46 protein-coding genes, 1 tRNA gene and 1 rRNA gene (1 of these 48 running past the window's edge) are annotated in these 57671 nt (G+C 41.0%); 44 read left to right on the forward strand and 4 right to left on the reverse strand.

Annotated features, from left to right (window positions below; genetic code table 11):
* The 32 genes from BLO53_RS12955 to BLO53_RS13110 form a co-directional block, all read left to right on the forward strand.
* Positions 1–259 (forward strand): 23S ribosomal RNA (locus BLO53_RS12955); the annotation flags it as partial.
* Between the two features lie 114 nt (positions 260–373).
* Positions 374–447: transfer RNA gene (locus BLO53_RS12960), tRNA-Asp, on the forward strand.
* A gap of 192 nt (positions 448–639) precedes the next feature.
* Positions 640–1374, forward strand: a complete 735-nt coding sequence (locus BLO53_RS12965) for a hypothetical protein (RefSeq protein WP_092062397.1) — start codon at positions 640–642, stop codon at positions 1372–1374.
* Between the two features lie 51 nt (positions 1375–1425).
* Positions 1426–1881, forward strand: a complete 456-nt coding sequence (locus BLO53_RS12970; RefSeq protein WP_330388913.1) for a C-GCAxxG-C-C family protein — start codon at positions 1426–1428, stop codon at positions 1879–1881.
* A gap of 23 nt (positions 1882–1904) precedes the next feature.
* Complete coding sequence (locus BLO53_RS12975; protein WP_092062400.1) at positions 1905–2669, forward strand: hypothetical protein; 765 nt, start codon at positions 1905–1907, stop codon at positions 2667–2669.
* A 150-nt stretch (positions 2670–2819) separates the two neighbouring features.
* Positions 2820–3047 (forward strand): FeoA family protein, encoded by a 228-nt coding sequence (locus tag BLO53_RS12980; protein WP_092062403.1) that lies wholly within the window; start codon positions 2820–2822, stop codon positions 3045–3047.
* Positions 3044–5059: a ferrous iron transport protein B gene (gene feoB, locus BLO53_RS12985; protein ID WP_092062406.1), complete on the forward strand. Its 2016-nt coding sequence runs from the start codon at positions 3044–3046 to the stop codon at positions 5057–5059. The genes BLO53_RS12980 and feoB overlap by 4 nt, the downstream gene beginning before the upstream one ends.
* Positions 5060–5069: 10 nt before the next feature.
* Entirely contained in the window at positions 5070–5336 is a 267-nt protein-coding gene (locus BLO53_RS12990) for a hypothetical protein (protein WP_092062409.1), read from the forward strand.
* A 204-nt stretch (positions 5337–5540) separates the two neighbouring features.
* Complete coding sequence (locus BLO53_RS12995; RefSeq protein ID WP_092062412.1) at positions 5541–6248, forward strand: ABC transporter ATP-binding protein; 708 nt, start codon at positions 5541–5543, stop codon at positions 6246–6248.
* A 12-nt stretch (positions 6249–6260) separates the two neighbouring features.
* Positions 6261–8951 (forward strand): FtsX-like permease family protein, encoded by a 2691-nt coding sequence (locus BLO53_RS13000; protein ID WP_092062416.1) that lies wholly within the window; start codon positions 6261–6263, stop codon positions 8949–8951.
* Positions 8952–8978: 27 nt separating this feature from the next.
* Entirely contained in the window at positions 8979–10778 is a 1800-nt protein-coding gene (locus tag BLO53_RS13005; RefSeq protein ID WP_092062419.1) for an ABC transporter ATP-binding protein, read from the forward strand.
* On the forward strand, positions 10779–12563 hold the full coding sequence (locus tag BLO53_RS13010; protein WP_092062422.1) for an ABC transporter ATP-binding protein: 1785 nt from the start codon (positions 10779–10781) through the stop codon (positions 12561–12563).
* A 172-nt stretch (positions 12564–12735) separates the two neighbouring features.
* Positions 12736–13041, forward strand: a complete 306-nt coding sequence (locus BLO53_RS19275; RefSeq protein WP_176757280.1) for a hypothetical protein — start codon at positions 12736–12738, stop codon at positions 13039–13041.
* A 113-nt stretch (positions 13042–13154) separates the two neighbouring features.
* Positions 13155–14195, forward strand: a complete 1041-nt coding sequence (locus BLO53_RS13020; RefSeq protein ID WP_092062425.1) for a metal ABC transporter substrate-binding protein — start codon at positions 13155–13157, stop codon at positions 14193–14195.
* A 15-nt stretch (positions 14196–14210) separates the two neighbouring features.
* Positions 14211–14933 carry a metal ABC transporter ATP-binding protein gene (locus tag BLO53_RS13025; RefSeq protein ID WP_092062428.1) on the forward strand — a complete coding sequence of 241 codons (723 nt, stop codon included), beginning with the start codon at positions 14211–14213 and terminating at the stop codon, positions 14931–14933.
* On the forward strand, positions 14926–15771 hold the full coding sequence (locus BLO53_RS13030) for a metal ABC transporter permease (protein WP_092062431.1): 846 nt from the start codon (positions 14926–14928) through the stop codon (positions 15769–15771). Before BLO53_RS13025 ends, BLO53_RS13030 begins: the two co-directional genes overlap by 8 nt.
* Complete coding sequence (locus BLO53_RS13035; RefSeq protein ID WP_092062434.1) at positions 15768–16292, forward strand: hypothetical protein; 525 nt, start codon at positions 15768–15770, stop codon at positions 16290–16292. Before BLO53_RS13030 ends, BLO53_RS13035 begins: the two co-directional genes overlap by 4 nt.
* Before the next feature lie 194 nt (positions 16293–16486).
* Positions 16487–22993 carry an FMN-binding protein gene (locus BLO53_RS13040; protein WP_092062437.1) on the forward strand — a complete coding sequence of 2169 codons (6507 nt, stop codon included), beginning with the start codon at positions 16487–16489 and terminating at the stop codon, positions 22991–22993.
* A gap of 160 nt (positions 22994–23153) precedes the next feature.
* A complete protein-coding gene (locus tag BLO53_RS13045; protein WP_092062440.1) occupies positions 23154–23717 on the forward strand; it encodes a biotin transporter BioY in 564 nt (187 codons plus the stop codon).
* 90 nt (positions 23718–23807) lie between these two features.
* Positions 23808–25313, forward strand: coding sequence for an ABC transporter substrate-binding protein (locus BLO53_RS13050; RefSeq protein WP_026490167.1), 1506 nt, complete (start codon positions 23808–23810; stop codon positions 25311–25313).
* Complete coding sequence (locus BLO53_RS13055) at positions 25310–26233, forward strand: ABC transporter permease (RefSeq protein ID WP_092062443.1); 924 nt, start codon at positions 25310–25312, stop codon at positions 26231–26233. Before BLO53_RS13050 ends, BLO53_RS13055 begins: the two co-directional genes overlap by 4 nt.
* Positions 26230–27036, forward strand: coding sequence for an ABC transporter permease (locus BLO53_RS13060; RefSeq protein WP_242875376.1), 807 nt, complete (start codon positions 26230–26232; stop codon positions 27034–27036). Before BLO53_RS13055 ends, BLO53_RS13060 begins: the two co-directional genes overlap by 4 nt.
* 3 nt (positions 27037–27039) lie before the next feature.
* The gene (locus BLO53_RS13065) at positions 27040–27810 is read left to right on the forward strand and encodes an ABC transporter ATP-binding protein (RefSeq protein ID WP_092062449.1); all 771 of its coding nucleotides are present in this window, start codon (positions 27040–27042) and stop codon (positions 27808–27810) included.
* Between the two features lie 3 nt (positions 27811–27813).
* Positions 27814–28554, forward strand: coding sequence for an ABC transporter ATP-binding protein (locus BLO53_RS13070; protein ID WP_092062452.1), 741 nt, complete (start codon positions 27814–27816; stop codon positions 28552–28554).
* A 10-nt stretch (positions 28555–28564) separates the two neighbouring features.
* Positions 28565–29350: a class I SAM-dependent methyltransferase gene (locus BLO53_RS13075; RefSeq protein WP_092062455.1), complete on the forward strand. Its 786-nt coding sequence runs from the start codon at positions 28565–28567 to the stop codon at positions 29348–29350.
* Positions 29350–30129: a class I SAM-dependent methyltransferase gene (locus tag BLO53_RS13080; RefSeq protein ID WP_092062458.1), complete on the forward strand. Its 780-nt coding sequence runs from the start codon at positions 29350–29352 to the stop codon at positions 30127–30129. Before BLO53_RS13075 ends, BLO53_RS13080 begins: the two co-directional genes overlap by 1 nt.
* Before the next feature lie 25 nt (positions 30130–30154).
* Complete coding sequence (locus BLO53_RS13085) at positions 30155–30853, forward strand: histidine phosphatase family protein (protein WP_092062461.1); 699 nt, start codon at positions 30155–30157, stop codon at positions 30851–30853.
* Between the two features lie 120 nt (positions 30854–30973).
* The gene (locus tag BLO53_RS13090; protein ID WP_092062464.1) at positions 30974–33451 is read left to right on the forward strand and encodes a glycoside hydrolase family 2 TIM barrel-domain containing protein; all 2478 of its coding nucleotides are present in this window, start codon (positions 30974–30976) and stop codon (positions 33449–33451) included.
* Between the two features lie 93 nt (positions 33452–33544).
* Entirely contained in the window at positions 33545–34729 is a 1185-nt protein-coding gene (locus tag BLO53_RS13095) for a cation:proton antiporter (protein WP_092062466.1), read from the forward strand.
* 82 nt (positions 34730–34811) lie between these two features.
* Entirely contained in the window at positions 34812–36251 is a 1440-nt protein-coding gene (locus BLO53_RS13100; protein WP_092062469.1) for a GGDEF domain-containing protein, read from the forward strand.
* Between the two features lie 2 nt (positions 36252–36253).
* A complete protein-coding gene (locus BLO53_RS13105) occupies positions 36254–37006 on the forward strand; it encodes a putative ABC transporter permease (protein WP_092062471.1) in 753 nt (250 codons plus the stop codon).
* A 676-nt stretch (positions 37007–37682) separates the two neighbouring features.
* Entirely contained in the window at positions 37683–38594 is a 912-nt protein-coding gene (locus BLO53_RS13110) for a hypothetical protein (protein ID WP_092062475.1), read from the forward strand.
* A 5-nt stretch (positions 38595–38599) separates the two neighbouring features.
* Here BLO53_RS13110 and BLO53_RS19665 read toward each other — a convergent pair whose 3' ends face one another.
* Positions 38600–39931, reverse strand: a complete 1332-nt coding sequence (locus BLO53_RS19665; RefSeq protein WP_092062478.1) for a hypothetical protein — start codon at positions 39929–39931, stop codon at positions 38600–38602.
* A 160-nt stretch (positions 39932–40091) separates the two neighbouring features.
* Between BLO53_RS19665 and BLO53_RS13120 the strand changes: the two genes are divergently transcribed.
* From BLO53_RS13120 to BLO53_RS13140, 5 genes are all read left to right on the forward strand, one after another.
* A complete protein-coding gene (locus BLO53_RS13120) occupies positions 40092–41315 on the forward strand; it encodes an HAD family hydrolase (RefSeq protein WP_092062481.1) in 1224 nt (407 codons plus the stop codon).
* Positions 41316–41459: 144 nt separating this feature from the next.
* Complete coding sequence (locus tag BLO53_RS13125) at positions 41460–43349, forward strand: ABC transporter ATP-binding protein (RefSeq protein ID WP_176757281.1); 1890 nt, start codon at positions 41460–41462, stop codon at positions 43347–43349.
* A complete protein-coding gene (locus BLO53_RS13130) occupies positions 43342–45156 on the forward strand; it encodes an ABC transporter ATP-binding protein (protein WP_092062487.1) in 1815 nt (604 codons plus the stop codon). Before BLO53_RS13125 ends, BLO53_RS13130 begins: the two co-directional genes overlap by 8 nt.
* A gap of 197 nt (positions 45157–45353) precedes the next feature.
* Complete coding sequence (locus BLO53_RS13135; protein ID WP_092062490.1) at positions 45354–47558, forward strand: family 43 glycosylhydrolase; 2205 nt, start codon at positions 45354–45356, stop codon at positions 47556–47558.
* A gap of 193 nt (positions 47559–47751) precedes the next feature.
* Entirely contained in the window at positions 47752–48534 is a 783-nt protein-coding gene (locus tag BLO53_RS13140) for a biotin--[acetyl-CoA-carboxylase] ligase (RefSeq protein WP_092062493.1), read from the forward strand.
* Between the two features lie 682 nt (positions 48535–49216).
* Here BLO53_RS13140 and BLO53_RS13145 read toward each other — a convergent pair.
* The gene (locus BLO53_RS13145; protein ID WP_143003247.1) at positions 49217–51241 is read right to left on the reverse strand and encodes a HelD family protein; all 2025 of its coding nucleotides are present in this window, start codon (positions 51239–51241) and stop codon (positions 49217–49219) included.
* Between the two features lie 130 nt (positions 51242–51371).
* On the opposite strand from BLO53_RS13145, the gene BLO53_RS13150 reads away from it, so the two are divergent.
* From BLO53_RS13150 to BLO53_RS13160, 3 genes are read left to right on the forward strand one after another with little or no spacing between them, the layout of a single operon-like run.
* Positions 51372–51728: a BlaI/MecI/CopY family transcriptional regulator gene (locus BLO53_RS13150; protein ID WP_092062499.1), complete on the forward strand. Its 357-nt coding sequence runs from the start codon at positions 51372–51374 to the stop codon at positions 51726–51728.
* A gap of 28 nt (positions 51729–51756) precedes the next feature.
* Complete coding sequence (locus BLO53_RS13155; protein WP_092062502.1) at positions 51757–53358, forward strand: M56 family metallopeptidase; 1602 nt, start codon at positions 51757–51759, stop codon at positions 53356–53358.
* Between the two features lie 18 nt (positions 53359–53376).
* A complete protein-coding gene (locus BLO53_RS13160) occupies positions 53377–53625 on the forward strand; it encodes a hypothetical protein (protein ID WP_092062505.1) in 249 nt (82 codons plus the stop codon).
* A 111-nt stretch (positions 53626–53736) separates the two neighbouring features.
* On the opposite strand, the gene BLO53_RS13165 is transcribed toward BLO53_RS13160, so the two are convergent.
* Both BLO53_RS13165 and BLO53_RS13170 read right to left on the reverse strand, forming a co-directional pair.
* The gene (locus tag BLO53_RS13165) at positions 53737–54249 is read right to left on the reverse strand and encodes a hypothetical protein (protein WP_092062508.1); all 513 of its coding nucleotides are present in this window, start codon (positions 54247–54249) and stop codon (positions 53737–53739) included.
* A 114-nt stretch (positions 54250–54363) separates the two neighbouring features.
* A complete protein-coding gene (locus BLO53_RS13170; RefSeq protein ID WP_092062511.1) occupies positions 54364–54630 on the reverse strand; it encodes a hypothetical protein in 267 nt (88 codons plus the stop codon).
* Between the two features lie 324 nt (positions 54631–54954).
* On the opposite strand from BLO53_RS13170, the gene BLO53_RS13175 reads away from it, so the two are divergent.
* The 4 genes from BLO53_RS13175 to BLO53_RS13190 all read left to right on the forward strand — a co-directional run.
* Entirely contained in the window at positions 54955–55941 is a 987-nt protein-coding gene (locus BLO53_RS13175; RefSeq protein WP_092062514.1) for a DUF3048 domain-containing protein, read from the forward strand.
* Between the two features lie 109 nt (positions 55942–56050).
* Positions 56051–56803: a basic amino acid ABC transporter substrate-binding protein gene (locus BLO53_RS13180; RefSeq protein ID WP_092062517.1), complete on the forward strand. Its 753-nt coding sequence runs from the start codon at positions 56051–56053 to the stop codon at positions 56801–56803.
* Between the two features lie 10 nt (positions 56804–56813).
* Positions 56814–57500, forward strand: a complete 687-nt coding sequence (locus BLO53_RS13185; RefSeq protein WP_092062519.1) for an amino acid ABC transporter permease — start codon at positions 56814–56816, stop codon at positions 57498–57500.
* A protein-coding gene (locus tag BLO53_RS13190; protein ID WP_092062521.1) for an amino acid ABC transporter ATP-binding protein crosses the window boundary here: on the forward strand, positions 57487–57671 show its 5' end (the start). Its footprint extends 553 nt past the window's final position; 185 of the gene's 738 nt are visible here — the first part of the coding sequence; its start codon is at positions 57487–57489; the stop codon falls past the right edge of the window. Before BLO53_RS13185 ends, BLO53_RS13190 begins: the two co-directional genes overlap by 14 nt.

Genomic DNA, 57671 nt, shown 5'->3' on the forward strand with positions numbered 1-57671 from the left:
GGAGCTGTCCTTAGTACGAGAGGACCGGGATGGACGGACCGCTGGTGTATCAGCTGCATCGCCAGATGCATAAGGCTGGGTAGCCACGTCCGGAAGGGATAAACGCTGAAGGCATCTAAGCGTGAAGCCCCCCTCAAGATGAGATATCCCTGGCTTGTCCAGTAAGACCCCTTAGAGAGTATGAGGTTAGATAGGCACAAGGTGTAAGCACGGTAACGTGTTCAGCTGATGTGTACTAATAGGTCGAGGGCTTATCCAAGAAGGTTAGGAACGATTGAAAGAAGGATTTAGATTATCAGTGTTCGGTTTTGAAGGTACAAATGGTACCATGCATTTGACTGTGCATGGTTTTTGTGTATAATAGTTAAGGTATGGCCCGGTGGCTCAGCTGGTTAGAGCGCCGCCCTGTCACGGCGGAGGTCAGGGGTTCGAACCCCCTTCGGGTCGCTACTATGAAATCGGTTATTGTGAAGAGAAGTTCCAATGACCGATTTTTTTCGTATAAAGATATATAGATTCCTGAACGCATTTTCATTATTGCGTTCAAAAAGTCATAGAATGATGCGAAAGGCAACAAAAAGGCTCTAGTCGTTGTAAATTAATTAGACGGCAGATTTATACGAAAAAAGAGGAGAAAAAATGAGTGTAAGAGATTATACTGATGGTGGAATTCCAAAAACAATTGAAGAACTCAAGGACTATTGCAATAGGAATGGATTATCAGCTAGCAAAACTAGATTTTTTATAGACTACGACTATAGGGGCGCAAAAGCTTTTGGAATCTATAAGGATGAAGAAACAGGAGAGTTTGTTGTTTATAAGAACAAGGCGGATGGATCCAGAGCTGAACGATATAGAGGAACAGATGAAGAGTTTGCTGTGGTTGAGTTATATGACAGGCTTCAGTCCGAGATAACTAATCAGAAGCTTAGCTACGCAGCAGATATGGCCGAGAGAGAAAGAACAAAATATGAGAGAAATAGTGGGCTTGATGCTATAAAAGGCTTTGATATAAACAAGTATCCTGTAAGAAATGGCCTGGATGATATTTTTGATGACAAATATGAAGAGGATACTTCATATTCATACTCTGGATCGCATTCAGGATCAGGTTCTTTTAGCAATAATCCCATTATCATCATGGGAATAATACTTTTTGTTTGCGTATTTTTATTATTTGGATTATCTCATGGAAAATCCGGCGGATATAGTGGCTATAACAATAATTCTGGATATAATTATAACTACGATAACGATTCTAACTGGAATTCAGACAGCTGGAATAATTCAGATAGTTGGGATAGCTGGGGATCGGATAGTTGGGACTCAGATAGCTGGGATTCAGGCTATACAGATTGGGATTCAGACTGGTGATTCATGGATTTATAAGGAAGATTACTATTATCAGGTAAGGAGACAATTATTTTGACTAGAAGAGAAAAAGCAATGGCAAATTTCATGCAAGGGTATAATTGCTCGCAGGCAATTACACTGGCTTTTGCTGATTTAGTTCCTATGGATGAAAGCACACTTTTGAAGTTGGCATCATCCTTTGGAGGAGGAATGGGGAGACTACGTGAGGTGTGCGGATCTGTCAGCGGAATGTTCATGATAGCAGGCCTTTTATATGGCTATGATGGACCTGAAACGGGAGAGAAAAAGGCTGTTCACTATGCCAGAATTCAGGAACTGGCAAAAAGATTTGAGGAAAAGCATGGAACGATAGTATGTAGAGAAATGCTTGGACTTAGTGTCCAACATGATGCCCCTACTCCAGAGGCTCGTACCAAGGAGTATTACAAGAAACGCCCATGCGCAGAAATTATTGGAGATGCTGCTGAAATTCTAGAGCAGTACATTGCGGAGAATCCGCTGGATTAAGAGATGGGGGAATAAGGGGAGTAATGAAATTACAAGAAGTAAAATGTCCAAACTGTAATGGTTCCGATGTAGAACCTGCAGGAGAGAGACTGATTAGATGCCGCTACTGCAATACAACTTTTACAATTGACTATGATGAAGAAGATGCGGCAATGGATAAGAGCCGAATCGAATTACAGATGCAGAGAGAAAAATTTGAGCATCAGGATAAAATGCAAAAAGAAGCTAAGAAATCCCAGAGAATAAGCATTTTAATTTTTCTTGGTATTCTATTTGCTATAATAGCCGGTTTAATAATGGCGTACACTGTAGTATTACAAGATCAGGAAGAGTCCGCCTCTGTTGTTGAGAGTAAAACAAAAGAAACCATATATGTATCAGATTTTTCAGAAATACCGGATGCTCAATTTGAAGATATGCAAGGACTTGCGCTTCAAGCGGCCAAAAAAGACATTGAAATTGCTGCGATAATTGATGTAACAGCAGAGGAACCAGAATATGTCACTAGCTATCTTCTTACCTCGAAAGAAGGAGATGACAATCGTCTGGTGTTTGTATATAAAGATACCTGGCATAAGAAGTCTGAATCCATCGAGACATATGTCTTTTACTATATCCAAGATCTCCAGCTTATTACAGATGGAACTGTTAAATACAAAACATACGTGCCAAAAGAAAACGATATGTTCATGTGGAATAACACCTTTATTTACGGAGAAGAAAGCTTTGATTTATGTTATACCAAAGCAATCTCTGCAAATGCAGATTTCAATGCGATAGAAAAATAAAAGAAGGGTTTCAAGGCGAATAGGCTTGAAGCCCTTTGCGCTTTATTGATAAAAGTTATCACATCCTCTTGTTGATGCTCGAGTTAGCTGGTGCTAACATAAACTATTAGAAAAGTTGACTAAATCAATGCACAAACGGAGGAGGAGAGCATGAGTCTAAACGAATTAGGGAAAGACAGCCAGGCAATAGTAGAAAAACTGACTGGAGATGAGAGATTTGTAAGCAGGATCACATCCATTGGCTTAACACCAGGGTGCAGTATCAAGGTGTTACGTAATGATAAAAACAGGCCAATGTTGATTTATTCAAGGGACACTATGATTGCCCTTAATAGAAACGAATGCAAAGGCATCGAGGTTACGGAGGTGGCAGGATGAGTTCAACAAGCATAGCTCTTTTGGGCCAGCCAAACTCCGGTAAATCTACGCTATTTAATGCACTAACAGGACTTCACCAGCATGTTGGTAACTGGCCTGGTAAGACAGTTGAGAAAAAAGAAGGAATTTTTACCTATAAGGGAATGGAGTGTGCAATCGCAGATCTTCCAGGTTCCTACAGTCTTACAGCAAACTCAGATGAGGAACTTATCACGAGAGACTATATAGCATCCGGAAAGGCAGATGTAGTCTGCATTTTGGCGGATAGCTCACAGCTTGAAAGATCTCTTTTTATGACGGCAGATTATGCAGGTATCGACGTACCTAGCTTTCTTGTATTGAATATGGCAGATGTGGCTGCGGATCAGGGCAAGACAATAGATGTTAAGGCAATTGAGAAAAAACTTGGTATTCCAGTCCTTCTCTTTTCTGCAACGGGAGGTAAGGAATATGAACCATATTACGAGATTATGGAGAGAGCAGTAAAAGAAAAGACTAGGCTCAACGTTGTAGGGTTAGAGGCGGAATATGAGAAGATAGAAGGCTACAGTCAGTTAAAAGAACTGATTCCTGAGGGAATCTTTAAAGGTTTTACAAGCATGTGGCTGGCTGTTAAGGCTCTTGAAGGGGATAAGCAGGTTCTTTCTATGTTGAAAGGCAAGCTAACGCAGGAAAGTTACAAAAAAGTTGTAAATAACTGCAGTGCAAGTCAGGGTGCAATCGCTACAGGAAGCAGCAAATTTAAGTGGATTGATGAAGTTCTTGATGGATGTGTATCTGCTAAAAAAGAGAGCATTGCTCTTAGCAAGCTTGATAAGATTTATCTTAGCAAAGTATGGGGCAAGCCAGCTGTAATCTTGACAGTATTTTTGGGCCTTTTTGCTTCTTTTATACCTGCCCTGCCATTTATGGGAATTGGACAGGCTATAGGTGCATTAAAGGCGCCAGTGGCCGCTGCTCTTACAGCAGCTGGAGCTCCTGAACTATTGATTCAGATTGTCTGTACTGTAATAATCCAGTCGTTTTGCTATATTGTTCAAATGTTAGGATTTGTTTTTGGTGTAACGCTTGTATTTGGACTTCTTGAGGAAGTTGGAGTAATGGCGCGTATTTCCTATGTTTTTGATAATACTATGGGAAAACTGGGACTTCAGGGCAAATCTGTTATGCCATTTCTTGTCAGCTTTGGATGTACTATGGGCGGAGCAGCTGGCTCAAGAGTTATTGATAACTGGGGACAAAAGGTTCTTACAATTGCCCTTGCATGGGCAGTACCCTGCGGAGCAGCCTGGGCGGTCATTCCTATGCTTTCTACGGTTTTCTTTGGACCTGGAGCTGTTCTTGTAATTGGTGCAATTTTACTTACAATGATTTTACATATGTGGGTTACAGCCAAGATTTTTGGAAGAAAGCTTGTTAAAAAAGCAGACAGATATGGAATGATAATGGAACTCCCACCATATCATAAACCTAGGATTGGAGCCCTCCTTCGCTACGTGCTTGGAAGAACAGGTGATACATTTAAACGAGTAACCAGCGTTGTCCTCCTTGTTTGCGGTGTTTTCTGGCTTCTAAGTTATACCTTTGTTCCAGGCACGCAGCCTATTTTATATCGCATAGGAACGGCAATTGAGCCTGTAACGAAGATATTTGGTCTTCATTGGCAACTGTTCGTAGCCTTTATTGCATCTGCGGTAGGAAAAGAAGGAGCAATAGGAGTTATCAGTGCACTCTATACTGGAGGTAATCTTTCAAATGCTTTTAACGCGGCAATGAGCGGGGCCGGAACAGCTTCAAACCTGAACGAGATCCTTCTTTCAAACGTATCAAAGGCTGAAGCACTAGCCTTTATATTCGCTATGACTTTCAATATGCCTTGTGTCGTTGCTCTTGCGGCAACCTTCCAGGAAACCTATTCTGTTAAGTGGACTGCAAGAATTGCGCTTTATTACACCTTTACGGCTCTTTTGCTGGCAGCTGTAGCATATCATGTAGGTTTGCTGATCTTCTAAGGAGCAAGGTATGAAGGAATTGATGGACTTATTAAGAGACGGCCACGCCAGGACAGAGAAACTTTTGGCAATTGAACTTCATACTTCCGTAGAGGATGTAAGAAGACAGATAGAATATTTAGAACACATTGGCATGATCCGTAGGGTGGATCTTTCCTCATGTGGTGCTGGATGTTCAGACAACGGTAAATGTGGTAGTAATTGCACAAAGTGTGCGCCCAAAGAAGGATTCCAGAATATGGGGGTAATGTACGAGGTTGTATCTGCAAGTAACTGATTGATAGTTCAAAAAAATACCCTTGAAAATGAAGTTAGCCAGTGCTAACATACCTATTAAGGTGTGATTTAACAATTTGTGTTCAAACATATAATGTGTCTATAACACCCGCCGAAAGGCGGGTGCTTGTTTAGGATCAAGTTAGGCACAGCTAACAGCTAACCCTTGAACACATAACACATAGAATATGTGAGGAGAGATATTATGAAGGAATCATTTTTGGAAATCAGCGAAGTTAAAAAGAGCTTCGGAGAAGGGCAGGCAAGGCAGGAAGTTTTAAGAGGCATGAACTTTACTGTTGGGAAAGGAGAGTTTTGTGTTTTATTGGGACCATCGGGTTCTGGAAAGTCTACGCTTCTTAATATTATTGGAGGTATCGATACTCCGGATTCAGGGTATGTGAGCATAAATGGCGATAAACTGGAAGAAATGAAGGAAAAAGAGCTGACTATGTATAGGCGAAAGCACCTGGGCTACGTGTTTCAGATGTATAACCTTATTCCTAACCTCAATGTAAAAGAGAATATTGAAGTTGGAGCATATCTTTCAGATAATCCGCTTGATGTAGAGGAAGTGCTGACTACACTTGGACTTCAGGATCATAAGTACAAATATCCCAATCAGCTTTCAGGAGGGCAACAGCAGAGAGTTTCTATAGGAAGAGCAGTTGTTAAGAATCCTGATATTCTTTTGTGCGACGAACCAACAGGCGCGCTGGACTATAAGACGTCTAAGGAAATCCTTGGCCTTATTGAGGAATGCAATAGCAAGTTCGGCAGCACAGTCATAATGGTAACCCACAATGAGGCAATTAAATATATGGCCGATCATGTGATCAAGTTAAGAGATGGCGTTGTACGTCACAATGACATCAACAGCGAGAAAATCACAGCAGCTGAGCTTGAATGGTAAGGGGGAAAAGACATGAGAAATCCGCTTATCAGAAGAATCCCCAGGGAGCTTAAGGGGGACTTTCACAAATATATCGTGATCATAATTTTCATGGTACTTATGATCGGTGTTATTTCCGGAATGTATGTTGGCCATGATAGTATGCTGGCAGCTGTTAATGAGGGAAGAGAGAAGCTAAACCTTGAAGATGGCTCTTTTGAACTGTCGAAAAGGGCCTCTCAGAGTTTCATAGAAGATATCAGCACTGGTAAAAGAGCTGATGTACGCAAGTATTTTATAGACAAGGGCATCAAGGAAGCTGACAAGGAAGTTGAAAAAGCTCTTGAAGAGGAGCTGAATAAACAGGTCACACAAGCAATCGAAGAAAGAGTCAGAGAAATGTGCAAAGCATATGGCATTACTGACGAAGAGATGATAAAAAAGCAGATTGATAGTGCCATGGAGGAATCATATGAGGAGGCACTTTCAGAAGCAAAGGAATCAAAAGAGTATAAAAAAGCAGCAGACGATGCATACAAAAAGGCTCACGAAGAAGTAGAGAAAAAGGTTGATGAAGAGTGGGATAAGATTTCAGATAGATATGAACTTGAAGAAGAATACAATCCAAGTCCGGTAACTATTTACGAGAATTTCTACAGGGATGCACCTGAGGATAATGATGGAGATGGTGATGATGATGCTACAGTAAGGCTGTTTAAAAGCGATTCGGTTATCAACAAAGCTTCTTTTATAAAAGGCAGGGAACCCCAGACTGATTCAGAGATAGCTATAGATAGAATGCATGCAGATAACGTTGGGGTAGAACTTGGAGATAGCATTATAGTAGAGGGCAAAAAGTTTGAAGTAGTAGGTCTTTTGTCTTATGTAGATTATCTCACTCTGCATGAATCCAACACGGATTTTATGTTTGATGCCTTTGGATTTGATGTGGCAATGGTCACACCTGATGCCTTTAACAAGCTTAAGTCAAGAGTACATTTTAATTATGCGTACAAATATGATGATAGACCAGAGGACAAGATACAAAAGGCAGATTATGCAGAAAGCTTTTTAAAAGCGCTTATAACACAGACACTGGTTTATGACATTGAAATTGAGAACTATTTGCCAGAATATCTAAGGCAGGCCAGTAACTTTGCTCCTTCCGATATCGATGGTGATTCAGCGGCAACGAGCATACTGTGCTACATACTGATAGCCGTTATTGCATTTATATTTGCAATCATTATTGGAAATACAATAGACAAAGAGGCTGAAGTTATCGGAACTTTAAGGGCTTCTGGATACAGTAAAAAGGAACTAATAGTCCACTATATGACTATGCCTATTATAGTAACGCTGATAGGAGCAGTCATTGGAAATGTTCTGGGCTACACTGCCTTCAGAAATGTGGCCGTTAATCTTTATTACAACAGTTATAGCCTTCCACCATGTCACCTGGTATGGAGTAATACTGCTTTAATTAAGACCACAATCATACCGCTTTTACTAATGTTTTTCATAAATCTGATTGTGATTGTCAGAAGAATGCAGCTTAGCCCACTTCGCTTTTTACGCCACGACCTTACAAAAACCAGGAGAACAAAAGCCAGAAGGCTTCCACGCTGGTCATTTATCAGGAGGTTCAGGCTTAGAATTTTATTCCAGAATATGCCTAATTATCTGGTACTCATAGTGGGAGTTGTGTTCATAGAACTGATGTTGTGCTTTGCATTTGGCCTTCCGGATTCTCTTTCACACTATGCAGATGAGGCTCCGGACATGATATTTGCAGAGTATCAGTATATGCTCATGGATTACAGAGATGAGGATGACAATATTATCGAGACAAAAGAGCCATCGGCAGAAGCCTTCAGTGCCAAGACACTTCTATTTCCCAGGGGCGCCAATGTTCTTTTTGAAGGAAGAGGAAGCGGCGGTGATGAGAAAGTCACAGTGTATGGTATTTCTGAAAAAAGTGCATATATAAAGCTTGAAAGTAATCTGACCCCTGGCCAGGGATATATTTCCAGTGCTTTTAGTGAAAAGTTTGGTTTAAAGAAAGGCGACCTGATTACTCTAAGCGAAGAATACGAGAATAAATCTTATGAATTTACCGTGTCTGGAATAGTTGATTATGACGGTGGAATAGCTCTTTTTATGGATAAAAAGAGCTTTGATACAGTCTTTGACAAAGAAAAGGAGGAGTTCACAGGATTCTTTTCCCACAACGAAATAACAGATATTGATGAGCAGAGTATTGCGACAGTCATAACTGCAGAGGATATTACAAAGGTGACAGTTCAGTTAAATCATTCTATGGGCGGCTTTATGAATGTATTCAAATATGCCCTTGTGGTTCTGGCTGCAGCACTTATTTACCTTCTGGCCAAGATAATCATTGAGAGAAACGAGCATTCAATTTCCATGGTCAAGATCCTTGGCTTTAAAAATACGGAAATTGGCTCGCTATACATAATCCCAACAGCCATCATGGTAACGCTGTTTTCAATAATTGGTTTTGCCGCTGGATATTATCTAATGATATGGATTTTCCATGTATTTATGCTGCAGATGGATGGGTATTTTGTTTACTACATGAAACCGGCTTCCATGATTTTGTCAGTAATATATCTGCTAATTGGTTATGGTTTGGTATCTATTGTGGACTACATAAGGATAAAGAGAATTCCTATGGATGTTGCACTTAAAAATGTAGATTAAATTTACTTCAGAAAGGAGTCAGGGGGAATGAAAAGTAAGAAAAAAAGTGATTTGGCTGTACTTTTAGAGTACGCAGGGAGTTTTAAAAAACTAACGTTTTTGGGACTTTTTTTGTCCGCGGTAGCAATGGTTTTGGGAATGCTGCCCTATATTTGCGTATGGCTTGTTGCGAGGGATTTGATAGAGGTAGCGCCAAACTGGACTGAGGCGACAAATATCGGAAAATACGGATGGCAGGCATTAGCATTTTCTATAGCTGGTATAGTTGTATATTTTGCAGCTCTAATGTGCACACATCTGGCGGCTTTTAGAACTGCATCAAATATCAGAAAACAGGGGATGGCTCATCTTATGAAAGCTCCGCTTGGATTCTTTGATTCCAATGCGTCAGGTCTTCTTAGAAATCGTCTTGATGGGGCTGCATCAGAAACAGAGACGCTTCTTGCTCATAATCTGGCAGATATTGTTGGAAGCATTACTATGTTTATCGGAATGATAGTTTTGATGATCGTCTTTGATTGGAGAATGGGGCTTGCCTGCCTAATGGCTGCAGTAATCTCAATCATTGCGATGTGCACAATGATGGGTGGAGAAAATGCAAATCTGATGCGCGATTATCAAGCTGCTCAGGATCATATGAGTAAGGCTGGAACAGAGTACGTTCGTGGAATTCCAGTTGTAAAGGTATTTCAGCAGACTGTGTATTCGTTCAAGGCATTTAAGGAAGCCATTGAGACATATAGCGATAAAGCAGAACAGTATGCTGTAAAGGTCTGCCAGGTTCCTCAAGCGGTCAACCTGACATTTACAGAGGGAGCCTTTATTTTTCTGGTACCAGTTGCAGTCTTTATCGCGCCTGGAGCACTTAGATCAGGAAATTTTGCCGGCTTTGTCACAAACTTTGCTTTTTATGCAGTATTTTCTGCTATTGTATCAACTGCGCTTGCGAGAATAATGTTTGCGGCAAGCGGAATGATGCTTGCAAGTACGGCTTTGGGAAGAATATCTCAGGTAATGGAAGCACCGACACTAAAGATAACAGATAGTCCAAAAGAACCTAAGGATAACAGCATTGAATTTAAGGATGTTTCTTTTACCTATGATGGAGCTGATATTCCTGCTATCGACCATGTTTCATTTAGAGTAGATCCCGGGCAGACAGTGGCACTTGTTGGGCCCTCAGGAGGAGGTAAGACAACAGCAGCCAGCCTGATACCACGTTTCTGGGATGTTACAGAAGGCGCAGTCCTTGTTGGAGGCGTCGATGTGCGTGACATGGATCCTCACGTTCTAATGGATAAAATAGCATTTGTTTTCCAAAATAATCATCTGTTTAAGGCAAGCATTTTCGAGAATGTAAGGGCAGCAAGGCCAGATGCTACAAGGGATGAAGTTAAAAGAGCCTTATCTGCAGCCCAGTGTGATGACATCCTTGATAAGCTCCCACAGGGCATGGATACAGTAATCGGAACAGAAGGAACCTATTTATCAGGCGGAGAACAACAGCGAGTAGCCCTTGCAAGAGCAATTTTGAAAGACGCTCCAATTGTGGTTCTTGATGAAGCAACCGCTTTTGCAGATCCGGAAAATGAAGTCCTGATCCAAAAAGCATTTGCCAAGCTTACAAAGGGCCGCACGGTTATCATGATTGCCCACCGACTGTCTACTGTGGTTGGCGCGGATAAGATAATAGTACTCGATAACGGAAGGGCCATAGAAGAAGGTACACATAATGACCTAAAGCAAAAGAGTGGAATGTATTCCAATATGTGGAAGGATTACAATAAGGCGGCTACATGGCGCATTTCAGCGGGGGAGGCGATGTAAATGTTTGGAAAAGATTTTCAGAGAAAATATGCACTCACTGATAAAGGGGTTAAAAACGCTAAAACAGCGACATTTTGGACTGTTGTAGTTAATCTTATAGTAATGGGCGGAATGGGCATTTTATATATGCTCATGAAAAGCTATATGGATACTTTGACAAATGGTGCAGCCCTTCCTGGAGCAGGAGTATTCCTTCTTCTTGTGCTGGCATTTGTAGTACTTTCACTAATAACCCATCTTCAGCAGTATAGAGCAACCTATGGCCTTGTGTACGGAGAGGTAAGAGATGTCAGGATTTCACTGGCAGAGCACATGAGAAAGCTCCCGCTTGGATATTTTGGAAAAAGAGATCTGGCAGATCTTACAGAAACTATCTTGGGTGATGTAAATCGCCTTGAGCACGTTTGGTCTCATTGTCTTGGATATTTGTACGGATCCTATATATCGACAGCGATTGTGGCTGTCATGATCTTTATCTATGACTGGAGGCTTGCAGTTGCTTGTTTATGGGGAGTTCCTATGGCATTTATTCTTTTGTTTGGAAGCAGAAAAATTAATAAGCGACAGTCAGAGATTACCAAAGAAGCAGGAATACAGGTATCTGACGGTATTCAGGAGACCCTTGAAAACATCAGGGAGATTAGAGCTACCAATCAGGAAAAGAGATTTCTTGATTCCCTTGATTCTAAAATTGACCATCATGAAAAAACAATGCTGTCCGGTGAATTAGCCTGCGGAATTTTTGTTAATGCAGCCAGCGTTATAATGCGACTTGGCGTAGCAACAACAATCCTCACAGGAACAAAGCTGATTTTGTCAGGACAAGTAGAGTTTATGGTGTTGTTCGTGTTTTTATTGGCGATTACAAGAATATATGCGCCATTTGATCAGGCATTATGCCTTATTGCAGAAATGTTTATGTCACAGATATCAGCTGCCAGACTTATGGAGATCTACGATGCCAAGACAGCAGACGGCGCAGAAGAATTTAAGCCAAATGGACATGATATTGTCTTTGAAAATGTTGAGTTTGCTTATGATGATTCTCATGAGGCTGGAAGAGAGACTAAATCCGGTCGTGCTGATAATGTACTTAGAAAGGTTAGTTTTACAGCAAGAGAAGGCGAAGTTACAGCCCTTGTAGGTCCTTCTGGCTCAGGAAAGAGCACTTGCGCACGCCTAGCAGCAAGATTATGGGACAATTCAAAAGGTACGATCAAGGTTGGAGGCGTGGATATAAGCTCTGTCGATCCGGAGGTTCTTCTGGGAGATTATTCCATGGTATTTCAGGATGTAGTGCTTTTTGATGATACAGTTATGGAGAATATCAGGCTTGGCAAGCATGGTGCTACAGATGAGGAAGTGCTTGCTGCAGCAAAAGTAGCAAACTGCGACGAGTTCGTTGAGAAACTGCCAAATGGATATGATACTCCAATTGGAGAAAATGGAGCTAAGCTTTCAGGTGGAGAAAGGCAGAGAATATCTATAGCAAGAGCCCTTCTAAAAAATGCGCCGATAGTTCTCTTAGATGAAGCGACAGCTTCTTTGGATGTTGAAAATGAGACCAAGGTTCAGGGAGCATTATCCCGCCTTCTTACTGGTAAGACAGTCCTAGTTATTGCGCATCGTATGCGAACTGTTGAGGCAGCGGATAAAATTATTGTTCTTGCAGATGGAAAGGTTGCAGAAGAGGGCAATCCATCTGAGCTTCTAAAGAAGAATGATGGAATCTTCAGACGTATGGCGGAGCTTCAGAGTGATAGCGAGAATTGGAGTATCGCGTGACAAATATCCGTCAAATAATATCAATTTCCATGTTCTTTAAACAAAAGAGCCACATTAATGAGCTATAGTGTGGCTCTTTATATGCTCTGCATATTAAGAGTACTATTTCTTGACAATGCATGACACCGCATATACAATTGGTTTGATTCTCACATTTGTAAGGAGGAGCGGTTTGAAGACTCAGACAGTGATGAACAGAATACTTACTGGCATCATGGCAATCATGGTGTTACTTGTTGTGCTGTTTTCTGCCTTTTTCATTGTTTCACATGCAGATCATGACTGCTCTGGAGAGGACTGTCCTGTGTGCGCATGCATTCAGCAGTGTGAGAACATACTTCATGGCACAGATGGCAATTTGGTGTTTGCAAATGCCGGTTTTCTGCCAGTTGTTCTAGTTATAGGTTCTATACTCATTTCTTATTGTGTCGTTATTTCTGGCACACCAGTTTCAGCTAAGGTTAGAATGAATAATTAAATAATTCTCTGATGTTACTGTAGGTCTGCCTTGATGGCATTGACCTCTTTTTGTTTCACAAGACCGGCAAGCGAAGGGATGCTTGCATACAAATTCTGGAGGAATATTTAATTATGAAAAAATACATATCAATTTTACTGGCTGCCATTTTAATGGTCAGCTGTCTTTCTGCATGCGGTTCAAATGGGGGAACAACAGCGTCAGCTGGAAATAAGCTTGAGATTGTAACTACAATTTTCCCTGAGTATGACTGGGTTCTTAATATTCTTGGTGATAACGCTTCCAACGCAGAGGTTACTATGCTTCTTGATAATGGAGTTGATCTTCACAGCTACCAGCCTACAGCAGAAGACATCACAAAAATTTCAAAATGTGATCTGTTCATCTATGTGGGAGGTGAATCAGATGAGTGGGTTGAGGATGCCCTTAAGGAAGCCACTAACAAGGACATGGTTGTTATCAATCTCCTGGATGTTCTGGGCGAGAGTGTCAAGGAAGAGGAAGTAGTTGAAGGCATGCAGGAAGATGAGCATGAACACGAACATGAGGATGGAGAGGATCATGAAGATGCCGATGAACATGAGGAAGAGGGCCATGATCACGAGGAAGGCGAAGTAGAATATGACGAGCATGTTTGGCTCTCTCTTAGAAATGCGATGGCACTAGTTGAGAATATTTCAAACGCACTTCAGACCATTGATAAAGATAATGCACAGGCTTATGAAGCAAATGCACAGGCTTATATCACAAAGTTAAATGAGCTTGATAAGAAGTATCAGGAGGCAGTTTCTGCCGGATCCAAGTCAACACTTCTTTTTGGAGACAGATTCCCATTCAGATATCTTGTAGATGATTATGGGCTTGATTACTACGCCGCTTTTGTAGGCTGCTCAGCAGAGACGGAGGCCAGTTTTGAGACAATTGCATTTCTGTCAGGCAAGGTCGATGAACTTTCTCTTAACGCAGTTATGACTATTGAAGGTCCTGATCATAAAATAGCGAAGACTATAGTGGAGAATACAGAGAATAAGAACCAGAAGATACTTACAATGGACTCTATGCAGTCTACAACCTCCAAGGATGTAGAAGGCGGGGCAAGTTACCTGGGAATCATGGAAGAAAATCTGACTGTTCTTTCAGAAGCATTAAACTGATCAGGAGGAAAAGAAATGGCTTTGATCACAGCATCAGATGTATCCCTAGGGTATGATAATCATCTGATAGTAAAGAAACTAAATTTTAGCATAAATGCTGGGGATTATCTGTACATTGTGGGGGAAAACGGATCTGGAAAATCTACACTTATGAAGACGCTTCTGGGACTTTTGCCTCCTATAAGTGGCAGCATTTCTTTTGGTGATGGGATCAAAGCTGGAGATATTGGCTATCTTCCACAGCAGACTATTATTCAAAAAGATTTTCCTGCATCCGTCAGAGAGATAGTCATCTCCGGATGCCAGGGGCGATGCGGGCTGAGACCTTTTTACAACAGGGAGGAAAAGAAGCTTGCAGATGATAATATGAAACGCATGGATATAGTGGACTTAAAGAACCGCCCCTACAGAGAATTATCTGGAGGTCAGCAGCAGCGAGTTCTTCTGGCCAGGGCGCTTTGCGCAACACAAAAGCTTCTTTTACTGGATGAACCTGTTGCCGGGCTTGATCCAAACGTATCAGCTCAGATGTATGAGCTTATAGAGAAGCTAAATCAAGAGGGAATCACAGTAATAATGATTTCTCATGATATTTCAGCTGCCATAAGATATGCCAGCCATATTCTTCATATCGGGGAAAAGATATATTTTGGCACCAGAGGAGACTACCTTGAAAGTGAGGCAGGAAGGGATTTTCTTCTGCGGAATAAAAGTGAGGGAGACAAAAACTATGCTTGATAAGATAATTATGTATCTGCAGTATCCATTCGTCAGATATGCACTTATTGTGGGAGTGCTGATTGCTCTTTGCTCTTCACTTTTGGGGGTCACTCTGGTTTTAAAAAGATTCTCTTTTATAGGAGATGGATTGTCCCATGTGGCCTTTGGAGCCATGGCGATAGCAACTGTGGCAGGTCTGACTAATAAGATGGTCATAATTTTGCCTGTGACAGTGATAAGTGCAGTACTACTTCTTAGAACCGGGCAGAACACCAGGATAAAAGGGGATGCAGCAATAGCTATGATATCTGTTGGGGCCCTTGCCTTTGGGTATCTTCTTATGAATATCTTTTCCACATCTTCAAATCTTTCTGGGGATGTGTGTAGTACCTTGTTTGGATCGACATCGATCCTGACACTTACAAGGGAAGAGGTATGGCTTTGTGCGGTTCTCTCTGCAGTGGTCGTTGTTATTTTTGTGCTGTTTTATAACAAAATTTTTGCAGTGACTTTTGATGAGGATTTTTCAAGGGCTGTTGGAACAAAGGCAGAGTCCTATAATCTCCTTATTGCGATTGTGATAGCTGTGATAATTGTTCTGGCGATGAACCTGGTTGGATCCTTACTAATATCTGCCTTGGTAATATTCCCTGCCTTATCTGCAATGCGTATTTTCAATAACTTCAAGATGGTTACTGTATGGTCAGCCATTTTGTCGGTGGTCTGCGCATTTGTTGGTATGATGATAGCCATTCTGGCAGGAACTCCTGTGGGATCTACTATTGTAGCGGCCGATGTTGTAGCATTTTTCGCCTGCTTTTTGGCGGGATCGATTGTAAGAGGTGCAAGAGTATGAGGAAAAGAATAATCTGGTTACAGTTTATTGTGCTTCTAGCGTTTGCTACAAGCGGCTGTGGCGATAGTTCAGAGATTAGTGAAGGAAGTGCCTTAAGCACAGAGATATTTGAGCCAGTAGACCAGTCGTCCTTTGAAGGAATGGAAGTACAACCGGTAGAAGATGCATCCAAGGATTCTGGTGTGGACGTTGATCTAACAGCCTTATCGAGCACTATGGTTTATGCAGAAGTCTATAATATGATGGTTTCACCTGATAACTATAAGGGTAAGACTGTAAAGATGGCTGGTCAGTTTGTGCCTTATTATGATGAGAGCACCGGAAACTATTACTTTGCCTGCTTCATTTCCGATGCCACGGCCTGCTGCTCCCAGGGTATAGAGTTTATTCTTGCAGGAGACTATTCCTACCCGGACGATTATCCAAGTGAAGGTGAGACTATCTGCGTGATTGGAACTTTTGATACCTATATGGAAGGGGATAGTATGTACTGTACCCTCAGAGATGCGAGTTTTGCATAACATTCGGAAACTAACGGTTAAACGAATGCTCTGCGATGGTGTTAATGAAGTATAATTGAAAAAAATTATCAAATAGTATTATTGTAAAGGGGCAAATGTTAGCATATACTAACGTTTGGCCCTTTTTCTATGGGCACTTTTATTAAGTTTCTTATGAAAAAGAGTCACAAAATAATCCAAGGAATGGGGGAAGTATGAAAAAGTTAAAAAAAATGGGGAAGGTGTTTTTATCTTTTCTCTGTGCAGTCGTAATGACTGTGTCTATGTTTTTTCCAAGTATTACTGCTATAGCGGCAGAAGAAAACGGTCAAAGTGAACTTAGTGTAACGGAAGTTAAATACTCTGAAGGAGCCATTGTATTTAGCTTTAATGTTAGTGGAGATGAGCTCTATGCGGTAGTTCAGCAGGGGCTAAAGGTATTGGTTGGAGAAAAAGAAATCTCCTATGAACCAAATTACAGCTATTATGGTTCCAACGAAAAGGGAACCTATGTAAAAAATGGAAACAGCATATTTTTTTATCCTTCTGATTTTGAAGAAGGTGAAAATATTGTAACTTTATCCACAGAGTCACAGACACTTAAGGTTGGTGTCAAAAAGACAGTTACGGGAACAGATTTTTTTGGTTATCCAAATGACTATGATATAGAGCGTTTTGATGTTCCGTCTGAGGAGCCAGAACCAGCCGGAACGAAAGCTCTTTTTATAAGGCTTGTAGGCTCTTTTGAGTCCAAGATGGTTGGAGAAGAGGATGTTGATGCCATATCTGGCGCAACTTCAGTTTCCTACCTTCCAGAGAATACTAATTCTGTTAAGCTTCAGGCGGCACTTGTAGATTATGCATCTGAAATTGGTCAGGTTAGTGAAGAAGACTGGCATGAGCTTAGCTATTTTAACCAGGAGGAAGGCGGAGTCAGGGTTAATGATGATCCAACAAAGACAAGGGTAGTTATAGAACCCGAGTGTCCTGGAGTAGAGGGTAGCTATAACATTTTTACAGGAGATGTTATCTTAAGCGGCAAGCCGGAAACAGCTGGCGTATATAAGGTATACGTGGAGTTTACTGATACAGAGGGAAGATCTGCAGTAAGTAATCAGGTTGATTTTACAGTTAATTCAACAGATGAAAAGCTTTGCGAGTGCCTGATTCTTGCAAACTGCACACAGACAGCAGACGGCAAGTATATTTATGACCAGAATCCATGGTATATCAGGGATTTTGGCGCAGAAACAGTTGTAGTTCCAAAAGAAATAAAGGCCTGGTATGGATCTCACACTCTTGGAACATATTCTGAGGTAGGCGAGATCATTTCTCTGACAAATGGTCAGGAGCCCAGGCAGACTCTTGTAATTCCTGAGGGCTGCGACCTTACAATGGTCAATGTAAGGGTACACAGCGGTGTCAGGATCATAGTTCAGAAGGGCGCCAGGTTTTCAATTAGACAGTCTACACTAGAGGGAATTGTTGAAGTCGAAAATGGCGGTTGTTTTTCCTGTGATTACGTAGACTATGGCGAGAATAAAGGCTTTATCTATGGATCAGCCATAAATGGCCAGTTAAGGCTAAAGGATGGCGCAACTATCGAAAACGCAAGGATCATCTCTCATACAAACTATTCTGCAAGGGATGATGAAAATAGAAGAAATCAGGAGCCAGTTGTTACTGTTGAAGGCAATGTAAATGTAAAAGGCGATGTATACATCCTTGCAGATGAAGCACCAAATGGCTCTTACGGCCAGACAGGGCTTCTGGTAAAGGGAACCCTTAACATTCCAGAGGGCTCAACAGTTGCTATATATGGAGGTGGAAGTTCTAATCTTACAGCCCAAGGCGGCGATGCAATCGTGATGGATGGTGGGCTTATCCAGGGAGATGGAAACCTCATTGCAGTTGGCGGCTTTGGAATGAATCTTACAGCAGACAGAAGCCTTTTAGGTGGCGGCGCTGCTGTTTCTGGAAATGGTAACTTAGATGTTAGGAACATATATGTAGAAGGCGGATCTAGCTTTGATGCCCAGGTAGAGCCAGTTCAGGGAAGTATCAATGTATCTACAAGATCATCAGTTACTGCAAGATATGGTAAAACAGACGGTACAACCAGTGAAAAATATTGGCATGGCACAGGGGATAATAATACAGTTCCAGATAAAGAGCTCTATTTCCAAAATGCAGAGACTTCAGAGACAGAGCCTGAAGATCCAGTGGCAGATGAAAAATCATACAAGGACGGAACCTATATTGGTGTTGGTCAAGGCAAAAAAGGTGAGATAAAGCTTTCTGTTACTATTAAAGATGGGCAGGTAGAGAACCTGAAAGAGCTAGAACAGCAAGAAACACCAGGATTCTGGGAAAAGGCTAAGGCTCTTTTAGAAATAATTATCTCTAAGCACCCAAAGAATACAGAGGTTGATTCTATAGATGGTATAAGTGGAGCGACATTAAGCTCTAATGGAATCAAAGCTGCAGTCAAGGACGCTTTTGATCAGGCTGCCAAGGCTGCCGAAAGCGAAGAAGACACTGATATTAGTGGTGTCACTCTGCAGGGAACAGGAACCTGGAGTGATCCTTACCAGATAGGCAGTGTAAAAGAGCTACTAAGATTTGCACAAAACGTAGATGAGGGAACAAACTACTCAGGTGAATATGTTGCTTTAACAAAGGACTTAGATCTTTCTAAGATAGAGAACTTTAATGCTATAGGAACCGAAGATGGTTTTGACATTTTTGCTGGAAACTTTGATGGCCAGGGACATGTGGTCAAAAATGTAAATATCAAAGCTGAAGGTGCATCAGCTGCAGGCTTTTTCACAGCTCTTAATTCAAACGCCAGCGTTAAAGATCTAAAGCTTGAAAATGTTCATATAGAAGCAACAGGAGACTTCAGTTTATACGTAGGAATTCTGGCTGGTAATATTAAAAAATCAGCCGTTATCAATCACTGCCGGGTTACAGGCCAGGTTGACTTAAAGTCAGACTCATGCACCATAGAGGCCGGTGGTATAGTCGGAAATATGATGCTGAAATCCGCAGTTTTAAACTGCTACAGCGATGTGAAGATAAGTGCTGAACTGGCAGATGGAATCACAGCAGATTTAGGCGGAATTGCCGGACTTTCCAAGATGAATGCGCTTGTATTAAACAGTGCAGCAAAAGGCGAGATTGTTGCACAGGCTAGCGATAAAGTGCAAGCTGGCGGAATTATTGGTAATGCCATGGGTAAGACTCAGAATGTGGTAGCAGCCGTAGATGTCCAGAGTACTGGCACAAATGGAGCTGTTTTTGGCGTCCTGGATTCATTTGGTTTTGCGCAGGATTACTATGCAATGGGAACAGGGCTTAAGCCTGTCGGAAATACTGATGAGGCTGTATATGAAGGATCTCTTTCAGTGCAGCAGCTTAATTCCAATATTTCCAGCCTGCATAAGACTTATAACTCCTATGATTTCTATAAATGGGAAGAAGTAGATAGCTTTTTTAGGCTATCAGATGAACCATGGCATGAGGTTGTAATAGACGCATCTATATTTGAGGGCGGTCAGGGTACAGCCGATGATCCTTACAGGATTGCGACAAAAGAGCAGCTTGTAGCCTTTGCTTCATCATTGGATACAGAAATTTTGTATGATGGCAAATATGTTGAACTGGTAAAAGATATAGATATTTCTGATATTGCAAACTGGGAACCAATCGGCGGTTCGGAATTTGCATTTAATGGAACCTTTAATGGAAATGGCCACACTATATCAGGGCTTAAGGAAGGAACAGCTGATGCGCCTAGAAAGCTCAGCACAAAGCTTTCAGATTTCTCTAATGCTATAGGTCTTTTTGGAACTCTTGGCGTTGATGCTGTTGTTAAAAATGTTAAGCTTACAGGCGTTGAAGTGTATGTGTACCGTGACGACGCAAGCTTTGTGGGCGGCATTGCAGGATATATGCAGGGTCTTACCGATGAAAGCTCCAGAAAGGGAGCCATTATCGATAACTGTTATGTTCAGGGCAGGATATATTCTACAACACATGAGAAAAACGCCTATGTAGGCGGAATTGCAGCACGTCAGTATAAAGGAGCAATCATCAACTGCCACACTGACGTTGATCTTAGGTCCACTGTAGAATACGGTGAATCCATAGCTTCAGTTGGTGGCATAACAGGTATGACTAACAGAGGACTTGTTGCAAACTGTTATTCTACAGGCAAGTACTTTGGAAGCATGGCTCGTGATATCGAGAACGAAATAGAAGGAATGTCTTCTGTAGGCGGTCTTGTGGGAGTTGATGCAGGAGATCTGGTAAACAGCTATTCAAGCGGTGATACTGTATCAGAGCACTATAGCATTTATACCGGAGCTGTAACAGGTTGGGTTACCGGAATTGGTAAGGCTTATCAAAGCTACTACGATAAGACGAAGACTATGACAATTGCTGGAAGAAAAGAGGCAGAGGTTCAGCCCTATGGAACAAAGACTGTAGGCGGTGTCAATGAGGAAGGCGAAGCTTACGAGGGCGGTGTCGTAGATGGACTTGAGTCATTTACAAAAGAAAATTATGCGGGCATTGCCTATAAATTAAACGGCAACTTTAGTTCTTTTGCCATCGATGTGACAAAGTATGGTCTTGGCAGCAATAGTCTTAGAAAATGGACTTACAAGGACGAAGCTGTAGTACTTACTGATGAATACGCAGCTATCACCTACGTTCAGCCTGAAGCTGAGAAGGTGCCGCAAGTTCCACTTGTTATGAAGGATGGAACCTGGTACGGAAGAGACAGTAAAGCCATAGTCACTGTGAAGATCGTGGTAAAAGATGGAAATGTTATCTCAGAGGAAATCCTTACAGGAAGCAAGGACGATACAGAAAATTACGAGAAAGCCAGGGCAAGAGCAGAGAGCAAGGCTATCTACGGTGACAGAACAGGGTACGGCGCTGGAAACCCGGCAGTCTTTGCTGGCGGAGATGGCTCCAGGGAAAATCCATATCTGATTGCCGATGAACATCAGCTTAGGTATATAGCAGAGGCTATCTGCGAGGATGAAACCTGGGAAGGCAAATACTTTAAGCAGACAGAAAATATAGTCCTTTCAAACGAAGATTTTATGCCTATTGGCTTTGCTATAAAGGCAAAGATAAAGGGTGATCCTGTGTTGTACAGTGCATATCCCTTTAGAGGTAACTTCGATGGTGCAGGACATACTATAACTGGACTTAGAATTGGTGAACGCACAAATCCTGCAGCAATGTATACAGCGGCGATGTTTGGCTTTACAGGCGGTGACTATGAGTCAAACCTGGCATACGGGGATGATGTCCTGAAGGTTGAACTTAAAAACATCCATCTAAGAGATGTGTTTATCAATAATGAAGTACCTTACGATACATATACTGCGGGACTTGTTGGAACTGGCCAGAACGGCGTGTTTATCGATAACTGCAGCGTGACTGGTAAGATTGCGGTGAAAGCCGATGATATAGCAAGTAGAGGTGCAGGCCTTGCAGCCAGCATGTTAAGGGGCCTTGTTACAAACTCCTGGACAGACGTAACTATAAGTGCGATCACTGAGGATGGTGATGTGTATGCGGGTGGTCTTTTTGCTGTGACAAACCGTATTAATGCCATTAACTGCTATACACTTGGCGATGTTTACGGGACAGCTAATACCAACAACAAGGTCCATATTGGCGGACTTGCAGGCATGGCAGGCGCATTCCAGTACAACTGCTATGCGTACGGGAATGTAACTTCCAGCAGGCCAACTATCGATATCGGTATAGCTGATGGAAGAATTGCAAATGTAGCCTATGACAGAAACTGTTATTTTAATAGTGATGCAAGACTTACAGAAAACGGCGTTGTGCTTGAGAGTGTATACACCGGAGCTGACGGAACAGGAAGCAGCAAGGATACTACATTTGCAAGGACAAAAGAAGAAATCGGCAGGCAGGCTTTTGCTGATCTTCTCAACAAAAATGTGGACAATGTGGTCTCTGAACTTGAAGTTTCTGATGAAGAACTTGGCGGAATCATGAGCATATATTATAAAGGAGGCCCTGAAGGACTTAGAAGATGGGTGATTTCAGAAGGCAAGGCAGTATTTGCTGATTCTGAGGCAAAAGAAAATCCTAAGGAGCAACCTGGAAATTCAGGAAATCAGGGGAATGCTGGTAACCAGAGCAGTTCTGATAATCAGAGTGGCTCACAGGATGCACAAGGCAGCGGATCTTCAACTAGTGCACCTGCAGGAAGTATCTCAGGCAGCAATACAGCGAAGGCAAATGCATCCAAGGCTAGTGGTCAAAATGCTTCTCAGGCTACAAGTCCTGCTCCAAGCACAGGAAACAGCACTGTACTGGGAGCAAAGAGAGGAGCAGATAAGAAAAAAGATTCTGGAAAGGCTTCAGAAAATGTTAAAGCAAGTGAAAATGTGAGAAATGATGCAGCAGATGCTGAAAATTCAGGCGTTGATACTTCTGCCAGCGATATAGCAGATAACGATGCCGCTGCATATGAGGCATCAGTTACAGAAAAATCAGAGAGCGGTGCATTGGACAGTGCCGTGGCAGATATTTCAAATGAGGATGTTCCACTTTCACAAGAAGTTGGAACCAAGAATCCTGTTAGTCCTATAGCTGTGTTAGTTATAATTATTCTGGCCGGTGGATTCGTGGCTGGCGGAGTAGTTATAAAGCAGCGACTTGTACGATGAGACAATAAATAAGTTTCTTGCAAAGAAGCAGAGGAAGCCTGCGAAAAAATGAATCATAGGATTGTCAACCCAACTCAACAGAAGGGTTGACAATCCTTTTCTTACATGTTACCTTCTATTATGCTTGATAAAAAATATAAGACATAAGGAGAGTAACATCATGAGTAATACAAGCGCAGTTGCTGGTAGAAGCAACGCTAAGGTTTTAGATTTGGTTTACATATCAATTGGAGCAGCTCTTATAGCTATTTGTTCATGGATCAGCATTCCTACAGCAGTTCCATTTACACTCCAGACATTTGCAGTATTTTTTGTCCTTTTACTTCTTGGAGGTGAGAGAGGGACTATTGCAACACTTATATATATATTACTTGGTGCGGTGGGTGTTCCAGTATTTGCAGGATTTAGCGGTGGCATAGGAGTTCTTCTTGGAAGCACAGGCGGATATATCATCGGCTTTTTGTTTATGGGACTTATTTACATCGTCCTTACAAGAGTATTTGGTAAGAGCCTTGCAGTTAAGATAATCGCACTTGTTCTGGGCCTTGCTGTTTGCTACGCCTTTGGAACCGTCTGGTTTATGTATGTTTATACTAGAAACACAGGAGATGTCGGAATCATGGCAGTTCTCTCATGGTGTGTATTCCCATTTATCCTTCCAGATCTTCTCAAGATGGCTCTGGCATTTGTCATTGCTAAAAGAGTTGAACCTGCAATAAAATAAGTAAACTGAATAACCCCCCAGGGGGCTTATATTTTGTTTTTTGATGTAATAAACTCTTATTTGCGAAAAAAGCAGATAGGAGTTTTTTATATGAAAAAGAAAGTATTGGGATTGGTATTGGCGGCTGTAATGGCTGTCGGAGTAGTAGGATGTGGAAATAGCGCTTCTTCAGAACCAAATATTTTGAAGACAGCAGCATCTTTTGCTTATGCAAGCCTTGATGTTCACAAGGAATATTATGGCTGGTACACATCAATTTATGGTGTATCTGAGGCTCTTTTTAAGATGGATGAGAATATGAATGCAGCTCCTTGCCTTGCAGAGGATGCTAAGGCTGATGGAAGTGTATGGACCATCACTTTAAAGGATGGTGTTGCTTTTTCAAATGGAACACCTCTTACAGCTGATATGGTTATCAGAAACCTTCAGAGAGTTGCTGAAGTTAATGAGAGATTTGCCTACGTTGCAGACTTCAAGATGACTGCAGTTGATGACAAGACAATTGAGATTGATACAGGTGATGTATATCCAACACTTAGAAACGAGCTGGCAAGCCCTGAGTTTGGAATGGTAGACCTTGATGCTACAACAGATTTTGACAATGATCCAGTTTGTACAGGACCATTTGTGATTTCTAAGTTCCAGCCAGAAGGAGATGTAGAAGTAACTAAAAATACAAATTACTGGGGTGGAGATGTAAAACTCGATGGAGCTATTTTCTACTATATGCAGGAGGATGATCCAAAGCTCCTTGCTATGCAGAGTGGAGAAATCGATTGTTACAACAGTGTTTCATCTGCAGCACTTACTGTTTATGAGAGTGAGCCTGACAAGTACAACGTGGTTTCTATTCCAGGTGCAAGACTTCAGTATTACATTCTTAACGAGAACACTCTTGATGCTTCTGTACGCGAAGCTATCAATTTAACTGTTGATAAGGAAAAGATTGCCAGCTACTTATCAGGAACTGTTTCAGCTGCAGTAGGACCATTTAATACAAATGCTGCATATGGAAAGGTAACTGTTCCAGCAGTAGATACAGCCAAGGCAAAAGAGCTTCTTGAAAGTGACGGATATACACTTGGAAGCGACGGTTTCTATGAGAAGGATGGCCAGAAGCTTACCATCAGTATCAAGTATTATGCTGCAAGATCTCTTGATACACTTGCACTCCTTATTCAGGAACAGCTCAAGGAAATCGGCATTGATTCAGTACTCGGCGTAGAAGAGGATCCAGATGCCACATATATTGCAAACAGTGATTTTGATCTGGCTCTTTATTGCATGATTGCAGATAAGTCTGGTGATCCACTTTACTTTATAGAGTCAACTTTAAAGGACGGCGCATATTATGATTGCGGCGGATTTAATGATGACCACTGCGAAGAGCTTATTAACCAGCTCAAGTTTGAGACAGATACTGCAAAGAGAGCAGAACTTGCAAACGAGATTGTACAGATAGCTATTGATGACAATGCTTTTGGCTACGTTGGTCTTTTCAATAATACAACTGTACTTCGCAAGGGCGTTTCTGGATTTGCAGAAAATATTCCATTTGACTTTTATGGCATTGATGCGGAGACAACTATTGAATGATAAAAAGAGTTATTAAAAAGCTTTTTTGTTTAGTAATAGTACTGGTCATCCTTAGCTTTTTGGTATTTGCACTTTTATATATTGCACCTGGCGATCCTGCTGAAAAAAGACTTACTTCGCAGGGGGTTGCCATTACAAAAGAAGTGCTTGACTCAGAGCGTGAGAGACTAGGTCTTTTAAAGCCATTCCTCGTTAGATACGGGGAATGGCTACTGTGCATTGTAAGGGGAGATTTTGGCATCTCTTTTAAAGATGACATGCCTGTAGCTCCAAAGCTTGTGGCAGGACTTAGGAACACCAGCATTTTGGCACTTACAAGTCTTTTTGTTTCTCTTATTATTTCTTTTCCGCTGGCAATTATTTCAGCCATTAGAAAAGATGGGATCACAGATCATATTGTGAGGCTGTTTTCCTTTGTGGGAAATTCGCTTCCAAACTTCTTGATATCGGTGCTATTGATGTACTTACTGTGCATAAAGCTTAATCTTTTCCCAGTAATTGCAAGTGGTAATATTCAGGGACTATTTATGCCAGTGGTTTCCTTGGCAATTCCTATGACAGGGAGATTTGTAAGGCAGATACGATCTGAATTTCTAAATGAGATGAAGGAAGACTACGTTATAGGCATGAAGGGACGAGGAGTAAGTTGCAGGTACATTATCCTGAATTTAGTCCACAACTGCCTTGGCCATGTTTTTACTATTGTAGCACTTCAGATAGGCTCTCTTATGAGCGGCAGTGTTGTAATTGAGACTATATTCAGATGGCCAGGAATTGGCAAGCTGGTGATGGATTCTATAACAGCCAGAGATTATCCTGTGATAATGGGATTCGTGATCATAATGGGTACTATCTATGTAGTTATCAACCAGCTTTCTGATATTTTATGTCATTATTTGGACCCGAGGACAGAAATTTGAAGAAAAAGAAGATAAAGGCAAAAATAATAGTGGTTTCGGCCATTGCGATAATGCTTATTCTTGTGACGGTTTTTGCGGATTTTTTTGCACCGAATGACCCATATACAACAAGTGCTTCATCCATAAGACTTGCTCCTTGCCTGAAATATCCTTTTGGAACAGATAACCTGGGAAGATGCGTCTTATCAAGGGTTCTTTATGGAGGAAGAACTACGATTGCAGCGACCTTTGCTCTTGTTTTTATTTCCTTTGCCATTGGCGCGATTGTTGGTATGCTGTGTGGCTATTACGGAGGAATCTTTGACAAGCTTCTTATGAGAATAGCAGATATTTTGCTGGCTTTTCCGCAGATGGTTGTGGCTATTGTGGTGGCCGGTATTCTAAATGGGGGTCTTGGTGGAGCAATGATAGCTCTTGGGATAACTATGTGGGTGAGCTTTGCAAGACTTTCAAGAAGTCACACATATTCGCTTAAAAACCAGGATTTTATTAAGGCGGCTCTTTTCGCAGGAAAAAGTGATCTATACATAATTGCAGTTCACATTTTCCCAAACATACTTCCGCCGGTTTTGACAAATGCCCTTACACAGATCGGAACAACTATGATTGGCTTGTCAGGTCTTTCTTTTCTGGGACTTGGTGTTGTTCCTCCTGCTGCAGAGTGGGGATCAATGATAAGCGAGGCAAGGGCATATATTCAGATTGCTCCCTGGGCCGTTTTGTATCCTGCACTTGCCACTGTATTTACTATTATAGTATTTAACTATCTTGGAGATGTAGTAATGGATTATAGAGAGGCCTGAAGTATGGATGAGAAATTACTTGAAATAAAGAACTTAAGTGTTGCATACGATGAGTCTCTGGTAATAAAAAATGTGAACCTGGATATTTACAAGGGCGAAGTTTTCTGCCTTGTAGGGGAGTCAGGTTCTGGAAAATCAACACTTATTAAGTCGATATGCCGCAACAAATATGCAAAGATAACTGGTGGAGAAATCTTCTTTAGAGAACAATGTATTTCTGATATTAAGGATAAGGAAATGGCCAGTTTTCTAGGCTGTAGAATTGGTCTTATTCAGCAGAATCCGGAAGGAGCATTTAATCCCCTTAGAAAACTAAGTGATCAGTTTAATGAAACTGTTAAAAGTCATGGTAAAAAGCTGGACAAGGAAAAGCTTAACAGGATTTTTTCCACCTTGAACCTAAAGGATATGGACAGAATATTGAAAAGCAGGCCCTATGAGCTTAGTGGCGGTATGAATCAGAGAATAGCTATAGCAGCCTCTTTTATCCTGGAACCAGAACTGTTATTGTGCGATGAAATAACAAGTGCTCTTGATGTAACGACGGCCATTGCTGTGACAGACGAACTTCTAAGACTAAAAAATGATATGAACGTAGCAATTGTTCTTGTTACTCATAACCTTGGGATCGCGGCCAATATCGCTGATAGGATTGGAATCATGTATAAAGGGGAAATTGTGGAAATAGGCGCTACCAGTAAAGTGCTCGAGAATCCACAGCATGAGTACACAAAGAGACTGTTACAGGATGTTCCCAAATTAAAGGCGATATAGACAATGACTATACTTGAAGGAAAAAATTTAAGTAAAAAATTCATAGATAAAGACAAAGAGATAGCTGCTTTAAGTGACATAAGTTTCACGCTGGAAGAAGGCGAGATTCTAGGAATTGTTGGAGAGAGTGGATCAGGAAAGAGCACACTTTTAAAGGTTATTTCTGGTCTGGTAGTTCCAGATGAAGGGCAACTTATTTTTAAAGGAAACGAATATAACGGGCAAAAGGCTAGAGATACAGGTAGATTTTTGCAATATATCTTCCAGAATCCCCTTAGCTCTTTTGACCCCAGATTATCGATGGAAAAATCTGTTCTTGAAAGTGGCCGTGGCAAGAAAGATTTAGTAAGACTTTATGGCATTTTGGAAGAAGTTGGTTTAAATAAGGAATTGCTGCAGCGAAAGCCCTCTGAATTATCTGGGGGACAGTGCCAGCGTATGTCTATTGCCAGAGCGCTTTATTCTGGAGCAGACATACTTCTATGCGATGAAATTACTAGTGCACTTGATGTGTCAACACAGGCGCAGATAACAAAAATTCTTCATAATCTAAAGGATAATGGGAAACTATCCGCAATTTTTGTATCCCACGATATTGCTCTGGTGCGTATGCTATGTGACAGAGTGATTGTCATGAAGGATGGAAAGTGTGTGGAGCAAGGAATTTGTGAGGATCTGATCAGCAACCCTCATGAAGAATATACAAAAAAATTGGTAGAAAGCGCCGTTAGGCAGAGCATATAGAGGATTTAGAATGATAGCAAAGCAGTTAATTGTTAATGATAATTATGAATACTGGATAAAGAGAGCTAAAGGCTATTCTGAGGTAAATCAGGAAGAACTTGCCGGAATACAGCGAACTACATGGAAGGATCTTCTTGACAGAGAGATAATGGAGCATTTTAAGCTTTCTCCAGCAGATAGAGCAAATATAAGAATTCTGGATATTGGAGCTGGCCCGGGGTTTTTGTCAATCATTCTGGCTGAACTAGGATATAGCGTTACTGCAGCAGATTTTGCAGAGACTATGCTTGCAGAAGCCCACAAGAACGCGGGAGATCTAGCTGAAAAAATAGTATTCAGAAAAGAAAATGCTATGGATCTGAAGTTTGAAGACGAGGCCTTTGACGTTATTATAAATAGAAATCTTACATGGAACCTTCCTGATCCCGAGAAGGCTTATGAAGGCTGGCTCAGGGTTTTAAAGAAAGGTGGCCTTTTATTTATTTTTGATGCCTGTTGGTATGGATACCTTCGTGATGAGGTTAAGAGAAAAGAGTACTTAAAAGATCGTGAAATGGTCAAGGAAAAAGGCTTTGAAGATTACGATATTGGAGAGAACTTCGATAAGATGGAGGCTATAGCTGATACTCTTCCATTAACTGGAATCCTGCGACCTGACTGGGATAGAGATGTCTTTATGCGCAAGGGAGTCCAGGCAGTAGAGTGCGTAGAAAATATCGGAGAGAAAGTCTATTCAGAAAAAGAAAAAGTAAATTATGCATCTACTCCGATGTTTATGATCAAGGTGGTTAAATAATGAGCGAACTTAAATATATTCCTTTCGAGGAAGAATCTACAGAAATAAAAAACAGGGTAGAAGACTACTGGACTGTGAGAGCAGACAGCTTTTTTGCCCAGAAGCAGCATGAGCTGGAAAGTGAAAAGGCCCAGAAGTGGTTAGAGGCAATCCTTACTAATATTACAGATAGCTTTGGCAATAAGCCGGCTTCTGATATCAAGATACTTGATGTTGGCTGTGGAGCGGGCTTTTTTACAGTCCTTCTTGGAAAAGAAGGCTTTGATGTTACAGGAATTGATCTTACAAAAGAAATGGTATCCAAGGCCAATAAAATGATTGAACTTAATGGCCCTTTTGAAGGTAATGTAAAGGCGATTGATATGGATGCCGAGAATCTTAAATTTGCTGATGAAAGCTTTGATGTGATCGTTACTAGGAACCTTACATGGACACTTCCGCACCCTGTTGATGCATATATGGAATGGTCAAGAGTTCTTAAAAAAGGCGGATTATTGCTTAATTTCGATGCAGAATACGCAAAGGGTGAGCACAATCTTGATAATCAAAACAACCTTGCCCACAAGGACATTAGTAAAGTGCTTAAGGATGAGTGTCATGAGATTTATCACATGCTTACTATCAGTACACTTGACAGGCCAGAGTGGGATATTGAGGTTTTGAGAAAATCAGGTTTCAAGAGTGTGGTAACAAACACTGATTTTTATAAGACAATCTATGATAAGAAAGATGAATTCTATATTCCTGATAAGATGTTCATGATATCTGCACAGAAATAATATAAATCACAAAGGGGAACGAGACATGAGACTGATATTTGTAAGGCACGGAGATCCCGATTACCAGCATGACTGTTTGACTGAGACTGGCAGACAGCAAGCTGCAAGCACGGCTTTAAGGCTTCACGATGAAAAAATAAAGGCTATATATTCATCGCCTATGGGAAGGGCAAGAGAGACCGCAAGTTTTACGGCCAAAGACCACGGGCTTGATGTTCAGAATCTTGATTTTATGCATGAAATCTGGTGGGGAGATAAGGATCCTGACATTGAGGATAGCAGGAAAATCCCATTTGAAGGACATCCCTGGTCTATTGCTTACAAGGCGCTGACAAGTGAGCCTTCTTATGCTGGTGAAAAGTCCTGGGAGGAACACCCATATTTTAAAAACAATATCTGTATGGATTACTTTGACAGGATAAATACTGGAATTGATAACCTTTTACTTCAATATGGACTTAAAAGAGAAGGGGATTTCTACAGATGTGTTCAGGAGAATAGCGACACTATAGCTCTTTTTGCTCATGGAGGCTCTGGAGCCATTCTGTTTTCGCATTTGCTGGCTATTTCTTTTCCTATAGTCCTGACAACACTACCATTTGGGGTTTGTTCAGTATCGATATTTGCTTTTGACGCCATGGAAGGAGAAATGGCAATTCCCAGACTAGAGCTTTTTAACGACATGAATCACCACAGTGGACATAAATTAAATTTCGAAATGTAGCTAGATTAAAAAATAGAGCGCAAATATAGAAAATAAGCATATAATTGGGTTATGGGTAATAATCCGGTTATATGCTTATTTTTTGCAAAGAGTACATTGATTTTACAGGGGTGACGAGGTATGAAAAAAGAATGTATTGATGAAAAATGGACCTTCCGCAGAGGTTTTGTAGACTCTCTTGGAAGTCTAAAAGAAGATCCGGGGATAATTGTTGATCTTCCACACGATGGTATGATTGGAACACAGGTAAGACCTGATGCTCCAGCAAGGTCAGATAGCGGGTATTTTGTAGGAAATCTTACAAATTACACTAAATACGTGATGATTCCAAGGGAATGGGAGAATGAATGCGTTGGCTTATATTTCGATGGTGCTATGATGAATGTCACTGTTGAAATAAATGGCTGCAAGGTAGGAAGTCAGCACTATGGCTATGCGCCCTTTTATGTGGATCTGACAGACTATGTGACTTTTGGAAAAGAGAACAGGATAACTATAAACTGTAATACCAGCATGTATGTAAATTCCCGCTGGTATACAGGCTCAGGCCTATATAGAGGAGTGAAGCTGTGCCATAGTCCCAGAGTACAACTAGTGCCAGATGGACTATTTGTCCGCACCAGAGAAGTTGCTGATGGCTATGCTTTTATTGAGGCGGAGGCTGAAATTGCAAATCGCACTTTGGATAATAGACTGGTTGAGGTTTCTCTTTTTATCTATAAAGAAAATTCGGATGAAAAAGAGTATGCGACAAAGCGTGTTATACAGATAAATTCAGGGAAAAGCCAAGTGGCTAGAATGGCCATAAACTTAAAGAACCCGGTGCTGTGGGACGCTGAAAATCCAAATCTATACAGGATAAAGGTTATAGTAAAGAGCCTTGGCGTGTACAGGACGCATTTTATCCCGGAAGAGACTAAAGAAGCAGATGAAGATGAGACTCTTTTTGGAATCAGGACCATTACTGCAGATTCCATTCGAGGCCTTAGGATAAACGGAAAGACTGTAAAGCTTAAAGGAGGCTGCCTTCACCATGACAATGGCCTTCTGGGAGCAGTATCTCTTTATGCTGCAGAGGAGAGAAAGGTTAGAAAGCTCAAGGAAGAGGGCTTTAATGCTATCAGAACAGCTCACAATCCGCCATCTGCTGCACTTATAGAAGCCTGTGACAGACTTGGAATGTATATCTTTGATGAAGCCTTTGATGCCTGGGGCATAGCTAAGCGAAGCGGCGATTACAGCCAGTTTTTTGCAAACGACCATCACAAGGACCTTACAGCTTTTGTAAAAAGAGATAGAAATCATCCCTCAGTTATTATGTGGTCTACAGGTAATGAAATTCCTGAAAGAGGCGGCCTTAATAATGGCTATTCTCTTGCAACAGAGCTTGCTGAAACAATTAGAAGGCTTGATGGAACAAGGCCTGTCAGCAATGGTATCTGTTCTCTTTGGAGCGGCCTTGATGATGAACTTGTTGGATCAAAGAGCCAGCTTCAGAATACTTCAGAAGGACTATTTGACACCAGCTTGGAGACTATAACAGAGCCCTTTACTAATGGACTTGATATAGTGGGATATAACTACATGGAGGAACTGTATGAGCGAGATCATGAGATGTTTCCTGAGAGAGTGATCCTGGGCTCAGAAAACTTCCCCAAGGAAATAGGCTTTAGATGGCCTATGGTAGAAAGACTTCCTTATGTAATTGGCGATTTTACCTGGACTGCCTGGGATTATCTTGGAGAAGCCGGAATTGGAAAGGCTGTCTATGTAGATCAGGATGATCCTATAGTAAAGACCAATGGATGGGCTCTAATGCCACCTTCTGGATCACCGTATCCATGGAGATGCGCTAATGATGCAGATTTTGACATTACAGGTCACATGATGCCGCAAGGAGCCTACAGAAGCGTGGTGTGGGGCGATAAAAAAACACATGTTTTTTCATATCATCCAGAGACTTTCGGCAAGACAGAAGTGATGACTATGTGGGGATTTCCAGCAGTTTGTGATAGTTGGAACTATGAAGGCTGGGAGAAGAAAAATATAAGACTGATTGTTTTTTCAAATGCGGAAGAGGTTGAGCTTTTAGTTAATGGTAAGTCTCTAGGAAAAAGAAAAGTGTCTATGGAAAGGCCTATGCCTTACTCTGTAATTTTTGATACTGTTTATGAGAAGGGTGAAGTTGTTGCTATCAGCTACGCAGATGGGAAAGAAGTAAGTAGAGACAGCTTAAAGACAACAGGTAAGCCTTGCGGAATTCGCCTTTTACCTGAGAATAAATGCCTTAGAGCTAATGGACATGACCTTGCATATGTAGGCGTTGAGGTGATTGATAAGGATGGTAATGTTGTTCCCGATGCGGAGATAGATCTTAGTGCAGAAGTGACAGGATGTGCATCTCTGGCAGGATTTGGTTCAGCCAATCCAAGGACTGAAGACAATTATACAGATGGCGAGACTGAAAGCTTTAGAGGCAGAGCCATGGCCATTATTCGCGCCGGGATCGAAACCGGAAATGCTACTCTTATAATTTCTGCAAAAGAAAAAGATGGCAGAGAAATATGTAGTGAGCAAATGCCTTTGGACGTCGTTTGAGATAGTATATAGCTCTTTGCCTGTTACTTGACTCATTTCGAAAAAGGGAGCATACTTTTTTCTTAGCGTTAATTAATAGAAAGAAGGTAGAAAATGGATACAATTCAGATACTAAGGGATCTTGTGATCATAATAGTTGCAGCTAAGTTCTTTGGACTTATTGCCAGAAAGCTTCATGCTCCTCAGGTTGCAGGTGAGATAGTGGCAGGACTTTTGATAGGACCAACTCTTTTTAACCTGGTTCAGGCGGGAGATTTCCTCTCCGGAATGGCTGAAATTGGAGTTATTCTTTTAATGTTCAGTGCAGGTTTGGAGACAGATATAGACAAGCTCAAAAAGTCCGGCGTTAAGGCAACTATACTGGCATGCACAGGTGTAGGAGTACCCCTTGCACTTGGAACTATACTGTACATGGCGTTTTATGGCTTTGCTGCTCCTGGATCAGTAGAGTTTACAAAAGCTCTTTTTATAGGAACAATCCTGACAGCTACATCTGTTAGCATAACGGTTCAGGTTTTAAAGGAACTTGGGAAAATCTCAACTGAGGTTGGAACAACCATCATGAGTGCCGCTATTATCGATGATGTAATAGGAATCGTGGTTCTTACAGCGGTTCTGGGACTCAAGGATCCAAATGCCAATCTGGCTGCAGTTTGTTTAAAAACAGTAGCGTTTTTTGCCTTGGCAATCGTGGTTGGAATTATTATCTTTAAGGTCATGAAGAAAATGGAGCAGAGATGGCCCCATACCAGGAGAATTCCTATAATGGGTATGGCACTTGCCTTTGCTATGGCCTATGTTGCTGATAAGTACTTTGGAGTAGCAGATATAACAGGTGCCTATGTGGCAGGTATTATCTTAAGTTCTCTTGATGACTCAGAATACATTGACAGAAAGATGGACATTAACTCCTATATGATCTTTGGACCTATTTTCTTTGCAAGTGTAGGACTTCAGACCAATCTTAGAACTGTAGATATGACAATCCTTGCATTCTCAGTGGCCTTTGTAATAGTAGGTCTTCTGGGCAAGGTGATAGGCTGCGGATTAATAGCAAAGTGCCTTAAATACAACACTTCGGATGCTTTAAAGATTGGTGTAGGCATGATGACCAGAGGAGAAGTAGCACTTATTGTTGCTCAGCGTGGTCTTAAGGCTGAGATTATAGATAGCAGATACTTTACTGCAGTAATTCTGCTGATAGTTTTAAGCTCTATTTTGACCCCAATCATATTGAAGGCTATTTATGCTTCTGATGAGGCTAAGGGCAGAAATTAAGAGAAAAATTCTAAAAAAATTTTCGGCTTCCGCCGCCATATAAATGGCAGCGAAAGCCGTTTTTTACAACTTGAAATAGGCGATGATAAAACGATATAATGATAATATGATGAAGGAAAATAAGAGACCTATCAAAAGAAGTATTATCATATTCGCGCTGGTTTTTATTGCATTAATGTGCTTTGTTCTGAGCATAATAATGTATTCAACCTACACGACCTCTATTTACCGGTCCTACAACAGACGTATGCTGGATATCATAAACTATGTAGATAGCCACATTGATGTTGAGGACTTGTCAGAGTGCGTTGAAAGTGGCGAGGAATCCGAGAAATTTACGGCTCTTATGGCATTTATGGATTCTATCATGGAAGACTTTGACATTCATTACCTCTACATTGTCAGGCCTGTACTTGAGGATGACAGAATGTGGATGATGAATGTTATTTCTGCGGATACAGCTATCGGAAGAGAAACCGATCCTGATGGCTATTATCTGGGATTCGTCCTGGAAGATGTATATGATAGGGAAACTTTGGAACTGTACCAACAGCATCTTGATATGGATGAGATCAGCTATTTCAAGAATTTTAGTTCCTGGGGCTATGATTACACAGCGCTAAAACCTCTGATAAACGCAGAGGGTGAGCACTTTGCTGCACTGTGTGTTGACATCGAGGTAGACGATGTCCAAAGAGCAATAAAGACGTACACTATTTTTAATGTTATACTTATAGTCGTGCTTGGTATTATGTTTGTAACGCTTTTTATTCTGTGGATGAACAGGAACATCACTGAACCCTTGGTGAGACTGGAGAAAAGCGTTGTCTCTTTTGCAGAACGAAGTCATGAACAGACTGATCCAGATTTATTAAGCTATGATGATCCTCATATCCATACCAAAAATGAAGTAGAATCTCTTTCTAATGCAGTAAATCTCATGTCGATTGATATGAGAAATTATGTAAGAAATATCATTGCTGCAGAAGATAGAGTGCAGGACATGAAGAATCAGGTAACTCACATGGACATGTTGGCTTATCAGGATGCCCTTACTCATGTCAAGAACAAAGCCTGGTATGACAAGATTGAGGAACGCGTCAATGCTGATATAGAAGCTGGTAAGGCTCGATTTGCTATTTTGATGGCTGATCTTAATAACCTAAAAAAGATCAATGATAATTATGGACATGAGCACGGAAATGACTATATCTTTGGAGCATGTCACATAATCTGCGTGATTTTTGACCACTCACCAGTATTCAGGATAGGCGGTGACGAGTTCGTGGTTCTGATGGAAAACAGGGATTACGATGATAAGGATAAGCTCATAGAAGAGCTGAAGCTTGCCTACGAAGAGACTTCTAAGGATGAATCCAAAGAGCCTTGGGAACGCTATTCCTCTGCGATTGGAGTTGCTGTTTTTGACAGTGCTGTAGATAAATGCATGAATGACGTATTTAAGCGTGCAGATGAGGCTATGTACAAGCACAAACAAGAATCTAAAATGGCGAGAGAATAAAAATGGTTATAGCACAGTATTTTGTTGAGTTTATTTTTTACAGCTTTTTGGGATGGATATGGGAGTCTATCTATTGTTCTATCAATGAGAAAAAGTGGGCTGACAGAGGATTTCTTTTTGGCCCAATATGTCCAATATACGGCTCATGCGTTGTAGCAACATCAGCGCTATTTAGCTTTTTTGACTTTTTGTCTTCTCCAGATTTTCCAATCTGGGGGATTTTTATTATATGTTATATTGGAAGCGCAGTGGCAGAATACGCCACATCCTGGGTACTTGAGAAGAGATTTCATGCCAGGTGGTGGGATTACAGCAGACTGCCTCTTAATATAAATGGAAGAATTTGCGTTCCTGTAAGTATAGCTTTTGGTCTTGCTGGCGTAGCTATAGTCAGGTTTCTTATCCCTGCAATCCAGGGAATTCACGCAGTCGTACCAGGAATAGTCTATGAAATCCTGGCAATTATCTTTGCCGCTATTTTTGGCGCGGACTTCGCCCTTACAGAAGCTAGTCTTTCAGCCCTTCTTAAGGATGTTGAAAAAATGCATCAGGAATTTAATGAAAAGGCTCAGCAGAGGTACGATCTGTATGTTAAAGACTATGTTGAGAGAATGTCTTTAAACCAGAAGAGAATTATTTTGGGTATCAGCAAATTCACACCAAGGGTCGGAGTACCGAATCTCGAAGAATTTCATATTAAAAGATCCCGTCTTCATAATGCCCTCAAGGAACGCATTAGGGAAATGAGGAAATGAGGAATTGAGAAAATGATAGTGCATTGGTAATTGTTCCTGTTCTAGCGGGCGTTTCTGCGCTTTCTCCTGAAGGCAAGGCTTATATTGTGAGGGATGGGATTCATTCTATAGGAAAATTTACATCTATTTACTTGTTTTTTGAAATACGGATACGTTAAAAAATTGTCAATACGTATGGAATCTTTTTTCTTGTGAAAAAGTTGTAACAAATAATAGATAGATTAGTTTCTGCACCTGTGAAGTCTATTACTCATACATCTTTTCCCTAAATAATGCTAGAATAGTAGTATTTTAAAGTGAATATGCTTTTATAGAGGTCAGGAATTACCCACGATGGTACTGTTTTTTTGAAGAAAGAAAAATAAAAGATGTAAGGTGAAAATTTGCTCGTGTCTTTTTTCCTGAAAACTTCTTTCTGGATGTAAATTTATTTTCTTATTAGTAATCAGTAAAGTTTCCAAAAGTCATAGAAACACCTAAATTATAAGGTATGTATAGACTAGAGCAAAATAATACGGAACTAGAAGCCGATGTAAGGAATAATAAAAGGAAACGCAAAATACAAAATTAGTTTCTAATATGATTGATCATATGATTTTTGATTTGATAATATAGCCTGGCTGCGCTCTGAGGCGCAGTCAGGCTATAACAATAATACTTTTAGGGAGAATGAAACATGAATTATAAGAATATGCTTAGAATAATGGCGATGGTCATGAGTGCATCAATCGCACTTACACCTGTAACTGCATTTGCTAATGAGGCTTCAGATGAGGTAGTAGTAGAGGAGACAGTAGAGGCTGAAGCTACAGAGGATACAGCAGAGGCTGTTGTTACAGAAGACGCAGTAGAGGTTGTCACAGAGGAAGCGGCAGAGACTATTACAGAGGAGTCTACAGAGAATACAGCAGAGGAGCTTACGGAGGTTACTGAAGAGACAGCCGCTGAAGAGACAGAGGCAGAGACTATTGATGAGGCAGTGGCTGTAGACGAGACTGCTGATGTGATTTCAGAGGAAGCAGTGGAAGAGGCTGTTACTGAAGCTGACGATAAGGTTGCAGCAGATGCTGTAACTACTCCGGCACTTGATAAGAAGGCTCTTAAGATCTTAAATGATGCTGCATCTTATCAGGAGTCACTTGGAAATAATTCATTCAAGACAGGTCTTGCTGCTACTAATCAGGTTGAAAGATGCAGAAACCTTGCCAAGAATCTACTCGTATATAAGCTTAACTATATGGATGGAATGCTGGTAATTGGAACAGCTTATGATATGATGCATGGTGATAACAACTATATCCGTGTTGATTATAAAGATGTGACAACTGGCGAGATATTTGAAAAGTACTATGATTTCTACATGCAGGATTCACAGGGTAACAATGTCACAAATGCTCTTAAGTATCATACTGTAGACCGTATTACAATCGTTGAGAAAGGTGCTCTTACAGGAGAGAAGAAAATCGCTATGTATGCATATCCTACATTCGAGAGTAAGAGCAACGGAACTGTTGTATTTGACTATGACAGTTATAGCAAGCTTATCAGCCAGGAGTATAGAGACGCAGTTTCAGCTACTATCAGATGAGCAGGCTACTTAATTTCACTTCCGCCCCATTCAACAAGAGTAAAACCGGATCGGGTGGGAGTGATAATAGTCTGCTTTTTTATATCAACGTACTCATCACTTGCATAAAAGGCCATGAATACCCTGATAGTTGTGTCAGGGGCAGGATTTACCTTGAGCCTAGCATGATCAGTATAGGCGACCTTCTGGAAACTTATGACATTGTAGGCATTGTTCTCCATTTTTGGAAGCCAGTATTCGATAAACTGCTCTTTCTCTTTGGTATTGAGTCCGCAGGTGGTCAGGGTACTTTCCAAAAATTCTCTGGTGTCTTCGCCCTTAATACAGAATCCTTCGTCAAAAGTGTATTCTGTTTTTAGCATGGCTTCCCAGAACAAGTAGTCATAGGTTGTGCCATCAAGCCTGATATCGCCGTTTCTATTTGCTGTAACACTCCAGCCATTATTTGTGTTAAATTCAGGGATCAGCTCTGTGTAATAACCGTCAATATCAAGGTTTACGTTTATGCTGGTATTATCCTGTTCAGGATAAAGATAAATCGCAGGCTTAAGGGCAGGCTCCATTATCTCAGTTTCTCTTGAAAAATACACAACTCTATAGTCTCTTGAAAGTGCCTCTTCAAGCTCATCTGCATCTCCCATTCCGCTTAGTTTGGCACAATATTCATCAATTACACAGGTAACGCTTACTGGGTCAAATTCGCTCAGGGAGTGTTCGTCATTAAAATCATCAAATTCTTGTTTGGTCACTTCTTTGTCATCAATATAATATGTTGTCTCATCAGAGTCATACTTGGTTTTGGTGCAAAGCGTATGATCAAGTGCTGGTTTTCCTTCATTCATAGAAAAAACAAACTCTGTTGTAACAGTTTCTTCGTCATTTGATGAGAAATATCCGTAGAAAAAGCAGTTAGCTTTATCTAGATAAAAGAAATCCCCCGAATCACCATAAAATGGGAAACCTTCAATTTCCAGAGAAACAACTTCGCCTTCCTGGTATCCGTAAAGATATATATTAGGATCAGTTTCTTTTTCGTGCATAAGCGCCAGTTCATAGACATCATCTTCATCAAGATGAACCAACGCAACGCTTATTTCTTCATCATTATAGTTTTCTGTCAAAAAGTCTTTATAGGCCTTTACTTCGGGACTATCTATCGCCTTTGGAGCAGTTTCCTTTGGCGGCTGAGCAGTTTCTTCTGACGGCTTTTCTGAATCTTTCCCCTGCACAGTAACACTACTTGTTCCTTCTTCTGAAATATTGTTGCCATATAAGCTGCAACCTGTTATCAATAGCGCCAAAGACATGGCGCATGTTAAATACTTACTTTTTTTCATATTATGACCTCGCATACGCGTATTTTACTATATTAACATGTAGGGCCCAGGATATGTTGCGTAGTTTATTCTTTTTTAATTAAATACAGGGCTACAAAAGTGTCTCTTTGTAAACGATATATGGTAAACTTTTATTTGTTAAAAAAAACGGAGGTTTACTATGAAAAAATCAAGTAACTATCGGAAACTTACACTTGCCCTGATATTTGTATTTCTAATGGGTATTACCTGCATTTCAGGGTGCGGAAAAAAGGAAGAAAAGGCACTTTCAAAATATTGGGCGCCTGATTCTAACGCCGCAGAGAGCCTAAGAAACTATGTGACCAAGGTTACCAATGAGAAGGATGCGGAGAATTTCATTCCGGTTAAGGACAGAATAGCTGTTTTTGACATGGATGGAACGCTGACCTGTGAAACTTATTACACTTATTTCGATACCATGATGTTCATAAATTATTGTCTTATTGATCATCCTGAAAGGGTATCAGATGAACTAAAAGCCGCAGCCGCAGAAATAAAGCCAGGATACACAGCAGGAGAAGAACTAGCCAGAAATTTTGCCAAGGCTTATGCGGGAATGACAATAAAAGAGCTGTATGATTACGCAGTAGAGTTTGGTCAGAAGAAGACAGATAGTTTTGATAACATGCGTTATGCTGATGGCTTCTATTTGCCCATGGTTGAGGTGGTTAAGTACCTTTATGACAATGATTTTACTATCTATGTAGTCAGCGGAACTGAGCGTACCACCACAAGGGCTCTTGTTGCTAATTTTCCAATTAGTGAGTACGTGTCTCCGGCTCATGTCATTGGCACCGAGTTCGAGGTTAAGCAAAAAGGCTACGAAGACGTTTCTTCAAACATGGACTATAAGTACTCTGATGGCGATGACCTGGTATTTACAGGCGGCTTCATTCAAAAGAACTTAAATTCCAACAAAACAATCTGGATAGAAAGAGAAATAGGCCAGTATCCGGTTCTTGCCTTTGGAAACAGTGGCAGTGATACCAGTATGATGAACTATGCCCTGGATAAAAGAAATCCCTACCCTTCAGAGGCTTACATGGTTGTTGCAGATGACGATGTAAGAGAGTGGGGCAAGCAAAATTGGGAAGAGAAATCCGCGGATTATGCAGAAATGGGCTATGTTCCAGTTTCCATGAAAAATGATTTTCTTGAGATATATCCTGATTCTATAAAAAGAGCAGACATTCAGTACGTAGAACCAGCCGGTGCCCCAGACACAGGAGCAGGCGATAGCCAGAATCAGGATGATGCTGCATACACAGGAACAAGCGATGCGGCAGACACAGAAATAAGTGATGATGCAGCAGACACTGATTCAAGTGAAAATCTGGATCAGGAACAGGATAATGCTGCATGACTCCAGCGTAGCAGGAAAAAGGCCTTAAAAAATAGCAATATATAAGTAGCTATGAACCTCTGTGCAAGTTAAAATTGTGTAGACATCATTGTTTGGCGCATTTATTTTATGAAATGTGTCTTTGCTTGCAGAGAGGTTTTAGTTATGTGGATTGAGGATGAATACAAAGAAAGTAAGGACAATCCCTTACACAAGGAATTTGGGATATTGAGTAACACCAGATTTATTCTGGGGAAGATTCTTAAGTACAGGCCGGAGGTAGTGGCTCTTTTATTGCTGGGAATGGTGTGCTCATCTGTTCTTTCTTATTTCTGGGGGATTTTTGGCAAGTATGTAATTGATATCATTCAGATGGGGCTTCCGGAAAAAGAGGCAGTGGCCAGACTTATACGAATTGTTCTTGCGGCAGGAGTTATTGCATGCCTTTTGAACATAGGAAGTGTTTTATCGGATAATCTTATCTGGTATAGATTTATCTATGTGCGCATGCAAATGATCTCCGAGAGGATAGCAAGGGTCCTTTCGCTTAAGTATGAACTTATCGAAAGACCTGATGTTCTTGATGTGGCAAGGCGAGCAGAGCAGGCGACAGGTGGAAACATGAACGGCGTCGAAGGGGTGATGCGTTATATGCAGCAGCTTCTTACCAGCCTTTTTACTGTAGTGGTCACATTTGTGGCAGTTATGGTTCTAGATTTCAGACTTATCTTGGCACTTATTGTTCTGTGCATTATTCAGTTTTTGTACTACAGAAAAATAGTTGAGAAGGATAAAAAAGAGGTTTGGGATAAGCTCTCTGATTCCTGGAGAAAGACAGATTACATGGAGAGAGTCACCCAGTATTGTGACCATGCCAAGGAAATCAGGCTCTTTAATCTCTCTGAGTTTCTCTCAAAAAAGCAGGAAGAAACATACCTTGATAAAGAAGAAAAAATGGATCTTCATCATGAGCTTTGGTTCAAGAATTCCTTTGCTTCTCAGATAGCGAATGTTGTAATCAAGGCACTGATATATTCTGTACTGTTTTTTGCGGTATTTACCAAAGATTTATCTATAGGAAACTTTACATTGTTTTTGTCCTTATCTATGGCTTTTTCCCAGGCACTTTTAAATTTCCTGCAGCGCTTTGGAGATTACAAGAAGGCATCTCTGGAGACAGATGATTTCAGATCCTTTATTGAGCTTGATATAGATGACGATGAAAAAGACTGCATAGAGATTCCAAAAGCAGACACTTATGAAATTGAATTTAAGAATGTTTCCTATAAGTATGCTAAGTCAGAAACTTATGCTCTTAAGAATCTTAATCTAAAGCTTAAGCCTGGTCAAAAACTGGCTGTGGTAGGCCTAAATGGCGCAGGAAAGACTACAATGATCAAGCTCCTTCTAAGACTCTACGATCCCTCAGAAGGCGTTATTACTCTTAATGGCACAGATATCAGAAAATACAGGAGAGAGGACTATTACAAATTATTTGCTCCGGTATTTCAGAATGTTGAGATATTTGCATTTCTTTTGTCTGAGAATATTGCCATGTATAGCAGAGATGAGCTTGATAGAGACAAGGTAAAAGAGTGCGCTGTTTCTGCAGGTCTTGAAGAAAAGCTTGATTCTCTTGTAAAGGGAATTGATACGCCACTTACAAATGTGGTGGAAGATGATGGTATTGACTTATCAGGTGGCGAAAAACAAAAGCTGGCTCTTGCAAGAGCTCTATATAAAGGCGCTAAGATAGTTGTCCTTGATGAGCCCACATCTGCCCTGGATGCTATTGCTGAGCAAAGGCTGTATGAACAGTTTGATGAAATGATAGGGGAAAAGAGTGCGGTTTATATCTCTCACAGACTAGCATCTACCAGATTCTGTGATCAGGTTGCCATGTTTGAAAATGGAAGCCTTGTGGAACTTGGAAGTCATGATGAGCTTATGGAAAAGGGCGGTAAGTATGCAGAAATGTTTAACGTGCAGGCTCAGTATTACCGTGATAATCCAGAGGATCAGGGAGCAGAACAGGAGGTAGAGAAGGTTGGCTAAATTAAATAAAGACAGTAAAGAAAAAGTTTCTACTCTCCACAAGATACGAAAAGTTGTAGCTCTTTTATTCTCGTCAGCATATAAAAAATACCCGGGATTTTTCATGTGGGAGAGCATAAAAGCAATTTCTCAGATCCTTCAACCCTTTGTGGCAATCCTGATCTCTCCTCTTATAGTTGATGAGATATTAGGCGATAGGGATTTAAGAAAACTTATAATTTTGGCAGCAAGCCTTATAATAGGTGAGTTTGTTATTTCGATGATTACCAGTCGCAGTAGCACTGTGCTAAGTAAATACCAGCAAAGACTGGATGACTATTTTGCAATACTCATGGGGAAACATTCCATGGAACTTGATTATCAGCTGACAGAGGACAAAGAGGCCCTGGATCAGATTGAAAAGGCAAGAACAGGAATGAGCTGGTACTCAGGGGGCGTTTATGGCATCTCTGAAATTCTTTTTATGTTCATTACCAATATAGTCAGAGCTATTGGATTTGTCATTGTTATAGCGATGCATGCGCCGCTACTACTACTTCTTTTGGCTATATATTCACTTGTAAATCTGTACGTTGTATCCAAGCAGAACAAGATAGAAATTGAAGCCTTTGGAAAGCTATCAAAGGTAAACCGGCTCTTTGGCTATTTTGGCTGGGAAATAGTAGATACACGGTTTGGCAAGGATATTCGCCTTTATGATGCGCAGAAACTTATGCTTGATAGCTGGAAGAATAATACAGACAAGAGCAATAAACACTGGAGATGGCAGGCATTAACCCAGCTTCCATATAGTATTGGCGTTGACGTAATATCAGCTATAAAAGGTGCTGCGGCATACTTTTATGTAGGTCTTTTGGCTATAAAGGGAGTTTATGGTATTGGTACCTTTGTGCAGCTTATCAGCACGGAAGCTGCTCTTAACGGAACTTTGAGCGGGCTTGTCTGGAACGTGACGGATATTATCAAGAATTGCAACTACGCCTATGAGTATGTTTTATTCATGGAATATCCTGAGGCTCTTCCCAAGGGAGAAAAAGATATTTCTAAAAAGCCTCATGAAATTGAATTCAGGCATGTTTCTTTTTCCTATCCAAAGACTGATAAAAAGATCCTGGATGACATCAACATTAAGATAAGATCAGGTGAACACTTGTCTATAGTTGGTTTAAACGGTGCCGGAAAAACTACCTTTATTAAGCTCCTCTGCAGGCTTTATGACCCAACGGAAGGTCAGATTTTAGTTGATGGAGTAGATATAAGAGATTACGATTACAGGCAGTATATGCAGCAGTTTGCGCCTGTATTCCAGGATTTTAAGCTTTTTTCTTTTCCTATAGATGAGAATATAGCTTTTGCCAATAAAGATAAGGGTAAGATTGATGAGTACATTGATCTGGTGGGACTAAAAGATAGGATTGATGAGCTTGAAAAAGGCACTCAAACTAATTTATTCAAGTATTTTGATGAAAAGGGAATAGAGCCTTCTGGAGGTGAGCAGCAAAAGATTGCAATTGCAAGGGCTCTGTATAAGGACAGCCCAGTAGTTATCCTGGATGAGCCTACCTCTGCTCTTGATCCATTGGCAGAATATGAAGTTTACAAACAGTTCCATACCCTTGTGGGTGGTAAAACAGCCTTTTATATTTCCCACAGGTTATCAAGCTGCAAATTCTGCGACAGGATAGCTGTTTTTTCTGAAGGGAAAATTGCTGAGTATGGCAGACATGATGAACTAATTAATATACCATCAGGTATATACGCAAAAATGTTTGAGGCTCAGGCAAAATACTACAGAGATGTTAGTTGAGATAAGTAATTAAGTAGCGGGTGTTTTTTTTGAATAAAATGCACCCGCTTACTTTTTTTCGTAAATAAACGCAATAATGGTAAAGCATATAGCAATATTTGGGAAGTCTATAAGATGCGCAATTGTTAGAATGAGTGTGCTCGAGCACAGCTAGATTCTATTACACAACTATATGGAAGGAGATTCAAAAACAGGGAATGAAAAAAACTAGATTAATTGTTGGGGCATTAATGGGAGCTCTGGTATTTGGTTTATCTCCAATGAGCGTTAAGGCAGATAATCCAATCGTCCAGACAATTTACACAACAGATCCGGCACCGCTTGTTTATGGGGACACGGTGTATGTTTATACCGGACATGATGAGGATGGTGCTGATTACTATGACATGAGGGATTGGCACTGCTATTCGACAAAAGATATGACCAACTGGACAGATCATGGAGTTGTTTGCTCGCTCGGCACATTTAGCTGGGCTAAGAGTGATGCCTGGGCTGGTCAGGTCATTGAAAGAAATGGAAAGTTTTATTACTATGTTCCCGTTATTGCGAAAAGGGGCGGAAATTCTATAGGTGTAGCAGTATCAGATAGTCCTACGGGACCATTTAGAGATGCTATCGGAGGCCCACTTTGTCAGGGCTACAGCTTTATCGATCCTACTGTGTATATTGACGCAGATGGACAGGCTTATCTTTACTTTGGAAACGGATCACTTTACTATGTGAAGCTTAATTCAAATATGACCTCGTATTCAGGTGGAATCAACAAGGTAAGCGCTGGCTACAACAGCACATATGTTGAGGGACCATGGTTTTATAAGAGAGGAAATCTTTATTACATGCTATATGCGGCAGGAGGTATTCCTGAGCATATTGCATATTCTACCAGCAATTCACCAACAGGCCCATGGACTTATAGAGGAGTCATCATGCCTACAGAGGGCAGAAGCTTTACTAACCATTGCGGAGTAGTAGACTTTAAGGGGCATTCATATTTCTTTTACCATAATGGTGCACTGCCGGGAGGAAGCGGATTCGCCCGCTCTGTTGCTGTAGAAGAGTTTAAGTATAACTACGATGGCACTTTCCCTACTATCAAGATGAGTACCGCAGGACCTAAGGCTATCGCAACTCTTAATCCTTATAAAAAGGTTGAGGCTGAGACTATCTGTAATTCATCAGGCGTTGAGACAGAAAGCTGCAAAGAAGGCACCATGAACGTTGGCTATATAGAAAATGGTGACTGGATAAAGGTTGCAAATGTAGACTTTGGGAATGGCGCAAAATCTTTTGATGCCAGAGTAGCGTCTCCTTATGGTGGTGGCAAGATAGAGCTGCGTCTTGATGGGGTTAACGGTAAGCTGATTGGAACACTGGATGCTGGTCAGACAGGTGATTGGCAGAAGTATGCGACTAGAACCTGCGAGGTTAGCGGTGCAAGCGGAGTACATGATTTATTCTTTGTATTTAAAGGAAATGGCGGATCTCTTTTAAACTTTAACTGCTGGCAGTTTACAGCAGCCGGTGGAAGTCAGCCATCTCCAGCACCTGCGCCAAGCGAACAGAACATAAACAACAACTCAACTGCAATTATAAGTGATGGCTGGTATTATCTTAAGAACACAAATTCCCAGAAATACCTGACGGTTGAAGGAAATGCGTTTAATAACTGGACAAACGTATGCATCAGTAGCGGAACAGGCGCTGATGGACAGAAGTGGTATGTAACAAATACAAATGATGGATATATTACCCTTACAAGCGCACTGGGCGATTATATGCTTGATATTTCCAATGGAAAAGATGAAGATGGCGCAAATATTGGTATTTATTATGGTTATTCAGGTGATGCTCAGAAGTTTGTGGTAAAGAATACCAAGACAAATGGAGTATATACTATCGCTACCAAGGCTTCTAACCAGGTCAGATATATAGATGTGTATCAGCACAAAAAAGAAGACGGAGCAAATGTATGTCAGTGGCTATACTATGGAAATCCTAATCAGCAGTGGATTTTCGAACCTGTAAGCACTCAGCCCGAGCCTACACCAGAGCCAGAACCTTCACCGGAACCTACACCTACCCCTACTCCAGAGCCGGAACCAGTTGTAGTTACCACCGGGCTAGAGCTTGGATATACCATAAATAGCTGGGGATCAGGATATCAGATAAGCTATAAGATTTCCAACAATACTGGGAATCCAGTTAACGGATGGACATTAAAGATCAGAAAAGATCAGGTTAATATTGATTCCAGCTGGAATGTTAATATCGAGACTAGTGGTGATTATTATGTAATTACCCCAGTTGATTTTAACAAGTCTATCCCAAACGGCGCCAGCATTGAGTTTGGTTCTATCGGAGTTGGACAGATAGGTGATAGCTTTGAATACACGTTAGAATAATCTAAAAAGCGCACCGCTATGGATGCGCACTTGTGTGATAAGAAAGCATGTTGCAAGCAACATGCTTTCTTAAATTTTATTGGATTTTTGATGGGAGTTTGTGAGAAAATGGACAGTGAAATGATGATAGAAAGATAGTAAATGGTCCGTTGACTCCGTCCCGGAACTATCCAAGGACCATAGAGGGAATACGATGACTTCCAAAGATAGAGTGCTTGAATTATTAGAAAACAACAGGGAAAACTATATTTCCGGAGAGGCCATGGCTGATAGCCTTGGCCTTTCTAGAAATGCTATATGGAAAGCCATAAATGAGCTTCGCAAGAAGGGATATGACATTGAGGCGGTCTCCAACAAGGGCTACAGGCTGGGGGATAGTAATGATATTGTTTCTGCCCAGGGAATTCTGGCAAGCCTTGATGCTGCGGGCTTTAAGCCTTCAACTGACATGATCCACATTTATGATACCGTGGATTCTACCAACAAGGTGGCAAAAGAGATGGCTATAGCCGGAGCTTTGCACGGAACACTCGTAGTTGCAAGATCTCAGGATGGTGGTCGTGGCAGAAGAGATCACAGCTTTTTCTCTCCAGAGGGAGGAATCTATATGAGCCTGATCCTCTCTCCAGATAAGTTAAAGAGCCTTGAACCCGACGTTATAACAACAACTACAGGTAATGCAGTTAAAAATGCTTTAAAATCGCTCTGTAACATTGATGCAACCATAAAACCCATCAACGACTTATTCATCGATGACAAAAAAATATGCGGAATCCTCACAGAGTCCGGCACAGAGTTTGATTCTGGACTTGTCCAGTGGATTGTAGTAGGAATCGGAATAAACTTTGACTCAGATCTTTCCAAATTCCCATCTGACTTAAAGCCCAAGGTAGCTTCCCTCTACGCACCAGGACAAGCCCCCATCACCAAAAACAGGCTCATCGCTGCCATCTACCAAGCCATCCTCGCCCGCTGACACAACCAGCCGGGCAGGGGAAATTTGCTCGTTCAAAAAGATTTTTTGGCGGTTCTTTCGCTGGGATTTAAGGCGTTCCCAAAGATGCCCCAAAATCCTACGAATTAAACTCAGCTCGTTCCAGAATCCTTTTGGCGGGTGGATTTGATACTTGCGAGCGTTATAAAGAAGTTCCATTTTCTAATGCTCCCAAAGCAGCCTTTCCCGCGCATGCGAAGCGTTGTCTGAAGCAGGACGGGAATAAACTGTATATATGGAAATGCCATCTGGCGCGCTTGCGCCATAAAAAAATGCGAAATCAACTTCTTCAAGTTTACTTGAAAGATTGATTTCGCATTTTTTGTTAACGCCCGCTTTGCGGGCTATGGCATTTCCTATTTTGATTTTTCTACCCGTCCTGCAAGTTTACGCTGCAGCATGCGCTTTAAAAGAAAGGCTGCGGGAGCATCTAAGAAAATGTGAACTTCTTTGTCGCGAGTAAGATCAAATCTCTTGCCAAAAGTAGGGATTCTGGAATCGAGCTTCGGACAGGTAATTCGTAAACAGGATTTTGGGACACTTTGGGAAAGCTCTTAAATCCAGCAGCTCCTTCTTACGCCAAAAAACTCTTTCTTGAACATCGCAAGGCCCTGCCCTAGTGAAGCGATGGCGGTAATGTGCAGATTGTGGGTGCGAGTCTAAATTAGCGGGTGAGGATGGCTAGTTGATTTGTTGCACGTGACATTGCTGTGTAGAGGCAGTGCTTGCCAAGCTCGGTGTCGGGGTAGGAGTCTGGGGTTAAGTCAGCAAGGATCACGTGGTCGAACTCCAGGCCCTTGGCATGCGCAAGTTCAATGAAGAAGGCACCACTCTTGGGAAGAGATTCGTGACCTTCTACCACTATGGGAGCGGCAGAGCCAAGCTTTTCTACAAGAGTGTCTATCTTGAACTGATTTCTGCAAATGATGGCAGTAAGACCTTCTTTGGCGCTATATTCTGCGATAAGGCCCTTTAATTCATCATAATATTCTGCATCGGAAGAGCATTTCTTTTCGTATACTGATTCTCCTGGCCTCTGGACAGAGGATACCAGCATCTTGCGCTCAGGAGGAAGAAGAGAAGAAAACTTCTCCGTAATCTCAGGTGAACTTCTATAGCTGGTCATAAGCGGAAGCTCTACAAACTCTTTATTATTCTCAGCGGCCATTTCCTTAATTTCTTCAAATGTTACTGTCCCCTCGCGGATAGCCTGGAACTCATCCCCAAGTAGCATGAAGCGAGCATTTGGGAAGAATTTGCTAAAAATATACAACTGAGCCTTAGTATAATCCTGCACTTCATCAACCATTACATAACGCATGTTACGGTCACACATGCCGGAAATTTCCATCTTAGTGTAGAGCCATTCAGCAGCAGTAATGTGCGAATGACCAAGGATTCTCTGGGCAATGTGAGTTATGTTGATCCAGCCAAAGTGCTTTATCTGCCTGAGCGCTCCGCCAAAATCATTCTCAAGACGGTTATTTTCAGCCTTGTCTGAGCCGGCAACACTATCCGAGCTATCATCTATGTTATCATCTGCCAGATTCTTTAAGTTATTTTTGGTTCTTTGTTCAAGCTCATCAGCACATATCTGGAACAGGCGAACACCCATAGGAAACTGCTTATAGCCATTAACTACAGATAGAACTTCATTTTTGGTCATTACAAGTTTCTCTTTTTGCCTGATATCGCAGAAATCCTCAGCCTCTGGAGTCAGCGTGGGAAGCATGTCGTGGATCTTTTGTAGATTTTCAGCTTCTGTATAATCGTACTCATTGTCAGTAAAAGGAACATGAGTCATATCAAGGAATTCTTCCCAGGTAAGAGTAAGAGGATTGGTCTCACCCATGTCAGGCAGAACTTCATCAATATATTCCCTAAATACAGGATTTAGCGTCATCAGGCAGACCTGATCCGGGCGCAAAGTGTTTCTCTTTTGGTAAAAGAGATATGCAATTCGCTGAAGCAGTACAGAAGTCTTGCCGCTTCCGGCGATTCCATTTACTAAAAGTACAGGAACATCAGGGTAGCGGACCACTGTGTTCTGCTCCTTCTGAATAGTTGATGTGATGGCCTGCATCTTGTCTGAGTGGGCCTGAGATAAGGATCTAAGGAGCATAGGATCCTCTATGGCAATCTGTGTATCAAAATATGAATTTAGCTTATCTTTATGAAGGTCAAACTGTCTGCGCATTTTTAAATCCACAGGAATTTGTCTGTCTTCTACAGTGTAATGGGTATGGCCCATTTCCTGATTATAGTAAACTTCGGCGATTGGGGATCTCCAGTCTATTATCATCTGATCATAGCTGTTTTCAGAGATAGAAGCGCGGCCTATATAGAAACTCTCTGGAGTTTCTTCATCACTAAACTGAAGCTCAATCTTGGCAAAATAAGGAGACTCCAGGAGCTTATTAACAGTTGAAAGTCTCTTTCCAAGGGAGTTACTCTCTACATTGTAGGTGTCAATATAACGATTCCAAACCTCAATTTCAGTGAGAGTTTCCATTGTTGTTTCTATATCAGCGTAGTCAAAACGAATGTTGTCTCTTATATCATTTTTATCCTCAACGGCCTTTTCGTTAAGCTCAGAAATCTGGGACTCTAACTTATCCTTCATATCAAGTAGCTTTTTATAGGTCGAGCTTAAATGCTCTTGTTCTTTATTAAATATCTCTTTTTCCATAAAATCACCAATCACTTTCTCTTTTGTGTCTTATCAGTATAACATATTATGAGGGTTGACAGATTGGTCTACAGGGTATAAACTAACAATACAAAGTCTATAATGAATAGACCAATAAGAGGTAGAGATTATGGCCGTAGAATTTGGCGAGGTCCAGATGAAGTTTGCTGAACTCATCTGGGAGAAAGAGCCTGTGAGCTCAGGAGAATTGGTGAAGTTGTGCGCTGAGAGGTTTGAGTGGAAGAAGTCCACTACCTACACTGTTCTTAAAAAGCTATGTGAGAAGGGACTTTTTCAGAATATCGACGGTGTAGTAACTTCCAAGGTATCCAAGGAAGAGTTTTATACCAAAAAGAGTGAAGAATTTGTTGAAGAGGCCTTTGGTGGATCATTACCAGCTTTTTTGGCAGCATTTACTTCTCATCAGAAACTTTCCAAGAACGAGATAGACGCTATACGTAACATCATAGACAGGGCAAAAGAGTAACACCTTCAGACGGGAAAAGGGTGACAGTATGGGGACAATCTTTTTTAAGGTAATAGAAATGAGCACTGCAGCAGTTATGCTGATGATTGCTGTAGTTTTTATAAGAATTCCGCTTAAAAAAGCACCAAAATGGTTCATGGGATTATTGTGGGCTATAGTGGCGCTAAGACTTATGGTTCCAGTGCAGATAACAGCTCATGTGGGCTTTATGCCGGATTTTGGGAATGTAATAGAGAACATTTTTAGTAGTGATGAGGTGGTTACAAAGGAGACTGCAGACCTTACAGATGCACCCATTGCGATATCTGGCGGGATTCACGATACTATGGATATTACAAATAAGTCAGAGTCTCTTACCACTGCGCCTGAAATAGCAGATCAGAGCAACGCTCAGGCAAAATTATTACAGAATGAGGCTGATAAGACATCTGTGACTGATAAGGGAATTCCTGCTTTTTTTGTAGTCATCTGGCTTATTGGTATGCTGGGCGTTTTGGCCTATGGCGCATTTAGCTATATCGTTATAAAGAGGAAGACTAGCGCATCCATTAGATATATCTCCGGAGAAAGGATCTATGTATGCGATGAAATAGATACTCCATTTATCTTTGGCGTGTTTAAGCCGGCAATTTACATGCCATCTGGCCTTGATGCCAAGACTATCAAGAATGTTCTTGTGCATGAAAAGGCGCATTTACAACGTTTTGATCACATTAGAAAACAACTAGGTTTTATGATTCTGGCAGTTCACTGGTTTAATCCGCTTGTGTGGCTTTCTTACATCCTGTTCTGCAGAGACATTGAACTTGCCTGCGATGAACGTGTTATCGCCAGGATGAACCTTAGGCAAAAGAGATCCTATGCCAAGTCTCTTCTTGACTGTAGTACTGGAAGAAGGCTTGTATTTGCCTATCCACTTGCCTTTGGGGAAGTGGGAGTTGGAACAAGAGTCAGACAGATTTTTAACTACAAAAGGCCTACAGCGTGGCTCGTTACATTACTTATAGTCGTTTGTGGCGCCCTTTCAATCTGCTCATTTACTAAGGCTGCAGAAAAAGTAGCTGTCGTTCCATTTCCACTAGAAGCTTTAGATGAGCTTGAACAGACTACTAGTGAGAGCACAAAAGTAGAAGTGACTCTTCCAGCGCCAATTGTATGGGAAGCGCAAGAGATAGTAGAAAGAAATCTTTTAGAACAGGAAAAGCAGTCAGGAATCACTAATTCCAAGGAAGATGGTGTGGTCAATCTTCCCTATACAGAAGGAACCCGAAATCAGGCTGATAACATGCCTCATAATAATGGAGATGAGGCTGCCGTTTATGTTAATGAGGGGAATGAAGCGGTAGGTGTCAGTGTTTCTAATGATACAGTAAACGTTTCTGTAAAAGATGGAAATGAAAATATAAATGTTAGCGCTAATAAAAATGATCCGGTAGTGAAAGAAGCTGTTGGGGTTGCAGAAAATATTTTAAATGATCTGGATCAGGTTATTTCATCTGATGAAGATTTAAACAAACTGGTTAATGATTCATTGGATCATGCAATGGAGGAAGTACAAGACGAAGTTATAGATGAAATATTTGATGAATTAGATGATGAGGGAATACGCTTATTTGGCCTCTTCCCATGATATTAAAGGAGGGCAGCAATGGTTAATAAGAGAAATATGGCTATTTGTGCGGCTGCGCAAGAGGCCGGTATTTTAGAGCAGGACATGAGAAATACTTTAGTATCGCACCAGGATGGACTTATAAATATTAGTTTTACAACAGAATGGATGATGTATGAATGCTATGTAGATGAAAAATCCCTTGAAGTTCTGGGATTTGATTACAGGCCGTTGCCTGTAAATATGCTACTTGCAGAACTTCCCGAGTCAGGTCAGGATGCTTCCTGATGATCATTGACTCTATCTCTCTCCGAGAACATGAAAATGGTGGCAGAGCCGTGTCTGCCACCATTTTTGTCTTATTTTTGTCTTGTTTAATTCCTTAGAGTCAGCCCATTATCACTGCTGATTTGGATACTGATTATTCGTATAAGTCTGATTCTGGAACTGATTGTTCTGGTAATTCATATTGTTCTGAGTAGTGCCCGCAAACTGGTTTTGGCCTGGCATCTGAGGGTTTGCATATTGATTATTCATATATGCCTGATTCTGGAACTGAGGGTTTGCATACTGCCCATTTGCATACTGGTAATTCTGATACTGCATAGCAGCAGCCTGCTTGGCAAGGTTATTTGCCTTGAACAGCTTGATTGCAAAGAATAGACATACAGCAAAGATTATTACAAATACAAGTCCTACTATAGCAAGTGTTGTACCCATTGATTTGGCGGCTTCAACAGCTTCTTCTCCGTGTAAAGTCTCGCCGTTTACAGTCATATCAGCTGATTCTGGGTTTGCAAGAAACACAATTCCCACAAGGCCAAATATAAAACCAAGAAGTGCATTAAATGCGCCAATTACGCATAAAATAATGCCTCCAACTAATTTTCCTGATCCACTTTTTTGATTCATTTTTTCTCCTCCATAGTCTCATTTTTATGAGATCTTTTATATATTTTTGCATCGCGCAGACGAGTAGGAAGACTAACCGTCTTTTCAACTACGCGGTTGATGATTATAGCACAATCATCCAAAAATAGAAATGGCATAGTGAACTAATAGTCCTGCAGAACTAGCAGCAAGTGCAAAGAAAGCTATACCAACGCCAATGCAAATGCGGCTTGCGACTTTTTTCCTGGTATCCTTGGAAAAATGCTTGCCTGTAATAAGAAGCACAGTTCCGCCGACAAGACCTGTAAAGAACATTCCAATCAGGATTGATGCAACTACGATGACGATTATAAGAAATACAGCCATCAAAATCATTATTGCAATAATTCCTAATCCACCCACAACACTTTCCTCCTTTGAACAAATAGTTCTTATAGCATGATTAAAACATAGAATCATATGCTTATAAACTTGCAATATTGAGAAATACACCCTAATATCTCATAAAATTTCGCATATTGCAATGCTGTGACAGACATTAATGATCGGTAATGGAGTTTATTTTATTAGCATGGTGATTTTAAATTGAATATATTTACACGATATTTTATCATTATATATAGATGTTAAATGTGACAATTCACTTTAGAATCAAGCAATTTCTGCGTACATGATTGAAATATGCCCGTAGAAATCAACAATTTAGGATGTACAAGGAGAAAAAGTATGAGGGTTAAAATAACATTTGCTATGGCTACAAGCCTTTTGACAGCTTTACTTATGTCGACAACAGCCTATGCTGGAACAAACGAACTTACAGGGCTTGAGGTAAGCGATGCAATTGCAAGTCAGAGACCTGTAGCAATCATGGTGGATAATGAAAAGAAAGCTCTAAACCACTATGGAACAGCAGAGGCAGATATTGTCTACGAAATGATGAACAGTACTGCCAATGGAAGAGTTACAAGGCTCATGTGTCTTTATAAGGACTGGGCTAATCTTCAGCAGACAGGAAGTATCAGAAGTACCAGAACTACTAACGTAATGCTGGCAGATGAATATAATGCAGTTCTTATTCATGATGGAGGGCCTTTTTATATAAATACATATTTGGCTCAGCCCTATGCTGCTCATATTAGCGGCGGATTTACCCGTGTCAAGAACGGCAAACCAAGGGAGTTTACTGAATATGTATTTGGTCAGGAGCTTGTAAACAGATTTGCAAAGAGCGGCATTTCTTCTAATTATACAGTGGCACCTGAAAGGGGAACCCATTTCATATTTAATGCTGCAGATGCAGATTTAGGAAGTGGCGTAGTTGTCAATAATATTGATATGTCAAATGTCTTTTACCACAATAAGAGCAAGCTATGCTTTAATGCTACAACAAGGACCTATGATTATTATGAATATGGGAATCTTCATACGGATGCTGAAGATGGTCAGGCTCTTACCTTTAAGAATGTTATTCTCCAGAATACATCTTTTTCGCTGCTTGATAAGAATGGATATATGACTTACAACGTGATAGGAACTGGCGTTGGCTACTATATTACAAATGGACAGGCTATTCCTATTACCTGGTCCAAGGCAAGTGAAACCGGCATGACACATTATTTTAATGCGTCAGGTCAGGAGATCAGCGTAAACAGGGGAAAGACTTATATTGGACTTATTCCTTCTGACACCTGGAATAATCTGGTTTTGAATTGAATAATTTGATTTTTATTATTTTTCTCTTGATATTTATTAATATCACTGGTATATTATACACAATAGATGCATAAATATACATTAATTTGCATAAAATCAGGAGGATATTATGAAGAATAAAATTATATCTGTAGTACTAGTTGCAATGATGATGATAGCTTCACTTGCCGGATGTGGTAATTCATCAAGTTCTAAAGAGACTCTTGTTGTTGGCACTAATGCAGCCTTTCCACCTTTTGAATATATTGGTGATGATGGTAATCCAGACGGCTTTGATGTGGCACTTATAAAGGCTATCGGTGAGAAGATAGGCATGGATGTCCAGATCCAGGATATGGAATTTGACTCACTCGTATCTTCAATTGGTGGCAAGATTGACGTTGCTATCGCTGGAATGACTGTAACAGAAGAGAGACAGAAGACAGTTGATTTCTCGGATCCATATTATGAGGCTGTTCAGGCTGTTATTGTTCCTAAGGGATCATCAATTGCAACTGCAGAGGATCTCAAAAACTGCAAGATTGGTGTTCAGCTTGGAACAACAGGCGAATTTATTGCTGATGAGATCGAGGGAGCAGAGGTTTCCGCCTACAATAAGGCCATTGATGCAGTTAACGATCTGAATAATGGAAGACTTGATCTTGTTATTGTAGACAAGAACCCTGCAGCTGTTTTTGGAACACAGTATGCTGACCAGGTTGATGTTATCGATGGCTCAGCCTTTGACTTTGAAGCTGAATTTTATGCAATTGCTCTTCCTAAGGGAAATACAGAGCTTGCAGAGAAGATCAACAATGCTATAGCAGAACTTAAGAAGGATGGAACTTATGATAGTCTCATCGCTAAGTATATTGAGGAGTAATTAGAAATATATGACTCTACAGGAACGTTTTATTGCCGCTTTTGTTGAGAGCGACCGCTGGAAACTATATATATCAGGCCTTGGAATCACGCTTGAGATAGCTCTTTTTGCAGGCATCATAGGAATTATCATTGGTACTCTGCTGGCGCTTATGAAGCTTTCCACAACAGAAGAGGGGAAACCTACACTTCCAAACTATATTGCAACTATATACATTGATGTTATCAGAGGAACACCAAGTGTACTGCAGCTTCTTATCATGTGGTTCATTATTATGGCTTCTTCTAACAATGGTATATTGGTAGCATCTCTTTCCTTTGGTATAAATTCAGGGGCCTATGTGGCAGAGATTGTAAGGGGAGGAATCCTTGCAGTAGATAAGGGCCAGATGGAGGCAGGAAGAAGCCTTGGTTTGTCCAAGTGGGCAACAATGCGCTACATTATCCTTCCTCAGGCTGTCAAGAACGTTATTCCACCTCTTGGCAATGAGTTTATTACACTTATCAAAGAGACTGCGATTGTGGGTTACGTAAGTCTTACAGATCTTACAAGAGTAGCTAACCAGATCGCATCAAGGACGTATGATGCATTTATGCCTCTTATCGGGGTTGCAGTGATCTATTTTGTGATCATAAAGCTGCTGACCATTTTCCTTGGAAAACTAGAGAGGAGGATGCGCAGAAGTGATATCCGTTAAGAATTTATGTAAGGAATTTAAGAATACAGATGGTAGTGTGACCAAGGTTCTAAAGGGAATCAACTACGAGATAAACAAGGGCGAGAAGATAGTTATTGTCGGACCGTCAGGATCAGGTAAGAGTACATTTTTAAGGTGCCTTAACCTTATGGAGAGACCTACTTCAGGCCA

The sequence above is a fragment of the Butyrivibrio sp. INlla14 genome (genome assembly GCF_900102515.1).
Taxonomy (GTDB): domain Bacteria; phylum Bacillota; class Clostridia; order Lachnospirales; family Lachnospiraceae; genus Butyrivibrio.

Coding starts and splice junctions, on each gene's coding strand:
- BLO53_RS13000 (WP_092062416.1), top strand. CDS start 6,261: ATGAGAAATCCGCTTATCAGAAGAATCCCCAGGGAGCTTAAGGGGGAC.
- BLO53_RS13160 (WP_092062505.1), top strand. CDS start 53,377: ATGGTTAATAAGAGAAATATGGCTATTTGTGCGGCTGCGCAAGAGGCC.
- BLO53_RS13110 (WP_092062475.1), top strand. CDS start 37,683: ATGAATTATAAGAATATGCTTAGAATAATGGCGATGGTCATGAGTGCA.
- BLO53_RS13150 (WP_092062499.1), top strand. CDS start 51,372: ATGGCCGTAGAATTTGGCGAGGTCCAGATGAAGTTTGCTGAACTCATC.
- BLO53_RS12995 (WP_092062412.1), top strand. CDS start 5,541: ATGAAGGAATCATTTTTGGAAATCAGCGAAGTTAAAAAGAGCTTCGGA.
- feoB (WP_092062406.1), top strand. CDS start 3,044: ATGAGTTCAACAAGCATAGCTCTTTTGGGCCAGCCAAACTCCGGTAAA.
- BLO53_RS12990 (WP_092062409.1), top strand. CDS start 5,070: ATGAAGGAATTGATGGACTTATTAAGAGACGGCCACGCCAGGACAGAG.
- BLO53_RS13095 (WP_092062466.1), top strand. CDS start 33,545: ATGGATACAATTCAGATACTAAGGGATCTTGTGATCATAATAGTTGCA.
- BLO53_RS13145 (WP_143003247.1), bottom strand. CDS start 51,241: ATGGAAAAAGAGATATTTAATAAAGAACAAGAGCATTTAAGCTCGACC.
- BLO53_RS13105 (WP_092062471.1), top strand. CDS start 36,254: ATGGTTATAGCACAGTATTTTGTTGAGTTTATTTTTTACAGCTTTTTG.
- BLO53_RS13035 (WP_092062434.1), top strand. CDS start 15,768: ATGAGGAAAAGAATAATCTGGTTACAGTTTATTGTGCTTCTAGCGTTT.
- BLO53_RS13165 (WP_092062508.1), bottom strand. CDS start 54,249: ATGAATCAAAAAAGTGGATCAGGAAAATTAGTTGGAGGCATTATTTTA.
- BLO53_RS13075 (WP_092062455.1), top strand. CDS start 28,565: ATGATAGCAAAGCAGTTAATTGTTAATGATAATTATGAATACTGGATA.
- BLO53_RS12975 (WP_092062400.1), top strand. CDS start 1,905: ATGAAATTACAAGAAGTAAAATGTCCAAACTGTAATGGTTCCGATGTA.
- BLO53_RS13050 (WP_026490167.1), top strand. CDS start 23,808: ATGAAAAAGAAAGTATTGGGATTGGTATTGGCGGCTGTAATGGCTGTC.
- BLO53_RS12980 (WP_092062403.1), top strand. CDS start 2,820: ATGAGTCTAAACGAATTAGGGAAAGACAGCCAGGCAATAGTAGAAAAA.
- BLO53_RS13120 (WP_092062481.1), top strand. CDS start 40,092: ATGAAAAAATCAAGTAACTATCGGAAACTTACACTTGCCCTGATATTT.
- BLO53_RS13010 (WP_092062422.1), top strand. CDS start 10,779: ATGTTTGGAAAAGATTTTCAGAGAAAATATGCACTCACTGATAAAGGG.
- BLO53_RS13065 (WP_092062449.1), top strand. CDS start 27,040: ATGGATGAGAAATTACTTGAAATAAAGAACTTAAGTGTTGCATACGAT.
- BLO53_RS13020 (WP_092062425.1), top strand. CDS start 13,155: ATGAAAAAATACATATCAATTTTACTGGCTGCCATTTTAATGGTCAGC.
- BLO53_RS13085 (WP_092062461.1), top strand. CDS start 30,155: ATGAGACTGATATTTGTAAGGCACGGAGATCCCGATTACCAGCATGAC.
- BLO53_RS13040 (WP_092062437.1), top strand. CDS start 16,487: ATGAAAAAGTTAAAAAAAATGGGGAAGGTGTTTTTATCTTTTCTCTGT.
- BLO53_RS12965 (WP_092062397.1), top strand. CDS start 640: ATGAGTGTAAGAGATTATACTGATGGTGGAATTCCAAAAACAATTGAA.
- BLO53_RS13155 (WP_092062502.1), top strand. CDS start 51,757: ATGGGGACAATCTTTTTTAAGGTAATAGAAATGAGCACTGCAGCAGTT.
- BLO53_RS13185 (WP_092062519.1), top strand. CDS start 56,814: ATGACTCTACAGGAACGTTTTATTGCCGCTTTTGTTGAGAGCGACCGC.
- BLO53_RS13080 (WP_092062458.1), top strand. CDS start 29,350: ATGAGCGAACTTAAATATATTCCTTTCGAGGAAGAATCTACAGAAATA.
- BLO53_RS13135 (WP_092062490.1), top strand. CDS start 45,354: ATGAAAAAAACTAGATTAATTGTTGGGGCATTAATGGGAGCTCTGGTA.
- BLO53_RS13100 (WP_092062469.1), top strand. CDS start 34,812: ATGATAAAACGATATAATGATAATATGATGAAGGAAAATAAGAGACCT.
- BLO53_RS13055 (WP_092062443.1), top strand. CDS start 25,310: ATGATAAAAAGAGTTATTAAAAAGCTTTTTTGTTTAGTAATAGTACTG.
- BLO53_RS13045 (WP_092062440.1), top strand. CDS start 23,154: ATGAGTAATACAAGCGCAGTTGCTGGTAGAAGCAACGCTAAGGTTTTA.
- BLO53_RS13025 (WP_092062428.1), top strand. CDS start 14,211: ATGGCTTTGATCACAGCATCAGATGTATCCCTAGGGTATGATAATCAT.
- BLO53_RS13090 (WP_092062464.1), top strand. CDS start 30,974: ATGAAAAAAGAATGTATTGATGAAAAATGGACCTTCCGCAGAGGTTTT.
- BLO53_RS13180 (WP_092062517.1), top strand. CDS start 56,051: ATGAAGAATAAAATTATATCTGTAGTACTAGTTGCAATGATGATGATA.
- BLO53_RS13175 (WP_092062514.1), top strand. CDS start 54,955: ATGAGGGTTAAAATAACATTTGCTATGGCTACAAGCCTTTTGACAGCT.
- BLO53_RS19665 (WP_092062478.1), bottom strand. CDS start 39,931: ATGAAAAAAAGTAAGTATTTAACATGCGCCATGTCTTTGGCGCTATTG.
- BLO53_RS13030 (WP_092062431.1), top strand. CDS start 14,926: ATGCTTGATAAGATAATTATGTATCTGCAGTATCCATTCGTCAGATAT.
- BLO53_RS13070 (WP_092062452.1), top strand. CDS start 27,814: ATGACTATACTTGAAGGAAAAAATTTAAGTAAAAAATTCATAGATAAA.
- BLO53_RS13140 (WP_092062493.1), top strand. CDS start 47,752: ATGACTTCCAAAGATAGAGTGCTTGAATTATTAGAAAACAACAGGGAA.
- BLO53_RS13125 (WP_176757281.1), top strand. CDS start 41,460: ATGTGGATTGAGGATGAATACAAAGAAAGTAAGGACAATCCCTTACAC.
- BLO53_RS13005 (WP_092062419.1), top strand. CDS start 8,979: ATGAAAAGTAAGAAAAAAAGTGATTTGGCTGTACTTTTAGAGTACGCA.